Here is a 57,671-nt window from a genome sequence, read left to right on the forward strand (position 1 = left end):
GCCGTCGACTAACAGTTGGTATAGCATTAAACTATACGTGGGTAGCTGTAGAGGACTTTCACCTCATGAGCATATCGCCATGTCGGGCGTACCAAACAAATGAAATTGACATTTTCTTTGGCACACAAATTTGCTTACGCAAATTGTCTGCCAACCCTTCGGGGCGAAAAAGCAATTGATTTGGACGTTATGTAGATTGGGGGTACGATACGATATGATAATTTACAATTGCAGGCATACCATAACAGGAGTGTTTGTATGCCATTATCGGAGATGTCAATTATGGATGGTATGAGCCGATACTTTCATTTGAATGTGGCTAAAGCCTCAATGATATTGAATGATTATAATCATGTCGCCGGAATACTGGGAAATCTGATGGAGAAACTGCCCGGCTGGGAACCCGCTTTCAGGATATCAACAGAATTTGCATTCAGGATGGGAGACTATAAAGCTGCCGTGATGATAGGATCCCGGTCTTTATCTATGAAGGAACATTTCGCTACATACTACTTTTTTAGCGCTGAGCTATTATTCTCTGGATCAGCCGGATGAGGCAAATGGCCAGGTTAATTTATTCAGCTCAATAAGGTAAAACAGTTTTTAATATTATGGATAATAGCGGAAATAAATTAGTAAACCTGCTTCCCGGGCTGCGGGAAGCATTATAGCTTGAGAATGAGTAATTATATCAGAATTCCAGAACAACCTTACAGGTTTCATTCGGTTTCTCTTCCAGAGTCCGGATTGCTTCCTCCACCTCGAGAAAACTGAACTTATGGGAAATAATCTTCCGGGGATCGAACATCTCTTTCTCAATAAAATCTACGACAACAGGGAATTTATTACAGCTCAAACGGGATCCCTTAATATCGAGCTCTCGCTTGGTAACCTCCATCTGAATCAGACTGGACGCCTCCTTCAGAAATCCCAACAATACCACCCTTCCGGTCGGCATCATATTGGGAAGAATCCCCTCGATGATACTCGGATGTCCTACCGCATCGATGGCCAGAGTAATCCCTTCGATATTCTCATGCTCTTCGAGAAACGCCTCCAGAGAGCTGGTTTTACTGTTAATAACGTAGTCCGCCCCGATATTTTTAGCCCTGAAAAGTTTTTCATCAGCGATATCGGCGATAATGACAGTCGCTCCATAACTTTTAGCTGTCAGAAGTATCGTCAGACCGATCGGCCCGGCTCCTGCTACATAGACAATGTCATCTTTTGACACGGAACCTCTGGACAGGGACTGGGAAGCAATTGTAAAGGGCTCGACAAGACAAGCCACTTCCCAGGGGATATCCTTGTTGATTTTATGGCAGGAAGAAGCGGGAATAACCACGTATTCGCGGAATCCCCCGTCCCGGTGCACGCCTCTGACTTCCAGTGTCGAGCAGACGTTATACCGTCCGGATTTGCAGGCATAGCACTCGCCGCAGGTTACGATGGGATCAACGCTGACATGGTCTCCCACCGCAATATCTTTAACGGCGGGTCCGACTTCTACCACTTCCCCGGCAAACTCATGGCCGGGAATAACCGGATATTTGATGAAGGGCGATGTTCCGTGGTAGCCGTGCATATCTGATCCGCAGATCCCCCCGGCTTTCACTTTGATCAGAACTTCATCATCCTTTTGTATTTTTTCCATTTCAACTTCGGCAACCTCTATTTTATAAGGCTCCGGAATTCGTATCGCTTTCAATTTTACACCTTTACCGCTAGAACAAAGCGGGATTTATCATTTTGGGTATTCCCAGTATCACTCCCGGGAAAAGGGCTATGGTTATCAGGACGACAACGGCCACCAGGAAATAAGGCAGAACCCCTTTAAAGGATTCCGACAAGCTCAGATCGGAGATCGAGCCGGCGATCAGCAGGCAGAGCCCATAGGGCGGCGTTACCAGACCGAGGGCCAGAGTCATAACGATAATCAGACCGAGATGGGTGGGATCAACTCCCAGCGCCATGGCTCCAGGCAGAATAACAGGGACGAAGAGGATCATGGCCGGAACGGCATCCATAAAGGTTCCGATAAAGAGGAAAAACAGAATGACGATCAGGATAAAAGTTGTCTGCCCTCCGGGAAGTTCGAGAAAAAACTTCGCAGCGTATGTCGAAACATTGTAGTAGCCGAGCAGCTCGCCCAGTGCGTTGGCCGTTGCCAGAGCGAAAAGGGAGAGAGAACTGAGTTTCAATGTCTCCATAACGATATGGGGCAGATTCCTGATCTTGATCGTCTTATAGACAAACATCCCGATAAGAAGCGCGTAGACGCTGGCGAAAGCAGCCGCCTCCGTTGGAGTGTAGGCTCCTGTTACGATGCCCCCGATAATTATAACCGGAGTGAGCAGCGCGGGAAGGTTCTCGAGAAAGAGTTTTACCTTGACTTTGAATGTCGTTTTATCACTTCTGGGGAATCCCTTTTTCAGGCTGATGAAGTAGACAACGATCATCATGGACACGCCCAGAATGATACCGGGAATAATCCCGATCATGAAGAGAGCTCCTGTAGATACATTGGCGATTCCCGCGTAGACAACCATGGTGATGCTCGGAGGGATAATGCTTCCCAGCGTAGAGGAAGCCGCGGTAACGCCGACCGAGGTTCCTTTATCATAACCGTTTTCTTCCATCTGGGGGATGAGAATTTTACCCACACCCGCCGTGTCGGCCTGAGACGATCCGGAAACCCCGGCGAAAATCATGGAAACGAGTATATTGGCGTGTGCCAGCCCTCCCCTGATATGGCCGACCAGAGCGATACTCAGATCGATGAGCCGCTTGGATATAGAGCCATGGTTCATAAGATTGGCAGCCAGTATGAAAAGCGGAACGGCCAGGAGGACAAAAGAGCCGAGGCCGGTAAACATCTTCATAAAGACGACGATTCCGCTGAGATTGTCAATGAGAATTACACCGGTAAAAGCCACGACACCGATGACATAGGATATGGGGACTCCAAGAACGATGAGTCCGATAAACAAAAGGACAAGCAATACCTGTGTCATAGAGGCATACCCCCTTTTCTGTAGTTTTTAATGTGATCGAGAATATGGGTAAAACTGTAGAGAGCCGCCGTCCCGCCGAGTATGGGAACGCAGAGCCAGGTCCAGCCCATTTTTATCGGCAGATTGATCCACCGGTAGTTCCAGAATTTCTGAGTGATGATAACACCGTAATAGAGAGTCGCCAGGGAAAAGATCAGAATGATCAGAGAGATAAAAATCTTCAGGATCTCTTTCTTTTTCCCTTTGAGATGGTGAAGGAGCGAATCGAAGGCGAAATGCTTATTTTCATAAGTCATGGCTCCGGCTCCCATAAATACTGCCCAGGTAAAGGAATAGGTGCTAACCTCTCCTGTCCACATTACGGTAATCCCCAGATATCGGGAAAAAACCTGAATAACTATGGTAATAAAGAAAATAGTGATAAATGCGGCTCCCAGGCCAAGCTCGACATTTCTGATATATCTGACAAATCTTTCCACTTTTCGAATCTCCGCAAAGCGGAACAGGGGTTGCCCGGAGGTACCCCTGTTCCGCTGGTCAATCTAGAATATTATTGTCTGGCCAATTCCAGAAGGTCTTCCATTCCGTTCTGTTTAGCGTAGTCGTCCTGGATGGGAAGAGCAAGCGCTTTGAAAGCCGTAAGGTCAACTTCGTTGATCATACCGCCGTCGGCAAGGATTTTAGCTCTGGACTCGTCGAGCATTTTGTAAGTAACGGCTCTTTCTTCTTCTACGGAAGCTTTCGCCGCTTCGAGAATCCATCCCTGCTGCTCGGGAGTGAACTTGTCGAAAGCGTTCCCGTTCATAAGAAGGAGTCTTGTTGTGAAGTCATGCATTGTGAGCGAAGTGTATTTACCGTTGGGAGTTTTATGGTGCTCTTTAAGCATCATATTTGTATGGTCATTTTCAGCCGCATCAGCTGTTCCTGTGTTAAGTGCCTGGTAGAGTTCCTGCCATCCAACGCTGATGGGGTTGGCTCCGGCGTTTTTCCAGAAAAGCTGCTGTACGGGAGATCCCTGAGTTCTGATGTTCAGACCAGCCGCATCGGAAGGAACATTGATGGGTTTCTTTCCGTAAAAGTTTCTTACTCCGGAAGAGTAGTAACCGACAACTTTAAACTCGTTATTTGTCTTTTCTTTGATAAGATCTTTCATTTTGTCACCGAACTCGCCGTCGATTGCTGTTTCCCAGTCATCGAAACTGTCGAAGAGGTAGAGAAGAGAGAGAAGGTCGAATTCCTTTACACCGGTCTGGGACATGAATCCCGGAGAAGCGACTACCATATCAACTGAGTTGGTTGTCAGTTTCATAGCCAGTTCAGATTCGTTTGTTCCCAGAGTACCGGGATAAACTTCCGCTTTCATGGTTCCACCGGAAAGTCTTTCCAGCTCAGATGCAAATTTCACCAGACCGAACTGATAGGGGTTATCCAGTGATGTCTGGTTATGGGCGACACGAAGGGTGATAACCTTATCACCGGAAGCTTCCTGCTGACCGTTTCCAAAAACCGCTGCGCTGAAAACCATCAGCATAGCTAACATTGCCGTCATAAATTTGTTCATATAAATCTCCTTGTTCTTTTTATATTTACACCTTCTCCTGAAGGATTAAATATCTACATTTTTCTTATGCTTTCCCAGATATCCTCAAAAACGGGGATTCCCTCTTTGAGATTCTCCTGTCTGGTTCTGAAAGCCCGTTCTCCCGGATAAAGGATTTCACTGCCTTCATCGGCCTTTTCCGATCCCTTGATATCCTCAAGGACTTCATTGATCATGGCATCGTTGATATCGACGGAACCGGCTTTTGTCGGATCGATGGCGATGCAGACCTGGGAAACGCCGTATTCGTCATCGCTCATTTTGCCGACAGCTGTCGTCGAGTTCCCGCCGGAGAGAACAGTCGCCACCAGGTCGAGAACGATAGACAGTCCCGATCCCTTCCAGAAACCCATAGGAAGAACCCGCCATGTTTTCTCGATTTCTGCGGGATCAGTCGTCAGGTTCCCTTCCGAATCGTACCCGCCCGCGAAGGGAAGCTGTTTCCCCTTTAGCTTGGTTTCCTCGATCTTTCCGTAGGAAAACTGGGCCAGAGCCGAATCGACCACCACATGCTCGCCGTTGCTTCTGGGAACGGCGATGACCAGCGGATTGTTTCCGATCCGTCTGTCCTTCGCTCCCCAGGCCGGCATGTTAGGCATGGTATTGGTCCAGCAGATTCCGATCATTCCCGCATCAGCAGCCTGCCATCCGAAAGCTCCGCCGCGCATCCAGTGATTCGTGTTGGCGATAGCGACAATTCCCATTCCATGTTCTTTCGCCAGCTCGACAGCTCTGCTCATGGCTTTTTTCGCCGTTGTGTTACCCATGGCGAGGTTACCGTTCCATCTTTCCATGGCTCCGAATGACGCATCGACGGTCGGAGTCGCCTTGGGATCGATATACCCTTTCTCGATATAGGAGATAACCCGGGGAAAGCGGTTGATCCCATGGGAATAAACGCCATCCACACTGTTTTTAGCAAAAATTACCGCGCTCTCATGTGCCGTCTCCTGATCAAATCCTCTGGAAAGGAGAACCCGTTCGAATTCCGCCACCATGTCGTCATATTTGACTCTTTTCATTTTTCCAGTCCTTTTCTGTAGCCATCGAGGATCATGTCGGTGATTTTCACAGTATTGATAGCCTGTTCGAAATTGGCTTCGCTTTTCGCCTTGCCGATCAGTTCATTAACCACGGCCTGCTGGTAGGGCATGCTGGCATGTTCGGGCTCGGGGAACTCGAATGTCTCCGATTTGCCGTCCAGCTCCAGGGTGAATCTCTTGGCGGAAAGCCCGTCATAAGTTATCCGGCCTTTTTCTCCGACAATCTGCACTTCGTTTATATTCTTATCCGCAACGTAACACCAGGTCCCGGAACCGACAATGCCGTTCCTGAACTTGAAAGTGGCGATTACCGTGTCATCGGCTTCGTAGTATCCGCCCTGATTGGTCACAATGCCCTGCATATCTTCTATTTCTCCGAAAAACATGATCAGAACATCGAGAACATGAACGGCCATATCGAGAAATTTCCCGCCGCCGGAAATGGAGGGAATAACTCTCCAGGGCAAATGAGCCGGATCGAGCTCACTCTCTTCCACAGGCATGATCTGAGTTACATAAAGATATCGGATATCGCCGAGTATTTTCTGATCGAGCAGCTCTTTCATTTTAAGGAATTTTTCCACTCCCCTTCTGTAAAAAGCAACATAAACGGGAATATTCAACTTTTCAGAGAGCATCTTGATTTCCAGAGCCTGTTTGTAATTCAGCGCGACAGGTTTTTCTATATAGGGGATTTTCCCGGCATTAAGAATATCCAACGCATATTGATAATGGAACTTCGGAGGCGTCGCCACATAAATGATATCCACCTCCGGATCAGTCAGCAGTTCCTCTACTGTTTTATAAGCCTTCTCGACTCCATGCCTCTTGATGTAATCGAGAGTCAGGTCGTAATCGACATTGTATACACCGACCAGATTGGAGTTTTCCGATTTATAGAGTCCCGGACCGCTTTTCACTTCCGTAACCTGGCCGCAGCCGATCATGCCCCAGTTGACTTCGCTTTTGTTCAACATATTATTTATCCTCCAGAAGTTTCACATTGATCTTGTACACGATTTTTCTGATGCGGGAACTTCCATCCCTCTGACATCCCGGCCTGTGTATGTCCTCGGGAAAAAAAACACAGAAATCACCTTCTTTCATGGATACGAATGTTTCGTTCTTCACTTCTTTGTAAAAAAGTATATCTCTCTGATCGAGCAGATCTTCCGTGACCTCGTTTTCTCCTGAATCGGAAACAACGCCGATCGACTCTTTTCCTTTAAAGAGGAACTGGACATCTATGTACTTTCTGTGGATTTCCGGTTTCCTCTCTTCAGCAGGAGATGTATCAATGTCGTGTACCTGAAAGAGAATATCTCTGCCGCGGATTTCATATTCTCCGGTTTCGTAAGAACTGAAATCCGTATTTCTGAAAAACCGGATGGCATCTTCGATCACGACGGGATAAAGCCCGGCTCTCATCTCTGCCTGTATTGATGAAAAAATCATCTGAAACTCCCTTGTATAACCAACTTTCACTTTTATCGTAACCGCTTACGATTTTCATAAAAATAATGAGGGACAAGACATAGCCCTCTATCGTAACCGCTTACGGCAATAGGTAAAAAAATTGCAGTTCAAAAAACCGCCTCTCTGTAAGCGCTTACGAAGTTCCCATAATAAAAGGAACCGAAAAAACTGGTTCCGTAACCGCTTACGGTTTAATATTAGCATGGCTTATCCAGTTGTCAAGATTTATTTTTGAAAAATTATTCGATAAGATTTGTTGTTTCTTTGTGAATTAGCTCGGGTATGATTTTCACGACAGGTTCGACTTTTTTTCCCTTCAGCATGGCGTACAGAGCATCTGTGCATTTAGCTCCCAGATCATATCTTTTATTATCTATAGTGCTGATTCTTGGTGTCGATACATCAGAATAAATCGAGTTGTTGAAACCAATTATACTGATATCGTCGGGAATTTTCAGATTGAGCCTGCCGCAAGCTTTCACTCCCCCCACTGCCATAAGATCTTCACTGTAAATTGCCGCGGTAATATCGCGGTTCAGACTGAAAAGCTTCTCCGATTCAACGATGCTGACATCGATATCCGTTTTGATATGGCGTATATTGTTTTCATTATAGAGGATATTGTTTCTTTCGATTCCCTCCATAAACCCCGCTTCTTTCTCCTGGGCACTGAAAGTCACATAATCATTGACGAAAGCGATATTCCTGTGTCCTCTGGATACGAGCAAATCGACAACACCGGCGACAGCCTTCCTTTCCTCATCGACAATACCACAGACATTGGGTAGATCCAGATAACCGTTGGCGATGACGACCGGTTTACCGCTGAAATATTTTTTAATGTTTTTTCTGGTTTCTTCATTTTGAAAACGGGAGCCGATCAGAACCAGACCATCGACATTGCGGCTCGCCATAACGCGCAGATACTCTTCCTGTTTCGTATTATCGAGTCCGCAGCCGGCGATAAATGACGTATATCCGAATTTGGCGAATTCCGTTTCAATATGGAAAGCCGTATTGCTGTGATGCAGATTTCTCACATCTATGAGCAGGATACCGATCAGTTTCATGCCGCTCATGGAAAGTCCCCTGGCAAAGCTGTTGGGCAGATACCCGTGTTCATCGAGAATCTTCTGTACCCTCTCCCGCGTTTCCTGCTTCACATCATCCTTATTATTGATTACACGGGATACTGTGGCATAAGAAACACCGGCCAGTTTTGCTATGTCATATATATTCATCTTATGAGACCTCTGAGTTGATTCATGATAGCACGGGAAGGGAAAATGAGTGAAGCGCGTTTCCCGGGCAGAACCGCAAACCCTTTTTTCTCCTGTTATTTAAGTTTTAAACTGAGATTTCTGAAAAAGAGGGGTAAAATTCAGTATGCTTTTATCAAAATCCGGCAAAAGCCATCTGATCATTTCTTTTTTGGCCTTCACTGTTCTGGTTGCGGAAGTCATTCTTTCTTTTTTCGGTCCCATGGCGACATTGGACAAAACGACTGTCATCGTCTCACCGGTCTACAACTCCATAGGCAAAGACGAAACGTTTATTGACGATCTGACGAAAATTATTGAAAGCCATATGGTTAAAACCGGCTCGTACACCATAGTACGGCAGATCCGTTTCGAGGATTATTTCAACAAGCATCCCGATGAAGTTAAAGCATACCAGCCTTATTCGGATTATCTGAAGATAGCCAATGATGCGGGAATTGAAAAAATGCTTACCGTTTCTCTCTACGGCAATGAAGAAACCGGTTACAACATACATCTCGCCCTGAGAGATTGTAAATCTGAAATACTTATGGAACGCCATTCCCAGCAGTTTTTCTCACTGGAAGAGCTCGATTCTTCTACCGGTATAAATGAGGCTTTTTCCTTCAGCGCCAAAAGGGTAAGTCTCTTTGATATGGCTTATATCATTCTTCTGATTTTATTTGCCTCAGTGGTTCTCCTTCATGTCATGGGAATAAGAAGGGGGGCTCTTATAGAACTGACACTGGTGGTTAATATTGTTCTGTTTCTCTTCTCGTGGTTTTTCGCCCGTAATGCCAATATGGATTATTTTCAGAAGTTCGTCGCTACGAAAGGCCAGGTGACCATTGCCCAGGATACCTCGACTGAACAGCTTTATGCTTATATCCGCTTCGTACCGGTCTTTATCATCACATTATGGATGTACTGGAAGGACAGGAAAGAGAAAAACCTATACGCCTTTTCCCTCGGTCTGGTTATTCTTTCGGCGATTTTATACAGCCTCAGCTTTCCCAATCAACTCAGCCTTAAAGGCTTCCCCTTTCTCGCCTGGTTCGCTCTGGTACCCCTCTTTCTGGTGCTGGAAAAATCAGGTTTCAGAAAGGGGCTATTCTACGGCTCCACGTTTGGTGTACTTCAGGCAATCTTCATCAACTTCTGGCAGGGAACATACAGCTACATAGGTCTTCAGCTCGTAACCATTGGACTGCTGATCGAATACTTCTTATTCATGATTGTTCTCAATCTGGCAGTAAAAATAAGCGGAAAATGGAAGCTCCTGATCATTCCTCCCCTGTGGCTGGTCTTCGAGTATCTGAGGTCTGTCGGTTATATCGGTTATCCCTGGGGATTGATCGGGACGAGCCAGTTCGCTTTCAGTCCCTTTATTCAGCTGGCTTCAATTACGGGTATATGGGGGCTGAGCCTCGTACTCCTCTACTTTAACAGTGCCATAGCCTGGCTTGCCGATGGAAACCGGGACGCAAAAAGCCGCCGGATCTTCCCTGCTGTCATGCTGTCCCTTACTATTGTGATTACCCTCTGGGGGGGTATCAGAATCAAAGTTATTGAAAATATGGAGAATCAGGCTGATAGGACTGCAAAGATAATCGTCGTTCAGCAGAACCGCGACCCCCGGAAACACAGTTACCAGCAAAGCCTCGACTTCGCTATTGAAATGACCGATGCCGCCATCGCCGAATTGGGGACAACTCCCGATCTGGTTCTGTGGCCCGAGGGATCGTTCAAGCCCGACATCCGATGGTACAGCGATGAAAGCCGTCAGAACTACAATAACGGGAAGCTGGTTATACAGCTTGTTGACTATGTAAAAACCATCGGAACATGGCTTGTGACGGGAACCCAGGATCACATTTTCCTCCAGGAGGGAGACAAGGAAATAAGGCGCAATTTCAATTCGTCCGTTCTACTCTCCCCCGATGGTTCCATCAGCGACATCTACCACAAAATAAAACTGGTACCCTTTACGGAGCATTTTCCCTATAAGGAGGAGCTCCCGAGGATGTGGGAGTTTCTCCAGAAATTCGATACGTCCAACTGGCTTGCGGGCTGGGATTGGAAAGTTATGCAAGCCGGAGACTTGAGCATCTTTACTCCCATCTGTTTTGAAGATGCCTTTCCCGGCCACATTCGCAAATATGTCCTGGAAGGAGGCCAGTATATTGCCAACCTGAGCAACGACTACTGGTCCCTGTCTCCTGTAGAGGGGATGCAGCATGGCATAAACGGTTTGTTCCGCGCCGTGGAAAACAGGAGGCCGATGATGAGGGCCACCTGTTCGGGCTATACGGTTTATGCCGATTCAACGGGACGTATCCAGGGCGAAGTAAAGGAATTTTACGAAAAAGGCTACATTATCGCAGAGATCCCCCTTATGGAGAAACCTATGACTTTCTATACCCGATATGGAGACTGGTTGCCTGTAGGTGCTGTAATCTTCACTCTTGTTTATCTCGCGTTCAGACCGGCCTATCTTCTCTTTCTCTTCTTGCGGAGAAAGTACGGACGGCAGTAAAAGCCGTGGAGAATGCGGCCTGAATATTGTATCCCCCAGTATCGCCGTCAATATCCAGAATCTCTCCGGCAAAAAACAGACCCGGAACAACTTTGGACTCCATCGTTTTTCTGTCGACATCCCCGAGATCGATACCTCCGGCTGTTGCCATGGCAGCGGAGAAAGAAGATTTTCCGGAGACGGTCAGCGTTAAGTGGAGGAGCGAGGAAAAGAGCCTGTTCCTGTCTTTTTTCCCGACTGTATGGCACAGAGCAGCCTGATTAATCCCGAAGGATTCAAGCAGATTTTCAGCAAGAGAGGAAAATAAACCGATTGCTTTCAGGAAAGTTTTTACAGTTTTGCCTCCCCGGGCTGTCCACTCTTTCTGAAGTTCTTCCCTGAGAACCTCTCTGTTGTCACCGGGGACAAGACAGATATCCAGGACATCACCGGATCTGATAAACCGGGAATTATTGAGAATAACCGGACCGGACAAACCATTATGAGTGAAGAGAAGATCTCCCCGGCTCTGAAGATAGCGTTTCTTTTCTCCCCGATGAAAAAAATCGATCTGTATATCTCTGAGAGAACTTCCCGAGAGGGATCCGTACTTGTATGAGTCTATATACACTGATGCGAGAGCTTGTGTGGGATCAATAATTCTGTGTCCCATAGAACGGGCCAGAGCATAAGCCGCCCCATCGGAACCGGTCGATGGAAAGCTTTTTCCTCCGGCGGTTATCAGAACAAAGCGGCTGGGAAAGATTTTGTCTCCGGAAACGACTTCAAAAAATTCTCCGGCCTGTTTTATTTTCGAGACCGGACTGTTGTTTCTGTATTCCACACCTTTTATTGCAATCTCTTTCATTAGAAAATTGACTAGCGACAGGGCTTTCAGGTCGGCAGGGAATATTTTTCCATCCTCCCGGGTGATAAGAGAGAACCCCCGGTCTTCAAACCACCGGACAGCCATTTCCGGACTGAAACCGTAGAGAGATGGTTTAAGAAAATTAGCCTTGTTTCTAGCCCCGAAGTGCTGAATAAAACCATCCGGTTCATCGCAGTTGGTCAGATTGCACATACCGCCGCCGGAAATGAGAATTTTCTTTCCGGCAGTTTCCATTTTTTCGAGAAGAAGGACTTTACCCGGAGGAACGTTGGCAGCGGCAAAAAGTCCGGCAGCTCCGCCTCCGACTATAATCAGATCATAGATCAAGAAAGCTTCTCTTCAAGCAAACGGATATGTTTGATATTGTCCTGACCGATTTTGTAGATGTTTTCCGCTTCAGACCTGATATTTCTGGAATCTCCGGCAATATGATTCATACTGCTGATAATGCCTTCGGTTGCCCTGGAGATTTCATCCACACTGGATCTGCCTTTGGAAAGCTGGTCGGTAACTTCGGAAACCGATGTCTGAACGGAACTGTTGATTTCTGTGAGGTTTTCTACGGCATGGGTAATTTCCCGGGTCCCCGATGCCAGTTCAGAAAAACCATTGATAATTTCCGAAAGAGCATTATCAATCTCCCGGACTTTTTCCGAAACGGAGTGAAATTCGCTCCCCACTTTGCTGTTCATGGAAACGGCCTGATCGATCCCCTTGATGCTGCCTTCGATAATCTCTTTGATTTTCTGCGAGTTGTTACCCGCCTCTTCCGCCAGTTTCCGGATTTCCTGGGCCACAACGGCAAAACCGCGTCCAGAAGCGCCGGCATGGGCAGCTTCGATAGCGGCGTTCATTGCCAGAAGATTCGTTCTTTCGGCTATGTCGGAAATAACGGAAACGACATTGAGCATCTCGCCGGCAGACTGTTTAACCTTGTCGAAGGATTTCTGCCCGGCTTTTATCTGACCAGAGACTTCCTTCTCCGTCTCGACAAGCTCTTCGATCAGTTCCCGTCTCGATTCGGCAGTTTTCGACATCTGCACAATAGATGAAGCCATTTCCTCAACAGCCGATGCGGACTGCTCGACTGCGGAGGACTGGGTCTGGGAACCCTCTAGAACGACCTGCCCCGCCCTGTCAATCGTTTCGTGAATATTCTGGGTCGATTCGATCTGGGATTTGAGATTCTCCACAGCTTTTTCCATGGTTTCGAGATTTCCGGTTATCGTTTCCGTATGTTCAAGGGAATTTCTGGCTGAGCCGTTTAGCGACTCGCCGACGCTGATTGTTTCTTTAAGGGATTGGAAGAAAGCTTTCATACCTGTCAGCCGTTTGCTGGATTCCTCTTCCGACTCGGAAAGCTTTTCTATAATGCTTTCGGTTGAGTATACGATCATTGTCGTGAGTATGGATACTATTATTGACATCAGTAAAGGCACCATTAATAGAGTCGCAGCGCTGTTTTCCGCGGAAGCTTCTAATGTCTTTGCCAAGGGAAGAGCTTTAAAAAAATATGAGTATAATATTGCGAGGATTGCTAAGGAACTTGCAATAAGGGATTGAATGACCGACTGGCCGAGAAACCCCAAACTAACAAGAGAAGGAATTAGAAAGGCAAAGGCGATATAAGAAGAATAAAGAGAGGCCTCTTTCGTCAGAACACCGGCAACAAGACCAACGACCAATGCTGCATAAACAAAAGAAGTCGCGAGAAAGTCGATCTTTCTCTTAAATATCATCGGTATACCGGTAATCAATAACAAAGCGAAACAGCCTTCAATGAGAGCTGCGAAAATATCTTTTTCCAGAATATTCACAATAAAGCCATAAATAAAAATGGGAGAGACCGTGAAGCACACCCAGAACATGGATTTTGCGATAAACTTTTTTTTGACAGACGATTCTGAATAAACCGAATCGATAGATTGAAGAATTTTCATATTTTATCCCCAGAAGGTAACAGTTGACTATTTTTAAAATCGGTTCAATTATACCACTGCAAGTTTTGCTGTCAACATAGACAAGGAACGTATACCAAATTGTTTTTTATTTAAATTATTACCGATATAGGTGTAATATTGCATAAAATAACATTTAATTATTGGAGATTTTTCTTATGGTAAAAACCCATCATTCGATTGAAACAATATTTCTATTAATCATTCTTACAGTTTTGTCCTCAATAGCAGCTCTGTTTCCATTATGGGGCAATGGAATTTTAACAGTAGCTCTACCCATTTATCTTCTGATCACAGGAAAGCAAATGGTACCATTTGAGAGAATTAAAATTTCAACTCTTTTGATAGGTAGAGTTTTAACATTTTTAACTGCTTTGCTAGTTGTACCAGGAACCCTGCTCGTAAAATCGATTGTTGTTCTGCTTTATATAAATATTCTGGAAGCACTTATCAGTGATCTGAAAAAAAAGTCATATTTTAATGTTCTTTCCGGAGCGGCTTTATTGCTTACAACCCATATCCTATTTAGTACAGAATGGGTTACTCCTGTTATTTCGGAAAGCTATAAAATAGTGCATATTGGATATTATATAAGTACAAATGCCGGTTTGATTCCGTGGATATTAGCCTATACAATATGGAATTGGAATTTCGTTATTTTTGAATTCCCGAAATCCATAGGACGATATCATCTTGCAATTCTGGCAACCCCTATCCTTTTTTCTCTGATAACTTTAAATCCCGGTTTTTGGCTTCTCCTTAGAGGTTCAAGCTTAACCATTGGCGGCGTCATACAGATCAGTTACAAAGATAAGCTGATTACAAAACTGGATCATGATTATTACTCCAATCTCATTGATAGGGTTAAATCCAGAACAATTCAAATAATACTGATGATCATAACAATTGCTCTATGTATTTCAGCTCTTCTTTTCTCTGTTTTGTATTAGATAATATCACTGAGCAAATCCCTCAGATAGAGTTCTGAAACCTCCCGGTCGCGATAATCCTCTCCAAGCAGCTCGAGGAGACGGATTATCGCATCTTCCCGGTCCATCCCCCTGTTCTTTTCAAAGCGCCTCCAGAAATCTCTCCACCAGAAGGGAGGCTGAACTTTCAAACCGCTGTATTCGGTTACCCTTCCGGCACCGCCGCCGGTTACGAGGCTGGAGACATAATCCCCCTGGCTGTAGACCTTCCGTATCTGGTGGGCGATTTCATCAATATCGCGCTCGCTGACGATACCGTTCGAAGTGGCTTTATAGAACTGGACCGTTACTCTGACGGGAAAATCGGGATCTCTTTTTATTTTAAGTCCGTCTATTTCGATGAAAGGACCTTCCACCGGTCCGCTGCCGATTACAGCATTTTCCACATCGCTCGATTTTTCCATAGCCATAGGGACGGCGCTTTCCATGGCCGATTCTTCCATCCACCCTCCGAAAAAACCCCGTCTCTGCGGTTTCTGCTTAAGCGGGATTTGAATAAGCAGAACCATATTCAAGCCGCTTTCCCGCCCGGCTTCAGCTGATGAAGTTCCACTCTGTCCGGAGTTGTTCTCTCGAAAAAACTCGCTTTGCCGTTGGCCGGTCAGACTGGCTTTTTCACCGTTCCGATTGAAAAAGAGGCGCTGCCCCCGGAAAAATCCTCCGTCATAGGTATCTCTCACATTATCGATAATCGTGACGCTTGTACCCTCTCTGGTTGCCAGAACCGTAAGAACAGCGGGATTCTTCTCATAGGACTGATAGTTGAAGAGCACCGGGTTGAAAATGGCTTTCCCTCCTGACGGAATGGGAAGAAAGCAAGCCTGGGCGCTAACAAGAACTTTCGAGTCCCGCGGAGCCAGAAGACTGTTGGATAAACCCGGCCAGCTGTCCGGATCGGAAAGGAAGTCCCCGGGAGATTCCAGAAAATCGTATAGGGAAATCCGTTTCAGGTCTTCCCCTTTCTCGTTGCCTGTCAGGAGTGTAAAATCCCGCGGATCGAGATCGGTGCTCAGATCATCGTTGTTGGGGAAGCGAATGACGGGCATGGCCGTCACTTCAAAGAAATCGCGATTGTCCCGATCCTGCAGACCGACCTGTATAGTCATGTCGCTTATATTGGGACCGACTGAAGAATTGTAATAGCGTCCCGTATCCTCCCAGGTGACATCGACGATGTCGAGGCCGTACCGTGAGGCTAATTCGATTGCGCTCTGATCGTAAACCATATCGGCGGTGCGCTCTATTGCCTGCCGGTACTCATTGAAGGTTCGCTGATCGGCAATTGAATATTCATCTCTGTCCTGGCTGTAAAGAACGACAGATAGAACAGAAATGCCGAGAATAAATAAAACAGATTTTAAAAATAGCTCTTTCATTGGATTTCCCCTATTACAACAGTTTATACAGAGTAATACGGGAAAAAATCCAAAAAGTAACAGCTTTCCAGTAACTGTTTAATCTATTGTAAAGAACCTGACAAGATCATGAAGCATCTGAGCCTGCGCAGAAAGCTCCTCCGAAGTGGAAGCCAATTCTTCCGATGAAGCGGAGTTCTGCTGAATGACTCTGTCAAGCTGATTAATGGACGTGTTAATTTGATCAACACCGGTTTTCTGCTCCTGACTGGACGAGCTGATTTCCTGAACAAGCTCAGCGGTCTTCTGAATATCCGGAACAAGTTTTTCGATTAAATCCCCCGCTTCTCTCGCTACCTTAACAGAATTGAAGGTTAGCGTACCGATCTCACCTGCAGCCTGACCGCTTCTTTCGGCTAATTTCCTCACTTCCGAAGCAACTACGGCGAACCCCTTCCCTTGTTCACCGGCTCTGGCAGCTTCAATTGCGGCGTTAAGGGCCAGAAGATTGGTCTGCCTGGCAATCTCTTCGATTATGGAAACCTTATCGGCTATCTCATCCATGGCGCTAACTGTCTGGGCGACTGATGCACCGCTATTCTGCGCATCTTCAACAACCTTAAGTGAGATTTTTTCGGTCATTAAGGCATTGTCGTTACTGTGCTGGATATTGCTGTTCATTTCCTCCATCGAAGACGAGACTTCTTCCGCTCCGGCTGCCTGTTCGGATGCCCCCTGAGAGAGCAGCTGGGCGCTTTCACTTATCTGGTTGCTTCCAGAAGTGACATTATCCACCGATACAACGATATTTCTGATTATTTCCTGCAGTTTTTCCGACATATCCACGATAGACCCGGCAAGCAAACCTATTTCATCGTTGCGTTTTTTCATATTGAGAGAGATAGTCAGATCTCCCTCGGCAAGCCTGCCGGTAAAGGAGACAAGGTTAAGCAGCGGTTTGACGATACTACGGGCGATAAAAACAATGAGTAGTATTTGTATAGCTGTTATAATCAAGACTGTCAAAATTATCAGATTCACTGTTTTGAGAACAGGTGCGAGATACTCTTCCTCATCTATTGTAGCAGACATGTACCATCCGGAAACGGACTTGATTGACGTCGTGAACACATTGAGGATTTCACCTTCAGGTGTCGTTACACGACGAAATGCCTTTTCTCCATCATTAGACTTTTCCAGGACCTTATCGAGACCTATGAATCCGATTACTTCCGATTCCCCGATATTAAGTGACATTCTGTATTTTTCGTTTGGATGTGCAATAACAAGTCCGGTGCTGTCAACGATAAATCCGAATCCCGTATCTCCCAATTGTACAGATTCGACAATCGAAGAGAGAGTATCCAGTGTCACAGAAGCACAAAAGACGCCAACAATGTTCCCTGCATCGTCTTTCACTGCTTCAGCTATTACAAACGTCGGAATCCCCAGGGATTTCGAAATTACGGGATTACTTACGACAAGATCGGATTTTCCTGAAATAATTTCCTTGAAATAGGGTCGTTCGGCTATGTTGCCTTCCACTCCCAGACTGGTTTTGTAATACCCGTCGGTCCAGGCAAAGAAAATCATGGCAAAATCAGAATTCAGCTTATCCTGTCGGCTTATCAGATATTCGGTTGTTCCCTCGGGATCGGCTGTTCTGATAACGTTAAGATTGGAATAGATATGGATTTCATTTGTAAGCCCATCTATCCAGCGGGAGATTTCATCACTTTTGGACATGACAAGATTTTCGCTGGACCTATCTGTTATGGTACCAACCGATTCTATCGTTATAAGAATTACGACAGCGCTCAGAGTCAATATGAGGATAAGAGCCGTCCCCCCGAAACCAAGGAGCAGTCTGGCTAATATAGTTTTTATTTTCACAATTTTCCTCCGTACTGAATTTTAGATTATTCTAACGGAAGATACAATTAAACTGCTTTTATCAAGACTGAACAACCTCTTTCCAGACACTGCCTTCCCGGGTCGAATCGACAACAGCCTTGACGAATCGGACACCCATTAACCCGTCAAAGGAATCGGGAAAGGTCAAAGCCAGCGGGTCCGCTTCCGTTCCGGAAATAGCTGCGGCGATGGCTTCCGACGCATCTTTGTAAATGTTGGCGAATCCCATAGGAAAGCCCTCGGGATGGCCGGGAGCGATCCGGCTCGATCGGGCGGCAAGAGGCAGCGTACCCGGGCCGTTGGGAGTCAGGGACTGAACGGGCGCGCCTATGGGTCTGTAAGTCAGCCTCTGGGGAAATTCCTGATGCCATTCCAGCGTCCCCTTTGTCCCGCTTATCCTGAATTTCAGTGAATTCTCCACTCCGGCAGCCGCCTGGGTCACCCAATAACTGCCCCGGGCGCCTTTTTCCATTCTCAGAAGGGCGCCGGCGAAATCATCGACGATCCGCCCGGGCACTATGGCTCCCGCTTCGGCGCAGATTTGCGAAACCTCCTGTCCCGTCACATAGCGGATTATATTGTGGGCGTGTGTTCCGATATCGCCCATGACAAGCGAAGGGCCGCCTTTCTCCGGATCAAACTTCCAGGACCGGGGGCCCGTTGTTTTATCCGGCTTGCTTTCGTCAGCTTTACCGCCCTGAACATATTCAACCTGCAGCAGACGCAGATCTCCTATTTTACCGGCCTGAACCATGGCTTTGGCCTGGCGGACCATAGGATAGCCCGTGTAGTTATGAGTCAGACAGAAAACCAGTCCTGTCTCTTTCACTTTGTTGTGAAGAGCTTCCGCTTCTTCAACGGTATTGGTCATGGGTTTATCGCATATGACATGATAACCCAGTTCCAGTGCTGCCATGGCATATGTAAAATGACTGTCGTTAGGCGTCATGATAGCGACGACATCGGCTCCGTCTTCCCGTTTTTTTTCGGTTTTCAGCATGGTCGGGACATCAGCGTAAGCTCTATCATCAGGTATCCCCAGAGCTTTGCCCGCTTTTACAGCTTTTTCCGGGTTAGACGAGAGAACTGATGCGACGATTTCATAGCGGTCGTCGATTCGCGATGCCATGCGGTGCATTCCACCGATGAAAGAGCCCGGAGCTCCGCCGATAACAGCCAGTCTGAGCCGTCTGCCCAGAATTTCCACAACTTTGTTCTCATCCATCTTTTCCCCCTGCGATTTGTCGGCAATGCTTTTGCCTGTCAACCTGTCCCGGATTATATGTCTCCGCTGACTCTAATAATTGTTTATTTGAGATCCATAAAAAAATCTTTCATCTCTTCCGCTCTGTCAAAAAGTTTATCAGCGCCGTATTCGGCCAGTTCCTCCCGGGAATGAGTCCCCCAGCTGACAAGTCCGCACTTCATGCCGGCAGCTCTCGCCGCATCGAAATCGGGTTTTCCGTCTCCGATATACCAGCACTCTTCCGGTATGGCACCCATACCCGCGCAGGCCTGAAGGAGACCTGAAGGATCGGGTTTCGGCCTCGAGACATTTTCCTCACCGAGAATCACTTCGAAATCAAATGCATAGGAAAGCTGCGCCGCCGCTTTTCTGACAAAGAGACCCTGGTTGTTGGTGACCATACCCAGAGCGAAGCCGTTCTGAGCCAGTGCATCAAGGGCTTCGCTGACGCCATCATATAGCTTCAAATGGCCGATTCCCTCTTCATGCATATTCAGATAGAAATCCCGGCTCATATCCTCAAGCCGGCTCCGGTCGGTCACCCCGGTATGATAGCCGAAGCGCTCCGCTGTGGGATAGGCCATCCCTTTCTTTATTTCAGTTGGCGAGACAGCCTGGAAACCGGCTCTTTCGATGATGTTATTGGTACAGATCACGACCGCTTCGATGGAATCGACAAGCGTTCCGTCGTGATCAAAGATAATGGCGTTTCTGGTCATATCAAAAGTCTAGTCTTTTTGCCTCTTTGTGAAAAGGAGAATCTTTATACGGTTTTCAACACCCTCTCGGAATTGTAAAGCCTGCTTGTTCTGAAAACGAAAAGAGCGGTTATGAGCAGATTCGACCCCAGACAGAGCAGGAATTCCAGTGGAGGAAATCCCTCAGTCAGCAGGCTTTTCATGACGAAAACGCCATTGACCAGGGGAATCATATAATATACCGGCCCGGCGGCCGCTTCCATATTCATCGTAATGACAACGGCGAAAAGCCCCAGCATGTAAACGGGCATCACATAGCTTCCGCCCTCTTTCAGGTTTCTCGCCAGGCTGCCCAGGTATACCATCAGAGATGATACGACGGAGCTTACGGAAACCAGAACCAGAAGAAGCTGCAGGATTTTTAAGGGAGAAAAGAGTGCCAGGCTGAAATTGTCCACAGCTCCGGAACCTCTTAAGAGAATAATCATACCCAGGCCCATGCCGATGACTGAACTGAAGCTGTTCAGGATGGAACAGATTATGACATAAAATGTTTTTCCCAAAGCAATGGAAGTACGGGAAATCTGATTGACCAGAAGAACGGCGATTGTGCCTCTCTCTTTCTCTCCCGCCGTGACATCGAGAACCAGAGACATGGCCCCGATGAGCAGAAACAGGATGAGAATATAGGGTATGAAAACGGCGAAAAGCGCTCCGCCTTTCTTTTCTTCCGGAGCCGTATCGGTTTTTCTGATCCGGAAGATCTGCAGGTCTTCCCGCTTTAATCCCGCCTGTTCCAGGATTGAGTCGCCCAGAAGGTCATTGTATTCCCTCAGAGCCTCTTCCGCTTTATCCGCCGCATAGGTCATCCGGGACGAAGAGGAATCGTATAGGATTTCCACTTCCCCACCCCGGTTTCTTATGACCAGGGATTGATCGCTCACCCCCTGGTCCGATTCGATATAAGAAATTTTTGTCGCCAGAATATCGGAAAAACGGTCATCACCGAACCTCTGGAATTCCACATAATAAATGCTCCCGGCTTTTTCTTCATTCTGTTTTTTCTCAACAGCAGCCATTCCGGAAAAGAGAACGGGAAAAAGAATAAGCGGCAATCCGAAAGTCATAAGCATTGTTCTTTTGCTTTTAAAGAGATTGAGAAACTCTTTGCGCATGATAATCAGTGCATCTGTAAACACTACTGTTCCTCCCTTCCCGAAAGTTTGAAAAACAGATCTTCCAGAGAGGATTCTCCGCTTTCAGCGAGCAGCTCATCAAGCGTTCCCTGGGCCGCCAGCTTTCCATCGATAAGAATGCCGATTCTGTCGCCCAGTTTTTCCGCTTCGCTCATGATATGAGTGCACAGAATAATGGTTTTGCCTTCGCTTCTGCACTGCTTTATATAATCGAGAACGATCCTGGAAGCCATGATGTCGAGGCCGCTGGTCGGTTCATCGAATAGAATGACCAGCGGGTCGTGAATCTGACTGATGGCTATGGATATTTTCTGCTTCATACCCGTGGAGAGTTTATCCACCGGTTTATCGAGAAAATCCTCCATTTCCAGATGATCGGCCAGAAGGGAGATTTTCGCTTTCAGACTGTCCGGTTTCATTTTATTGAGTTTTCCGAAGAAATTAAGCCATTCCCGGCCGGTCAGACTTCCGGCGAGCCGCATTTCCCCTGTAAGAAAACCGAGCACGGACCGCACTTCGCGGCCTTTTTCAGCGACATTCATTTCATTTACATAAACCTGACCGCTGTCCGGTTTTAATAAAGTGGCTATCGTCTGAAGCGTCGTGGTTTTACCGCTTCCGTTCGCCCCGAGAAGACAGAAGACTTCTCCGGGATCGGCCTGAAAACTCAAACCTTTGAGTACTTTTTTGCTGTTCTTCCTCTGGGGGAAGGATTTGTAGACATTGTCGAGTCGTATCATGATGTAATTTTAGATAAACTTAGATTAAAAGTAAACCTTACTTTGTCGGATAACCTCTCGAGAGCCAGTCTCCGATGCCATAGCGAAGATTATAGACTCTCTTGTATCCCTCTCTGAGAAGAATTGAAGATGCCGCCGTACTTCTGTTGCCGGACTGACAATAGAGGAGAACGGCGTCTTCCTTATCAAGCATCAGATCCGGCAGGCGCTCTTCCAGTTCCTGAATGGGAAGGAGAATCGCCCCTTCAATGCGCACCGAATTGAACTCAGCTGCGGTTCTGACATCGATGATGGTCATATCTCTGCTTTCGAGAAGATCCCGGGCTTCAGCGGCGCTTAAATCAGTAAGGGAAGCTGCCTTCAGATCGATGACATTGAGTGTTCCTTCACTTTCTCCCAGCGAGAAAGAATAAGTGCCGCTTTTTGTCATTTTTACATATGGAATGTCATTTCCTTTTCTGGTAAGAACCATATCTATATCCAAATCCGGAACAGTAAAAGGAATAGATACAGTATCGGGGAGATCGAATACGATATAATCTCCCCTGTAGACTGTATATTGTAAGGATTGGAATCCCCCCCCGACAGGGAGAACTCTAAGCCCCCGCTCCAGCGTACCCGATACAGATTGCTGCCCCGAAGCCCTCTGTCCGCCGCAGGATACAAGAAGAATGAGAAGAAATATATATAATGATGTTTTTTTCAATTTGTTTTTACCGCTGCCTTTTAATCTTTTTTGCCTGTATTGATTTTAAATGGCAGATAAAGAGGACAGAATGACAGGAGAGAAGTTCCCAGGAAAATTCCTCCCGGAATGCCCAGCCACCAGAGACGACCTGAACTTATCTGCAGATATACAGCTGCCGCGATTAATATTATCCCTGCGACAAAACGAATGAGCCTGTCGGTTTTTCCCATATTTTTCATAAATTTCTCCTAGTGAATCAAAATAAATAGAACTTACATAGCAATGGACAGACTTTCAGTGACTTAGGTTACATTAAGTATCTTTTTTTTAATTTTTGTTCATTGGTAACAAGAATATTGCCGCGGCCGAGTTTTAACAGATCGGCTTTTTCCATGTCCTTAAGAAGGCGGCTGATAACTTCTCTTGAGGAACCGAGCTCTTCGGCGATCTGCTGGTGCGTTTTTCTGACTGAGGAATCTCCTCCGGTTGCCGACAGTAGAAATCTGACCAGCCTCGTATCGAGATTGGTGAACAGAATTTCATCTATGAACTCCAGAAGCTGATGGAAACGGCTGTTATAGAGCTGGAAAATGAAATTCCGCCATCCTTCATAACGATTGACAAAATCCTTTACGACTGCTGAAGGAACAAGAAGAATCCGAGCCTTATTCTCGCAAAGCGCATTGGCCGGATAGGCTGTTCCATTGAGAATCCCCAATGCCGATAGAATACAGCTTCCCTCCTCCCGGATGTAGTAAAGAACGATTTCTCTGGCGTTTTCTGAAGATTTGGTTACTTTAATACTGCCTTGCAGAACGAATGGCAGATACAGGCAGGGTTCGCCATGGCTCAGCAGGACATCTCTCTCGTCCAGATCGACTAAGCGCGCGGTTTTTTCCAGGATTTCATAGTCTACCGGGGACACGGTCAATTGACTGTGACGCGCGAGATAAGTGGTTACTTCCCGGCTGATCGAACTCTCTGACAACTTCCATCCTCACTTGTATTATAAACATTATAGCATTAGAAAATGGAAAATGTATAAAACATCAACAATTACATAAGAGCTTATGCTTTTTCATTGCCCGCATGGCTGTTCAGGTGTACTATAAATAACAGGAAAACAGGGTCCTGCCCATGTAAAACAAGAGGTAATAATAGATGAGTCAAAAACTGGTGGAATGTGTTCCCAACTTCTCTGAAGGCGCCGATATGGCGAAAATAGGTGAAATAACCAGAACAATTGAATCGGTCAAAGGAATCAGGCTTCTCGATGTGGATCCCGGCGCCGATACAAACCGCACAGTCGTCACTTTCGTCGGTTCTCCCGATGATGTGGAAGAAGCGGCCTTTCTGGCTATAAAAAGAGCCTCCGAGATTATTGATATGAGAGCTCACAAGGGAGCCCATCCCAGAATGGGCGCCACCGATGTCTGTCCCTTTATCCCCGTTGAAGGCGTTACCATGGACGATTGTGCCGAAATGGCCCGAAGAGTGGGAAAACGGGTCGGAGACGAATTGAGAATCCCTGTTTATCTCTATGAAAACGCCGCGACCTCCGAAGAGAGGCGGAACCTCGCCCATGTGCGGAAAGGGGAATATGAAGGACTTGAGGAAAGACTGAAAGATCCCTACTGGAAACCGGATTTCGGACCGGCTGATTTTAATGCCGGAGCAGGCGCCACAGCCATAAGCGCCAGAGAATTCCTCATTGCCTATAACATATCTCTCAATACGAGAGAGAGCAAATACGCTACGGACATAGCTTTTGAACTGAGAAAAAAAGGGAGAGTCGCCCGGACCGGCAACACATTACCTTTTTATTTTAAGGGGAAACTGGCCTATTACAGCGAAAATAATTATCCCTGCGGCAATTGTGATTTCATTGCAAAGAAACCGGAAGGCCTGACCGAACATTACAAAGCGGACCATGATATAGATTTTGCCGAACTCTGTTCTCTGCACGATGTGGATATGGACAAAATGCCGGGGCGCGGCGTTCTCCGGGCCGGCAAATTCGATTACTGCAAATCAATCGGATGGTATGTCGATGAATACGAGAGGGCCCAGCTCTCCATAAACCTGACCAACTACAGGGAAACACCGGCCCACCTCGTTCTGGAAGAAGCCAGAAGACTGGCATCCGAGCGGGGACTAGTCGTAACGGGCAGCGAAATTGTCGGGCTTGTTCCTTTCCAGGCCATTCTGGAATCGGGAAAATACTACCTTGAGAAACAGGGCCAATCCACAGGAATTCCTGTCAGGGACATTATAAAAGCCGCCATCCAATCCATGGGGCTTGATGATCTGGCGCCCTTTGATATCGAAAAAAAGGTTATCGGACTCCCGAAGGAATATGACAACGCACTCGTCGATATGACGTTGAGAGATCTGACCGATGAAGTCTCCCGAGAGACTCCGGCACCGGGAGGCGGTTCCATAGCCGCGGCAGCGGGTGCTATGGGAGCGGCGCTTTCCTCAATGGTGTCCAATCTGACACAGGGAAAGGCGGGATCGGAAGACATTGACGCGGTCATGACTGAAAATGCCGAAAAAGCCCAGGTTCTGAAGGACGCTCTTCTCCTGGCGGTAGATGAAGACACAAATGCGTTCAACGCTTATATGAACGCGCTCAGACTCCCTAAAAAGACTGCTGAGGAAAAAGAATACCGCCTTGAGCAAATGGATGCGGGCCTGAAGGAAGCCGTAAATGTCCCCTGGCAGACTGCAGTCAGAAGTTTCGAAGCGATCGAAACGGCGAAAGTAGCGGCGGAACTGGGTAACGTCAATTCCATTACCGATGCGGCAGTAGGCGCGCAGATTGCCTATGCAGGTGTCAGAGGCGGATTACTTAATGTACTGATAAACCTCAAGGACATAAGAGACAAATACTTTGTGGAGGAGATGGAGAAGAAATGCGCCGAACTGGAAATAAAGGCGACAGAACTTCTGAAAATGATTAATTCCTTTGTAGACAACAAACTGCTGGAATTGAGACGTCCATAAAAGCCTTAAGGGGAGAGAATCAATGAAGAGCATAATGACACCGGCGGCGTTGTCAGAGATCAGAATGAAGCAGCACATTAAAAAACAAGCTGCCCATCCCCTTAATTGATATTTACAAGCTTCTCTGTATTCTGGAGAAGCTTTTTTCTTCTCCGTTCGACACGGCCCCGGTCGATACCGAACTCCGCGGCTATGGCGCGAATGGATTTGTCAAAGATGACAGGATCGATTTTACTCCAGAGTTCTTCGTTGTTGGCATATGTGGGTATCCCGAGTTTCTGTCTCGTTCTGCAGACATAGGAATCGGAAACGCCGTATTCCCTGGCCAGATCGGAGTCGCGGTATTTTCCGAGTTTTTCAAGAAACTCCCGGTATTCCTCTTCAGACATGAGAGAGCGTTTTTCTTTATCCGGATCGGATTTCTGTAATCTCCTGCGGTTCTTGAGAGACTGGTTTTTTATTGAGAGCCGCCTCAATTCGGTCAGAAGCTCATCGACATGCTCCTGAGCGTCTTTGAGATCCTGAGAGAGTAAATCGAATTCCTCAATCTTTCTGGCCGCGCATTCGCGGCAGTGTCCATGGATGAGGACACCGTAAATTTCTTTATCGCATACAATGCAGTGCATGAAAATGATCCTATTTATGTATTAAATTGTTTTTTAATCAGCCGGATGTAATTATTTATATATATAATAACAGAAAATACGTTGAACTCAAGTCTTTTATAACAACAGAATCCTCCTGAGAAAGATTGTTGAAATTATTCTATAATTAAATATACTTTATTGTTGAAGATGAACTTGAACCCGGAAATAATGCAGCAGGTTTTTATGAACAACTCCGATTCAGTGGCAATTGTATCAGAAAACCGCCATCTTATCTGCAATAAATCCTATATGAGCCTCTTCGGTCTGAAAAGCTTCAACGACGGCGAAGATCTGCTATTCACGGACTGTTTTCCTGAAGAGGAGCAGGAGAATGTCAGGAAACTTATCAGGGAGCTACAGACCGGTAAGAGCGAAAACCGCTTTATTAAAACCAGAGGCGTGAGACAGGACGGAACATTGTTCCCTCTTGAATTATCCGTATCCTGCTCCCCTTCCGATAACGGAAGCCCGCCCGTCTTTCTCATAGCTGCCAGAGATAACAGAGAGCTTATAAAAATGGAGATCGAGCTGGAAAAAAGCCGACGTTCCCTGTCTCTCATAAAGCAGTGCCATCAGATACTCCTCAAAGAAGAACAGGAGCAGTTTTTTCTCGATAAGATTTCGGCCGTCATAAGCAAAACGGATGATTATGACCTGACATGGTATTCCCTTCAGAAAGATGACGGCAACTTATGCACTGGAAGTTTCTCCGGGGGAAACAAACTGATCGGCTCCATCCGCTCCCTGTTCCTGTCATCAAAAGCAATGAAAGAAAAGAAAACCATCATATACGATAATCTGGACGGCTTTTTTGATGATGCGGATGAAAAGGAAAACATTTCGGCAGGAGGATACAACTCACTGATCTGCCTGCCGATCATCGTTGATAAAAAAGCGCTGGGAACCCTCAGCATCTATTCAAAAAAAGCCTATGTTTTTTCAGACGACAGGGAGAATCTGGAAAATCTCCTGGAGGATATCAGTCACGGAATACAGTCAATCCGGCTCAAGAACAAACAGAATGAACTGGAAATGCAGCTCCTTCAAGCTCAGAAAATGGAAACCATAGGGACTCTGGCCGGAGGAATCGCTCACGACTTCAATAATATCATGACGCCGATCCTCGGTTATTCGGAGATAATTCTGAACAAACTCCGCTCCGATGATCCGCTGTACAGATATAATCAGCAAATCTTCAACGGAGCGGTCCGGGCCAAAGAACTGGTGAAACAGATTCTGGCCTTCAGTCATATGGAAAGCCGGAAAAAAGAACCGGTTTTTATTGACAGGATCGTTAAAGAATCCCTGCAGCTTATGGGTGCCATCATTCCCAGAACCATTAATATCTACAAGCACATTTGCAATCATTGCGGAAAAGTCATGGGTGATCCCGCCCAAATGCATCAGGTAGTTACCAATCTCTGTACAAATGCCTTTCAATCCATGGAAGAAAAAGGTGGAAATCTGACTGTGGAACTGAAAAAGGTGACAGTTGATCAGAAGATGAAAAAGCAATATCCCGAACTTAAAACCGGACAGTACGCCCAGCTGATTGTTGCCGATACAGGCCAGGGCATGAGTCCGGAAATAAGGAACCGCATTTTCGAACCCTTCTTCACGACCAAACCCGTCGGAAAAGGTACCGGCCTCGGCCTGTCGGTCGTCCATGGGATTATAAGCAGTCATGACGGCTCGATTCATGTCGAAAGCCGCGAAGGAATGGGGACGCTATTCCGGATTCTCCTCCCCCTTATACCGGAAAATGAGGAAGAGATATCTTCCGAAGATAAACCTGAGGGACAGGAAAACATGATTCTGCTGATCGATGATCATAAAGACATTACTGAGCTCCTGAAAATCATGTTGATCAACAGCGGTTTCGCAGTAAAGAGCTCCAATGACTCACTGGACGCTCTGAGCCTTTTTTCCAAAAGCCCCGATCTTTTCACACTGCTTATTACCGATCTGAACATGCCTGATATAAGCGGGCTGGATCTTTTGAAAGAGATAAGGAGAAAACGGAAGGATCTGCCGGCCATCCTCATAACCGGCCATGAGGAAAACCTGACGGAACGGGAAAAAAGAGACCTGAATATTAAAGAAGTGATTCATAAACCGATACTGCGAAATACGCTTATTGATGCTGTACACCGCTGCTTTTCCGACTGATCATTTCACTTATCTGTTTTATAATTCAGATCGATCTGGCCTTTCGTATCGAAATCTTCATTTGTCGACAGATATATCTGATGGACTATGTCCTGATTGGAAGTCAGTTTTTCCAGCCCCCTCTTACCGAAAAAGGCATCAATGGCTTCAATCAGGCTGTTGCAGATATCGACGCCGTTCAGGGAAAGATTCGATTCTATTGCCTGCCTGACAGCTTTCTCGCTGGTCAGAACCTTTACGTTGTCGCTGTTTTCACTTATGGAGACCAGAGACTTAATGAATCTTTCCAGAACGAACTCCGATTGCTTTTCCATATGAACATCGCTCATCAGAATCATTATGCGGGGATCGGAAATATCATTGGACTCGATGATTTCCCGTATTTTCCAGTAAACCAGGTCCAGTTTCGTACTGTTCAGTCCCATGGCGACTTCTACGAGAATGATATTCTGATTGACATGGAGATTGAGCTGACAGGAAGTTGAATCAACATTGATGCTATGGGAAAGGAAAGAATCGACAGTTTCGAAGAACTGATCTATCTTCAGAGGCTTGACAAGAAAACGCCTGACCTTGACCCGGCATAACTCGACGATCCGTTCCTGGGTAAACTCCCGCGCTGTAAAAATGACAGGAGTTTCGCTGATATTGATATCCTCACCTTTTTTTTTGAGTAGATTGTTTACGCTCTGGCGGTTTAATCCGTCATCAATTATCACCAGATCGGGACGGTGTTTCCGGAGCTGATTGAGCCCGTCAAACCCGCTGCGAGCCGTGTGTACGACAAATCCCTGAGTCTCAAACATATATTTTGCAAATTTCCTGAATAGAGAGGATTCATCCACTACCAGTATTGTGTCCATCAGCCTATTTTAAGCAGAGATACGAAATTTTGTACAGTTTATTTTCAGCGGTTAAAGGAAGTCTTTCTGAACCGGGCCGGACCGGTACCGTATTTTCGGATAAACATGCGGCTGAAATAGGAACGGTCGCAGAATCCGCTCATAACAGCTATCTCATCAATAGAGTAATTGCTGTGATGAAGCAAAGTGCAGGCGTGCTCCAGCCTTCTGCCTATAAGAAATTCCCTGGGGCTTTTACCGGTGTTCTTTCTGAAGAGCCTGCTGAAACCGTTCTCCGATATATTAATCAGCTCCGCAAGATCTTTTACCTGTAACGGTTCGAGATAATGGGATTCCATATAACCGAGAATCCGCTCAATTCTGTCATCGACTATTCCATCGGGCCAGTCCAGATCGGGAATCTCCAGAAAGAGAAGGTTGATAAGGGCTCTCACGGAAAAAATGGATTGCCGGTCCATAACATTCGCAGGATGGCTCAACTTTTCTCTCAACTCATCAACAAGCCGGATTTTTTCTCCCTTCGCTTCGTATTCATAGACCGCCGGGCCGATGTGGTCCCAGGGCAGCCCGGCAGTAAAATGAATAAAAAAATGCTTCATGGACTTCAGAGGCCGTTCATTATCATCATCGCTGACAGGACATCCCATAAGGAAATTCCTCTCTTTCCTGGGAGCATTCAGTTCAAAACGCGACCCGAAAGCTGTGTTGGGAGGGATAAGATAAAGACGGGAGGGTTTCATTTCCCATTCTTTCCCTTTGAGAAATATGGATGCCCCGTCCCGGTCATTCCAGTAGATTCTCCAGTAGGGGGCCAGAAGAGAATCGTGCTGCCAGTAATAAACATCCCAGTAACTGCAGCGGAGAACCTTGATATCGTATTTGAGAAAACCCATGGAAAAGGGGGGAAGCCCCCCCTCTCTATAGATACCGATTTCGTTCATTAAACCCAGTATAGGTTTATCTTTTCTATCTGGCAATTATTTATACAACGGCCCGAAGTTGGCGCATGCCCTGTAGTCGGCACCTTCCCTGTCCATACCGAAAGATGCCCAGGCGGAAGGCCGGAAGATCTTCTCTTCCGGAACATTGTGCATGGAAACAGGGATTCTGAGCATGGAAGCCAGTGTTATCAGCTGCGCTCCGATATGACCGTAGCTGATGGCACCGTGGTTGGCGCCCCAGTTGGCCATTACCGCGTAGACATCGCGGAAGTTCCCCTCTCCGGTCAGCCGCGGAGCAAACCAGGTTGTAGGCCATGTCGGATTGGTCCGGTCATCAAGGGTGTCGTGTACATTTGCGGGAATCTCCGCGGTGAAACCTTCAGCAATCTGCAGGACAGGTCCCAGTCCGTTGACCAGATTAACGCGGCTCATGGTTACGGGCATACCGCCTTTAGTCAGAAAGTCCGTGGAATAACCGCCGCCTCTGAAATAGCCTGTATCGGCAGGCCGGAAAAGCGTGGCGTCGAGACAGTTTTTCGCGTCCTCCTCCGTCACATCCCACCAGGGTTTCATAACCGGTTCACCATTTTCGCTCATGGCACCCGAACCGTCGAGTGTCGTCGATCCCGAGTTGATAAGGTGGATGAGTCCGCCTTCCGCCAATCCCTCAGGTTTCCAACCTGTAACCCGCTCGATCGCTTCGGGGCTCCAGTAGGTTCTGACATCACTGAAAATCTGGGCGCGGTCGGAGAGCAGATGGCCGAAGAGCATGGGCACGGCATTGAGCGAATCGTTTTCCGTTGCCATGACATAGGGTTCCCTGATTCCGTTCCAGTCGAAGGAGGTATTGAGCATGGTTTCCATAAAATCGCCGTTGGCTTTGTAATCTGTCCACTGGCGCTGCCCCTGGAAACCGCCCGCGATGGCGTTGCGCCCCATGGCCTCTTCTCCATATCCTATTTCAGCCAGTTTCGGATTCCCCACCATGAGGTCCCTGGCGATCAAAGTCATTTTAACCGAGGTTTCCCAGTCTTCCTGCTTCTGTTCCGCCGTTCTCTGTTTATCCGCCGGATTGTCATCTTTCCCGACCTTGCAGAACTCGGCAACCCATTTCATGGCTTTTTCATATTCCTCTTTGTCATATATCTCCTCATCGATGCGGCGCATAAACTCAACCATATCGACCGTTTCCGTGCGGACACCGAGGTATTTGAGGAAGAAATCCTGATCCACGATGGAACCGGCTATGCCCATGGAAACATTCCCGAGAGACAGGTAGGATTTGTCTTTCATATATGCCACGGCCAGGCCCGCTTTGGCAAAATCGAGTATTTTGCCTTTTACATCGTTGGGGACCGACGTATCATCGGAATCCTGTACATCCCGTCCGTAAATTCCGAAAGCAGGTAGTCCTTTTTGAGTGTATCCCGCCAGAACCGCTGCGAGATAGACGGCCCCCGGTCTTTCCGTGCCGTTGAACCCCCAGACAGCCTTCGGCATATGAGGATCCGTATCCATTGTTTCCGATCCATAACACCAGCATGGTGTTACAGTCAGAGACACACCCACATTTTCCCGCTTGAACTTATCGGCGCAGTCCGCCGCTTCGGCAAAGCCGCCGATGGTTGTGTCGGCGATGACACATTCCACAGGCAGCCCGTTGGGATGTTTCAGATTCTCTGAAATCAGTTTAGCGGCGCTTTTCGCCATATTCATTGTCTGTTCTTCCAGCGATTCGCGGACCCCGTTGCGACGTCCGTCGATTGTCGGTCGGATTCCCACTTTCGGCATGGAGCCGCGTAGGCGGTTTACAGCTTTATTCATTTTCATTTTTTATCTCCTTCATTTCCCGATATATATTGATGAGTTCTTTTCGCTCTTCCTGAAAGGCGGGGCTGTATTCCCTCATGGGAAAACTGTCCGCAGCGATTTTTCTGATTTCTCCGGCAGAGCCGATGTGGCCTAATCCGTAAGCCTGAACAAGCCCGTTACCCAGAGCCGTCCCCTGATCAATTCCCGCAATGACTCTTTTCCCGCAGAGGTCAGCCGTGCGCTGGCAGAGATAGGTATTCTTTATGCCGCCCCCGAGAATAAAAAGTGTCCGGATTGTCTCTCCTGAGAGCATTTCCAGATTCTCCAGATTGACGGCGTATTCCAGAGCCAGGCTGTCGAGGAGAACTTTGGCCGCCTCCCCTCTTGTCAGCTCTTCTCTCTTTCCGTTCAGTCCCGCGAGGTACCGGTTAATTTTTTCCGTCATATGACCGGGAGACTGAAAATCGCTCTGTTCCAGGTCGACAAAACCTTTCGAGACGGCCGATGCGGCCTCACGGCACATTTTCCCGTAATCCCAGGGATCTGAAGAATGTTCCCACTCTCTCTTCAACTCCTGAAAGGGGTAGAGACCGGTTATATTCCGGCAGAGATACCAGGAATCAAGCGACGCTTCATTTGTAAAACCATTCTGCAGATACTGGAGACCTGTAAGGGCATTATCATTGATTTTTCCGAGAATGCTCCATGTGCCGCTGCTTAGAAAAGCGGTATCACCGGTTCTTTCGGGAACAATCGCCGCAACAGAAGCCGTATCATGAGAACAGGTGGTAAGAACTTTCAAACCTTTATATCCTGTTAGATCCTCCAGTTCGCTTCTCAATGTGGAGAGAACAACCCCGGGCTTGATAATTTCACTGAATATAAAAGGGATTTCAAAGGAATCGAGAATCTTCCCGGACCAGCGGCCTTCGCAATCGGCCATAAGGGACGTACTGGCAATAGTCAGCTCCGATTTCTTTTCTCCGCAGAGAAGATAGTTGAACAGATCCGGCGTATTGAGAAAAGCATCAGTCCGCAATAACTGTTCCGGTTTATTATCCTTTAGGGATTTCAGCTGGAACAATGAACCGATGTTCCACGGGAGAGCCCCTGTTTCGGAAAAAATCTCCTCATCATCCATAGGGCTGTCTGCTTTTGCATCATCGGTTCTGCTGTCCCGGTAATGAACAGGATTACCGATCAGATCGCCGTAACAGTCGAGTAAACCGAAATCGACACCCCAGGTATCGACCGCAATACTGTCCAGGGGGATCTCCCGTATCCGGGCGATTTTCAGGGACGTCAGAATTTCATTGAAGAGATAGGGAAGATCCCAATGGAGGGTTCCCCCGAGCAAAACCGGACGGTTGGGGAAACGGTGTATTTCCTCCAATTCCGCTTTTCCATCTTTCAAGCTGACGATGATGGCTCTTCCGCTTTCGGCTCCGAAATCCAGAGCCATGTAATTACCTTGATGAATCATAATTTCATAGTAAGATCCCATTGCGCTGATGTCGATTTACAAATCATTCCATTTTGTGTGTAAATCAAACATGAGGACCGGATGCCCGGTCCGAACAAAGACTGCGAAACATTGAGCTGTCGGCATTTGCGCGTCCTCATTTGAGCGGCGAACAAGTGGAGCGCAGGCAATAATTTACCCGGTCCGAACAAAGACTGCGAAACATTGAGCTGTCGGCATATGCTCGTCCTCATTTGAGCGGCGAACAAGCAAAGCCCTGAGATCGCCTTGAATTAGTTATAACAAATAATATTATGAAAAAAGCTATGAATTGAATTAAAATAAATAATAGAGGTAAACGTGAAAAAGATTCTCATTACAGCCCAACTGATTTCTGTTCTTTTTCTTCTGACGGGACAGGATCTGAGGCTGGCAGAGATCGAAGATCAGGCCATACAGAGCATCTGCTCCACAATACTGGTGGATTTATACAAAGAAGTTGGTCTTGATGTGGAAATAGTACCGATGACAGCCTTACGGGCCCAGCAGGAAGCTACGAGCGGAAAGGTTGACGGTGAAGTGGGCAGAATAGCCTCATATGGACAGATTTTTCCCCAGATGATAAAAGTTCCGACAATCCTTTACAGCAATACCACTCTCGCTTTCGTGCGGAAAGACAGCGGAATAGACCATGTAACAAAAGAGGAACTGAAAAACTACAGAGTCGCCAGGATAAAAGGCGTTGTGAATACGGACAGACTGACAGAAAAGGTCGAACAAGTTTACGATTTCGACAATATGGAAGCCATGATGGAATTTGTCACAATGGGCCGTGCTGATATAGCTCTGACCAGCCGCATAGGAGGACTCTGTACCCTTGCGGCTACAGGCAACGATGAACTTACCGGATTACCGGATCCCGTTATCTCACAGGATCTCTTCCATTATCTGCACAGGAGAAACAGCCATATCGTTTCGCTGATCGATAAAAAGCTGAGAGAATTTAAGGAGAGCGGTGAGTTGGAGGAGCAGATCCTTCAAATAGAGAATGAGCTCCTCAATAAACCCTGATCAGATATTTTTAGCGTTTTTTAATAAATACTGTTCGGCTTCAGTTGACCACAACCCGTTGTTCCGGTCACAAATGACTGCCAGTTCCTTGAAAAAAGGATCGGCTTTTCCTTTTTCCTCAAAATCGGCAATGGCCGTCAGATCCATGGAAATACCTGTGTATATGAGTTTTTTTCCACCGGGAATTTTGGGAAGATTGATCGTCGTTTCCACAACTGCATCAAGGCCGCCGATATGTGTAATCATGGCAGCGGGGTTTATTTCCCCCCGGGACATCATCTCGAGAGATTCCCGCATATCATCCGTATTGCCGCCGCTTGTTCCGACAATATGATGTGCCGCATAATGGACGTCATAGAAATTCATGGACGCCGAAAAGTCCGTATTGGAAGGACCGGCGAAAAAGTTGAGACATCCGTCTTTACCGAGCAGAGCATCCCCCTGTTCAACCACAGGCTTGACGGGAGCCATGACAAAAACATCATCAAAGCCGGCTCCCTTATTGAGATCCATAAGAGTTTTGACAGGATCATCAGATTCAGAAGTGTTCACATAAGTGAGCTCTACACCATTGGCAGCGGCTTCTTCTACGGTATAAATGGAAGCAGCTCTTTCAAGCCGGGCTTTGTCAATATCTGTAACAACAAGCCTTGCCGGTCTTTTGTCGCAGTGAATCGTATAATCGATCAGTCCCAGCCCCATTGGTCCGACACCGGCCAGAACCGCCATGGAACCGCCTTCGACGATTCCCATATTGTGGATATAGGTGCCCTGCTTAATGTGGTAGTTCGCATGCATGGCCCCGACGAGACAGGACATGGGTTCAGCCAGAGATCCCATAAAAAAGGCATCTCCTTTGTAGGGAAGAAGGCAATCCATTTCCATAACCTCTTCGGGAATAATGATATATGTAGCGTCACCGCCGATATACTGATAGGAATAACCCGGCGCGTCGAGGCTTCCCTTGTAATTGAGAGCGGGCTGAATCGAAAATCTGTCGCCGCTCTTGAATTTCGAGGACCATCTGGAACCGACTTCCACAATCTCTCCGCAGAACTCATGTCCGATCATGACAGGATTATCCGCCACATTATCGGGAACGCGCTTGTGATCGGCTCCCTGACTCTGAGCCTTGTAGGAAGACATGCAGATACTGTCGGAAACAATCCTGGCCAGGATCTCGCCCTCTTTCAATGCCGGCAATTCAAACTCTTCCAATCTTAAATCGCCTTTACCGTAAAGACGTACTGCTTTTGTTTTCATATTTCTACTCCTGATTCTATCACTTTCAATCAAACTTTCGTTATACTTAATTTTATCTTTCGTATAGCTTTTCTGTCAATGTTATTTATGGTCAATTATTCTTTCTTTTCTGACTTTCTTTACGGATTCATCAAAACCAATTATGGAACATTGAATTGAAGAACATATGAATTACAATTTCAAATAGAGGTAATGATATGAGGGTTCTATCATTTATTTTATTTTTTATTTTCATTCTGAATCTATCCGGAGAAGAAACTATCCAATGGGTCTTTACTGATTACGAGCCGGCCAATTTTGTAGACGAAAAGGGAAACTATGCAGGCTTTCTTTATGAAATAACTATAGAAGCTCTGGAAAACAGAATGGGTATTCCTGTAAAAATATCCATTTACCCATGGCCCCGATGCCAGCACCTGGTCAAAGAAGGTGACTGCGACATAATGATCACAATACCTACCAGGGAAAGATTGGAATACACAATTCCCACAGAACTTCCTGTATGGATAAAAAGAAGGCTCATTTATACATATATAAATCATGAGGAACTGGAAACCATAAACCGATTGGACGGTTTTTCAGATATAAAAATGGCAGGATATTCCGTCATATCCTATATAGGGAATGACTGGATAAAAGAATACGTAGTCGATGATTTCCATATACCTGTTGAATATGCTAAAACTGTCGAAGGAATGTACAGAATGCTTTCTGCCAAAAGAGGTGATCTGGTCATAGAAGAAAAGAGCATTGCCCATTCAAATATAAAAAATCTTGGTCTAACCGAGCTGATTGTAGAAACAGAAGGAGTTGCGAATGAAAGCCATTTCCACCTTCTGATCAGCAAACAATCATCCTTCAGAAATATAATATCCGAACTGAATAGTGTTCTCAATGATATGTGGGAGGATGGCACAATCCAAAAGATTCTGTCCAAATACGGCGCCTGACCCCCAAAAAGGCGCCGGAAAGCTGAGCGTATTTCAATACTCAAGTTTTCCGGCGACGTAGAAGATGTCCCGAGATTCGCCTGATGCTAGTTAAGCATGAGCTGGCCGCCGGTGACCGGCACCGCCTGTCCCGTCTCATACTTCTGATCGACGATATACCTCACGGCCTTCATAACATCTTCGGTCGTACAACCCCTCTTCATCGGCACTTTCGCCTCGTAAAAGGCCCGCACATCGGCGATGGTCTTCGCCCCGGGAACTTTTCCTGTATTCAGATACTGAACAAACAATCCTCTATCGGGATCGGACCAGAGCGGCCCGTCGAGGAAGTTACCGGGACAGATAGAGTTCACTTTTATGTTGTCTGTAATGAGCTCAAGAGCGAAACTCTGAGTCAGGCCGATTCCGCCGAACTTGGCTCCCGCGTAGGCTCCGTTTTTATTGGAGCCTTCAAGCCCCGACTTGGAATTGATCTGAATGATATCGGTTAAATAACCGGATGCCATTTTATTCTGCTCCGCCATTAACCGGGCTGCGAATTTTGTGCAGATAAAATATCCCGTATAATCGACGGAAGTGACAAAGTTGAAATCTTTGAGCGTCATCTCTTTGACGCTTCCTGCTTTGAGAACACCGGCGTTACTGATAAAAACATCGACTCCGCCCGTTTTTAAAGCTATTGCTTCCATCATCCTCTCCACCGATTCTTCCTCGGTAACGTTGACTTCCACGGCGTAAGCAGTCTTTCTTCCGCTTTTGATGTTGAGCTCTTCGGCCAGCGCTTCAGCTCCCTTCATATTCATATCGGCGATAAAGACAATACTGCCCTGATCAACCAGATCCCGAACCAATCCTTCTCCGAATCCCTGAGCCCCTCCGGTCACAACAGATACTTTTCCATTGAGAACCGAGGGAGAGTGATTTCCGGGATAGTCAAGGGAGAATAACCCCATACCGGCGACTTCTATGGAAGCAGGACTGATTCCTCTCTCCTTCCTGTATTTTCTGAAGGCAACCGCCAGGCCGTCATCGGAGTTCTGACCTGCTTTGACTTTCAGAGTCTGATCATTCCCTTTCCCTTCCGGGGTAAAAGCGACGATGGCACATTTTCCATTATTATGGGATAGACCCCTTATCCAGGCTGCCATTTTCATTTTTTCATTCATTTCAATCACCTTCTACTTCAATATTTCTCTGATTTGCCCGGTTATAACCGGATCAGACGGATCGAGAAGACGACCGGCTTTACCATACCGGAAGATTCTCTCATCGAGAGACAGTCCCGCAAGGGGATTTTCTTTACTGAACAGATTGAGATCAGGATCACCGTCAGTCAGTTTTTCATGGGCTATGAGAGCCCAGGTCGCATCTATCAGGTGGGAGAAATCGGGATCGAGGACTTCCGGGCAGTGAAAAGACTGACGGGAGGAGTTGATATCCACGCCGCTGATCTCCATCAATCCGAATTCGCTGCTGAGTTTCTGAACCCGTTTCAGCTGTTCTTTTGTGTTGCGGGGCGGCATATAGGTTACGGCCCGGAAGCCTATCCTTTTCAATTCCTCAAAGAGAAGGTCCAGATAATCGTCTTCGAACTTCTCAGCTTTCTTATCACCTGTTGCACTATCCGTTACATCTCCCAGATAGGCATAAGCGGGAATGGCGCCGATGGAATTGGCGAAATTCACAACGACCTGCACATTGATGCACTCATCGTGATCGGGCTGTATAAAAAACCGTGGAAGGAAATTGGATTTCATAACACCCAGAAGATCGTACTGATAGTGGGGATTCGATTCGTCGAGAAGGAATTCTCTGATTTTAGAGCTGAGACTGATTTTCATCGTCTCTTCAAGAAAGCGGACAGTGTCCTCCCCTTTTCCGAATTGATCGAGGATTTTCCCGGCCAGGGCATAGAGAATATGACGTTCGGTAATGCTTCCCTTGATTCCCGCATTGGAGATGGCCAGAACATCTCTGTCAAAATCGATCTGCTCGATCGGGAAATCCTGGATCAGCTCGTTGAGCTTCTCCACCTCTTTCCTGTTTCTTTTGTTCCGTTCAACACAGATAGGAGCCAGAAAAGCTTCCACAAGGGGGAATTTATTCTGCGGAACTCCGTGTACCGCCATATAAGCGATATTTTCCGAGTCGGGATTGTTAATCTTCTTCCCTTCCAGTTTCGTTCCGTACATATTGACACGTACCTCGAAACCGCAGGTTGAAGCGATACCCAGAATTTTCGCCGCTTCAATTATTTCATATGCACCGGAAATGCTGTCGTGATCCATAATCCCCACAGCACCGAGCCCGGCTTTCCAGGCATGAAAAGCCGCCCCGGCGGGCGTATAGGGACTGAATGAATAGGTCGTGTGGACGTGGTTGTTCACTTCATCGTTTTTCGGCTCGGCGACTGCTTCGCCGGCCTTTTTTTTCAGGTTGGTCAGATTGATTTGACCCATAAATCAGACTCCCTCTTTGTTTCTTCTTAAAACTTCGCCATTTGTCTGGTTACTCTTTGCCGTGTAACCGGGCAGGGGCAGAATCTGCTCATGAACGGCATCGATCAGCCAGTCAGCGCTCGGGAAGAAATAATCTTCCATTTCGGCGGGAGGCGTAATCCAGTTCATGGCGCCGACAACAACGGGAGGAGCATCGAGATAGTCAAAAGCCTGACGGCTGATGTGAGACGCTGCCGTGTGGAGGAATGAACCTCTTTCGCTGGCATCGGAAGCGAGCAGGATTTTACCTGTTTTTTTAACGGACTCGATAATCTTCTCGTAATTGAGGGGATTCATAAATCTCATATCGATGACTTCCGCTTCCAGGCCGTGCTCCGCTTTAAGTTTCTCAGCGGCGTCCATGGCTGTATAAATTGTCGATCCGATTGTCAGGATAGTGATGTCCTTACCTTCTCTTCTGATAGCCGGCTCGCCTTCGGGAATCTCGTAGTAGCCTTCGGGAACGCCCTCTTTTTCGAACTGCTCGCCGATGCCGTATAGTTTCTGGCTTTCGAAGAAGATAACAGGATCGGTTCCTCTCAGAGCCAGGTTGAGCATACCTTTGGCATCGTAGGGAGTTGTGGGGAACATAACTTTCAGACCGGGAATATGAGCTGTAAGAGCCGTCCAGTCCTGGGAGTGCTGTGCACCGTATTTATTACCGACAGAAACTCTCAGGACGAGCGGCATCTTCAGAACTCCGCCGCTCATGGACTGCCATTTGGGCATCTGGTTGAATATTTCATCTCCCGCCCGGCCCATGAAGTCGCAGTACATCAGCTCGGCAACGGCCCGCCCGCCGCTCATGGCGTACCCGACAGCGGAACCGACAATCGCCGCTTCGGAAATGGGAGAGTTGAAAAGTCTGTGGTATGGCAGGGCTTCTGTGAGACCGCGGTATACAGCAAAGGCACCGCCCCAGTCTCTGTTCTCCTCACCGTAGGCGACCATTGTCGGATCTTCGTAGAACCGGTGCAACATGGCTTCGAAAAGTCCATCTCTGAGTGTAAAGGTTCTGGCCGCCGAATAGGGTTTGCCGTTCTCATCGAAGGCGAATCTGTTCTTTCTGGCATTGGATTTAACCTGGGGATTCTCCTCTTTGGGAGTGAGAACTTCAGGCTCTCTGTCGTCGAGTTTCGGTTCGTTTCCGTTGGAAAACATGACCGACTCGATAAAGGCCCCGTTTACATGGGGAGAAACTTCATCGTTAATGGCCAGAGACATGGTGTTGGTGATTTTTTCAACAACTTTTGTCTTCATAGCTTCCTGATCACTTTCGCTTATGACGCCGTTCTCAAGGAGATATTTACCGTATCCTTCGAGGCTGTCATTTTCTCTGAATGAATCGATCTCCTCTTTGGATCTGTAGGAAGAGGCATCGGAGGGAGAGTGACCGGAAAGTCTGTAGGTAATGGTTTCCATAAAGACAGGACCTTTACCTTCGAGGAGAAGTTTTTTCTTTCTCTCCATGGCATCAGCCACGGCGAGAGGATTGAAACCGTCCACTCTTTCGGTGTGCATATTGTCGGGATTAACTCCGGCGCCCACTCTGGCAGCCAGTCCGTAACCCATTGTCTCACCGGACGTCTGTCCGCCCATTCCGTAGAAGTTATTGAAGATATTGAGCATCCAGGGGGGATTGCCTCCCAGAGACTTGTCCCACAGAGTGGTGTACTGATCCATGGATCCCATGGAAAGAGCTTCCCAGACAGGACCGCATCCCAGAGAAGCATCTCCGATATTTCCGATTACGATTCCGGGTTTTCTGTTTACTCTTTTGTAGAGTGCGGCACCCATACTGATATCAGCGCTCCCCCCTACGATGGCGTTATTGGGCATGCTTCCGAAAGGAGAAAAGAAAGTATGCATGGAACCGCCGAGACCCTTGTTGAATCCCGTCGCACGGGCGAAGATTTCAGCCAGAGCACCGTAGAGAACAAAGTTTTCAGCCAGGTCTTTCGTATCGCCGTTTTTGTATCCTTTTTCAACCACTCTGAGGCAGTCTCCGCCGAAAAAGTTTTCCATGATACCGGTCAGATCTTTGTCATCCATCTGTCTGACAGCGGAAAAAGACTTGGATAGGATTTCTCCGTGGGATCTGTGGGAACCGAAGATAAAGTCATCGGCCGTAAGGTGATAGCTCTGCCCGACAGAAGCGGATTCCTGTCCGGCGGAAAGGTGAGCGGGACCTCTGTGATTGTAGGCGATTCCGTTGTAGGAACCTTCGGTTTTAATGGAGTTGAGCATCATCTCGAACTCGCGGACCATCAGCATATCGTAATAGATATTTTTCAGCCCCTCTTTACCGTATTTTTTCAGCTCTTTCTTTATGTCCGGTTTATACTGATTAACCGGGATATCCTTGATCTTTATTACATCTGATTTTCTTACTTCGATGGGATCGACTACTTGTGATCTTGGCATTCTTAAACTCCTTTATTACAACGCCCAGAGGGTATCTTTGATGATTTCCGATACCGAGGGATGGGGGAAAATGATTTCTTTAACTTCGCTGACTCTCAGTTCAGCTTCTATCATGGTTGAACCGGCCGCAATGATCTCGCTGCACATGCCGCCGAGCATGTGGACCCCGAGAATCACATCCGAATCCGCATCAACGACGACTTTACAAACACCGGAGGCTTTTCCGTTTTCCGCAAAGAACCTTCCATTTCCACGCATCTGCATGGAAGCGGCTTTTACATTGAATCCTTTTTCCTTGGCTTCACTCTCTGTCATTCCGACACCGGCCGCTTCGGGATGGCTGTAAACCGCCCAGGGAACAGCCTTGTACCGCATATGGTCGTCGCCTCCGCAGATGTTGTTTACAGCCACTTCGCCCATGCGGTAGGCTGAGTGTGCCAGTAGTGATTTACCTGTGACATCTCCAATGGCATAAACACCGGGAAGATTGGTCCGCATTTTATCATCTACTTTGATCCTGCCTCTTTCGATATCCAGACCGGCTCCTTCAAAGTTCTCTATATTGGGCCGCCTGCCGACAGACATGAGGATAAGATCCGCTTCGATGCTGTTCTCCTTCCCCTTTTTATCTGTATAGAAAACCTTCTTACCGTCTATCTTTTCCACTTTGCAGGAAAGGTTGAAATTGACAGCTTTCATTTCCCGCCTCATAACTTTTGCCAGGTCTCTGTCCATAAAAGGTACGATCTCATCCATCATCTCGATGATATCTGTCTGAATACCGAGATTGGAGAAAAAGGAAGCGAATTCCAGGCCGATAACACCGCCGCCGATAACGGCAACCTTTTCGGGAAGCTCTTTCAGCTCAAGAACTTCACGACTGGTTTTGACATGGGGACTGTCGGCACCGGGTATGGGAAGAATGAAAGGACGGGAACCGGTAGCTAATATGATAGTCTCACCTTCATATTCCTTTCCGTCGACCTGAACCTTCCTGCCGCCCTTGAAGAAGGCTTCGCCTTCGATGACGTCCACTTTATTGTGTTTCATAAGGAAAGCGACGCCATTGCGATTGTGCATAACAACTTCCTGTTTCCAGGCCATGGCCTCTTCCATATTGAAAGAGACATTCTCGGCATGGACGCCGAACTGCTCGCTGTGAAGAGCTTTCTTGTAGAGTTTTGAAGAGTTCAAAAGGCTTTTTGTGGGAATACAGCCCCTGTTGAGACAGACACCGCCGAGGTGTTCCTTTTCAATGATAAGGACTTTCTTCCCTCTGGCTCCCGCCCTTTCGGCAGCAAGATAACCGCCGGGACCGGATCCGATAATAATGATATCGTACATTAATCTCCCCTTATACTGCTGTGAGCAGATCGATATTTTCTATAGCTTTAACGAGTTCCTGCAGAAAAGCCGCTCCGGGAGCGCCGTCCACAGCCTGATGGTCAATCGTAAGAGACAGACCCATATAGGGTACGAACTTCACTTCGCCGTTTCTTTCTACAGGTTTGAGGTTGACTGAACAGACTCCGAGGATTCCCACTTCCGGTTTGTTGAGAACCGGTGTGAAACTCTCGATGCCCATGGACCCGAGATTGGTTATGGTAAATGTTCCGCCCTGCAGATCGTCGGGATTGGATTTCCCGGCATGGGCGGCTCCGAAAAGCTCCTTGCCTTTTTCCGAAATTCCCTTGAGAGAATAGGCGCCCGCGTCCTTGATAACCGGAACGAGCAGGCCTCTCTCCGTATTGACGGCGCATCCCAGATGCACTTTTTCAAAACGGCGGATCGTATCGCCGAAAAAATGCTCATTCAGTTCGGGATATTTCGGCAGCGTTTTCGCCACGGCGTAGAGAATCATATCGTTGATAGTGATTTTCTGCAGTCCCATAGATTCATCGCTGTTTTTAATTTTCTTTCTGAGAGCCAGGATAGCTGTCGCATCGGCGGAGGAATTAAGAGTGAGCTGAGCTGTCGTCGCAAGGGAATCGAACATTCTCTCAGCTGTAATTTTACGGATACCCCGCACTTTGATGTCTTCGACAGGACCGGGAAAAGCTGTATACGCTCCGGCGGCTGATGGAGCAGAAGGCTGAAGGGCCGCTTCGCTGTTCTGAACATCGGAAAGAAGAACCCGTCCTCCGATTCCGCTGCCTTTAACAGGCAAGGGCTTACCGGATTTAAAGAGCTCCTCGATTGCGGCGGGAGAGAGTGAGGGATAGTCTTTTGTCAGATTCAGGATATCTCTTTCAATAACCCGTCCATCCGGTCCTGAACCGGCAACTGTGCGAATATCTATTCCTTTGGCGGCGGCCAGATTCATGGCTCTGGGAGAACCGGCTCTTTTCCCTTCAACGGCTTCGGCGACCTGCGTCGCGGGAACCTGAACGGCAGCCTGAGCAGGTTCTGCAGCAGGAGATTTGCTTCCTTCAGAAGCTGAGGGAGAATTTTCTGCAGGGGATTCCTCTTCACCACCGGCAGAAAAGCCACTGATATCTTCACCGGGCTCACCGATAAGAGCAATCATTTCGTGCACCGGTACCTCGGCGTCTTCTTCATAAAAAATCTTGAGCAGAGTGCCTTCGAATCCCGATTCGACTTCGATTGTAGCCTTATCTGTCTCAACTTCACAAAGGATATCGCCAACAGCGACGACTTCTCCCTCTTTCTTAAGCCATGAAACAATGATACAGGACTCTACAGAGTTTCCCTGTTTGGGCATTAAAACTTTTTCCGCCACAATTCTCTCCTATTTAACAGCAAATCCGCTTTTTATCCGGTTTTTTTAACATTTCGTTATGGTTTTTATTATCTTTCGCTTAAGAGTTTTAGTCAATACTCTTTTTCTTTATTCTTTCTTTTTACTTTCTTATTACTTTTTTATTTCTTTCTCTAATTTTAGAATTTCATAATGGTCTATCTTGAATTCAACTGATTTTATCGGATAATTAATAGGGAGGAGGAATCTTCTGGAAGAAATCAAAATATATCCTCAATGGGAAAACATCCAAATAACCGAAGATTACTCTGTTTCATTCAGGACGGTAGGTGATTGTTTCCTTCTTTCACTGCCCTCGGGAGATAGTAGAGGCGAAGGTCTTTCCGGGTTTCTTCTTAAAAGAAAAGAATTCCTCGAGGAAACCGGTCTGTACCATAAACCCCATGTCGAATTGAAGGATTACTCGCAGATACGGGGTAAAATATCAAAAAATAACCGGATGATTTTCACCCGGCATCTTCTGGAAGAACAGGAACGGGGATATCTTCTGGGATTGATGGGCTTCAACGGTCCGCCCTTTATCAGATGGTCTTTTGAACTGGGTCGAAGACTTTACAGTAGAGATTTTCCTCTGCATCTATATAAGACTTATAGCGAAGCTTTGAATGAAGCAGAACTTCTTCTGGCATCAAGCCGTTCCGACTCTAAGATTTCCCATGATAATGACTTCTCCGATCCTGACGTGGAAAAGCTCTTTTACTATATTAGCGCAATGAGCTGGGATCTCGATTCTAATACAATGCCTTCGCTTGAAATTGATGAACAAAGCCCTTACCGGAAAATTTATGAAGCTCTGGCTCTTGTGAAATCGGACTTCAACCATATTCTGGAAAAGCAGCGGGAAACAGAAAAGGCTATTGAAACCAAAGTGCAGGAAAGGACGAGGCAACTGAGAGACCAGCAGACAAAACTTGAAACTAGCCTTGATCTGCTTTCCCATGACACGAAGAATCATTTTATAAGTCTTAAATATGATGCTGATCAGGTCGAGGATGCGAATCTGAAAAACTCCATGGAAGAATCCATCTGCGAGATTGAAGAGCTGATAAGCGAAGCTACGGGAATCATGTCATCGAAAAAGAGAATAACCTCTCTTCCTGAAATTCTGGAGACAATCCGTGTAACGGAAAAAAGGGTTCCACTGCAGGCTCACGACAGAATCCGCGTTGAATATAAATCTCCCGAATTTCTCTACGTTCAGACAACGGCTCTTTTAAAAAACGCCCTTTCAAACCTTATCGAAAATGCTTTGAAATACACCGGGACCGGCAATGAAGTGAGAATCTTCTGCGAGAGAAACAAAAAGGTTCAGATACATATAATAGATTTCGGTTCGGGAATTCCCGATGCGGAAAAAGAAAAGATCCTGGAAAAATTCTACCGCCGGGAGTTGAATGAAGAAATAGAGGGAACCGGCCGCGGGCTCTGGATAACTAATAATATCATCCGTCAGGAGGGCGGGACGCTGACCATATCGGACAATCCCCGGGGGGGAGCTGTTTTTTCCATAAGCCTGCCTCCCTATCAAGTTGAAGACTTCCAGGGGATGCTGAAGGAACTGTCCGAATGGTTCGAAAGCCCGCTCGACTCGATCCGCTCCCGGGCGGAAACTTATAGAACACTCTATCAGCTGCAGGGGCGCGAAGACGTTGAAGATCTTGATTCCGCTGTTTTCACGTCTCTCCTGTCGGAAATAAGGAAAGAAAGAAAAGAGGAAAAGCAGGCCCATATGGCCAGAAAACTGGATCACCTGAAGAACCGGAACCCTGAAGGAAAGTCCATTATCATCGCCGATGACTCACTCTATGTCCAGTATTATCTGAGCCGTTATTTTACCGAGCTCGGGCTTAATGTAATCGATTATGTGGATAATGGAGAATCAGCTGTCATCTCCTACAGGAAGAGAAAACCCGATTACATTTCTCTGGATAATAATATGAATGTCATGACCGGTCCCGAAGCAGCGGAACAGATTTACGCTTACGATAAGGACTGCCGGGTTATTTTCATAACAGCTTTAGGAGATTCCAGTCTGTTCAGAGAAGCGCTGAAAGAAAAACTGGCTTCATGCAGATACAGGATTCTTACCAAACCGATTTACAAAAAAGATATAGAAGTACTTCTGGACGAATTTTAAGAGAAAAGGCTGACTCACTCATCGGCATGACCGACTGGTCTGGTTTGTACAACCTTTCCCGGATTATTCAGAAATAGTATATTTTTTCTTTTTCTCTTCTTTTTTACTTAATGGTAATAATTATAGAAGACTGAAATTATTCTGACAAATTTTCATATTTTTGAGCTCTTTGCAAAAAAATCCTGTTTTTTGCTCAGAAACTCTTATAATTGTTCTGTTGAATCAAAAAGTTTTAATAAAAAGGAAAATCTATGAAAAAAGTCAGCAAAATCCTGCTTCTCTTAGCGGTAGCAGGTATCATGTCATCATGTCTGCAAAGCGGCATAGACATCACAGTCAATAAAGACGGAAGCGGAGAACTGGTTCAGACATTTAAAGTCCAGAGAGAGTACATGGCCTTTATGAATATGGGAGAGTCCTCCAGCGACCCTAATATGATCAATAGAGATCAGCTTGAGCAGATGGCTGGAATTATGGGTGAAGGAGTTGTCCTGAAAAAGATCATCCCCTCTCCCGCAGATAACATCTATGCAGGTTATGAAGCGGTTTATTCCTTCAGTGACATTACAAAGCTGAAAACCTCACCGACCCCTATGACTACGCCGGGAGAAACGGGGGACGATTCTGACTGGATCACTTTCGATTTCGCCAAAGGCAATACGGCCAGACTGACAGTTATCTCTCAGGAAAGCGAAGAAGAGATGATGGAAGAATCTGAAGAGGAATGGGAATCCTCAGAGCCTTCCGCGGAGGAGCAGGCTCAGATAGATCAGATGAAACAGATCTACAGAACCATGCATTTCTGGTTCAAAATCCATTTTAACGGTTCCATTACAAACACCAACGCTCTCTATTCCGATAAATCAGCCATTACCATTATGGATATGAGTTTTGAAAAAATCGTCGAAAACGATGATCTGTTCAAGAAACTGACTTCAGAAGGCGAAAGCGATCTGGAAAAGATAAGGGGAGACCTGGAAAAAGCCGGCGTTAAGGTTGACGACAGCGACAATATAGAGGTTTCTTTCCGTTGATTGTAATCCTATTTTGCGCTTTCAATGGTAAAAAATTCGTTGAGGCGCATAACTGAAAACAATTCCAGCAGATCCGGGGAGAGATTGGTAATGACCAGCTCTCCTCCCCTCGCGGTCAGTGTGTTATGGGTGGATACCATCAGTCCGATTCCCATGGAATCGATCATTTCTACAGTGTTGAAATTCACAGTAATACGGTTCAGCTGTTCCGATAATAATTTCTTCAGCGTTCCCCGCAAATCTTCAACCGTTTCCGATACAAGATTTGCCGAAAAAAATATCTCGGCGGAATCCGCTTTTTTCTCAACAGTAATACGGCTCATTCTTCAGTGACCTCACTCAACACTATATAACATATTCTATTCTTTCAGACTAAACTATAAAAGCAAAAAAATCCAAAGGTTCCTGAGCTTCATTGACCCGAATCGGATGATCCTGATATAAATTGACATGGAACAGATAGAAAACGTACTGGCACAAAGGTACGCATCTGAAAAGATGAAAGAAATTTGGTCCCCCAGGGGACGCATACTGCTGGAACGGGATCTATGGATTGCCGTATTGAAAGCCCAGAAAGATCTGGGACTCCCTATTGATGACGATGTCATCCCCGCTTACGAAAAAGTCCGCGATACAGTGAATTTACAGTCAATCAAAGACAGGGAGAAAATCACACGACACGATGTTAAATCGCGCATCGAGGAATTCTGCGAACTGGCCGGTAAAGAGCACATCCACAAGGGAATGACCAGCCGGGACCTGACGGAAAACGTTGAACAGCTCCAGGTGTATAAAGCACTGGAACTCACCAGATCAAAAGCTGTTGCGGCACTGGTAAAACTGGCGGAAAAAGCCGATTTCTATCGACACCGGATAATCACGGCCAGAACCCACAATGTTGCGGCTCAGCCGACCACTCTCGGCAAGAGAATTGCCATGTTCGGACAGGAGCTCCTTCTGGCTCTTGAGAATCTCGATAGAGTCATTGCCAATTATCCAGTTCGGGGTATAAAAGGTGCCGTGGGAACTCAGCTGGACCAGCTGACCCTTTTTAACGGTGACAGCGGGAAAGTGAAGCTACTGGAAGAGAAAATTGTCGGCCATCTTGGCATCGGCCGCAGTCTCAATGCTGTCGGGCAGGTTTACCCCCGTAGTCTCGATCATCATGTTGTCAGCGCTCTCTATCAGTTGAGCAGCGGTCCCTCCAGTTTTGCCAAAACGCTCCGTATCATGGCAGGAAATGAAACGGCAAGCGAAGGATTTGCCAAAGGCCAGGTTGGTTCATCGGCCATGCCTCATAAAATGAACAGCCGTTCCTGCGAAAGAGTCAACGGTTTTCATCTTATACTCAACGGATATCTGAATATGGTGGCCGGTCTGGCGGGAGACCAGTGGAACGAAGGAGATGTGTCCTGTTCCGTTGTCAGGAGAGTTGCCCTCCCCGATAGTTTCTACGCGATCGACGGGATGTTTGAAACATTTCTGACAGTTCTGAATCAGATGACCATATTCCCCGCTGTTATCGAGCGTGAAAATACCCATTATTTCCCTTTCCTCTCATCGACAACCATTATGATGGAAGCTGTGAAGAAAGGCGCCGGACGGGAGACGGCTCATGAAGCGATTAAAGAGCATGCCGTAGCCACGGTTCATGATCTGAGAAACGGCGTAATCGATTCCAACGATCTCCTGGACAGACTGGCAGCCGATGACAGGCTCGGCCTGACCATGGATGAGCTTAAACAGATTCTCTCCCGCGGAGAGGAACTGGTCGGAGCGGCTTCTGCCCAGGTGGATGCTTTTATGGCTGAAGCGGAGAAATGGAAAACGGCGTATCCCGAAGCAGCCGGTTATGATCCGGGGAATATTCTTTAATATCCGATGTCGGGATCGGATGGGGGAAGCAAGGGATTCAGTTTCTCATATCCTTTAAAAAAGGGAATCGCTGTCTGACAAAATCTGTTTCGCCCTCATCGATTTCAAAGCAGCGGCATTCGCCGTCCAGTCGAAACAGCTCGACCTCGTCACCGGAAGGGCTGAAGACGGCGGAATGCCCGTTGTAATGCAAACCGTTTCCATCGATTCCTTTTCTGTTGACGGCGACGACGAAGCACTGATTCTCTATGGCGCGGGCTTTTAAAAGGGCATCCCATTGATCGATCCGGCTATCCGGCCAGTTGGCGATGACAAAGATAACAGAGACGCTTTTTGCCACTCTCCTGAATAGCTCGGGAAAACGAAGGTCATAACAGATAAACACCGAAGATTTCATACCTTCAATTTCAAAGACAATCTGCTTATCTCCGTTACTGTAGATTTTATCTTCACCGGAATAGGAAAAACCGTAATTCTTCGTATAGACATCGATGATTTCACCATCGGAATTAATGATATACGCCCTGTTTTCATAAGAGCCTTCCGATTTGACTGCGATTCCTGCAATTAGGGAAATTCCGTATTTTGCCGCCAGCTGGTTGAGTGTGGAGACAACCGTTCCGTTTTCAGCCTCTGTGATTTTTTCAGCGTTCATGGAAAAACCGGTGGCGAACATTTCCGGAAAAACGGCGATGGCACAATCATGCTCGACAGCAGTCTCTATCAGTTTCTCAGCTTTCCGGAGGTTTTTGTCCTTATCCTCCCAGAATATGTCCATTTGCATGAGCGCCAGTTTCATTTTTTAAGAACCGCCGAGTAGTTGAAACTGGTGCTCTCTTCATTTCTGTCGGTTGCAGGAGGCGGTTCGGGAGAAAAAGATGAAATTTCGTTCCGCATTTCCTCTGTCATATTTATGTCAACTGAAGCAAGCGAATCTTCGAGCTGCCCGGGATTTCTGGCGCCGATAATCGGTGCGGTAACGGCGGAATGAGCTGCCACCCAGCGTACAGCCAGAGAGACTGGATTCATATTATTTTTTTCGGCGAATTCCGTAAATGCTTCGGCAATATTGAAATTGATCTGATCGCCGTAACGCCGGCCATACATTTTATTCGCCACGATTCTTCCCGTTTCGGGTTTACGGTTTTTTCCGTATTTGCCGGTCAGAAGTCCACCGCCGAGAGGACTGTAGGACGTAACAGCGATATTTTCGCTTTGAGCCATGGGAAGGATTTCCACTTCAGCCTGTCTCTTGGCCAGATTATACATGGGCTGGATGCATCGGATGGGAGCGTATCCCCTTTCCGATGCGATACTGTTGGCTTTGACGACCTGCCAGGCGGCGAAATTGCTCACGGCAGGATAGAGAATTTTTCCCTGACTGACCATATCATCGAGTGTCCTCATTATGTCGGCAAGATCCATATTGTCGTCAAAACGGTGTATATAAAACAGATCGACATAATCTGTCTTCAACCGTTTCAAACTGGCATGGAGAGACTCAAAGAGGTGTTTCCTCGAAGCACCTTTGCTGTTTATCCCATCTCCGAAGGGGAAATAAGCTTTGGTAGTCAGGATCAGCTCCTGTCTTTCCGCAGAGGAAAACTCCCCCAGATATTCTTCCGCCAGTCCTTTCTGATAAACATTGGCGCAATCGAAAAAATTGATACCCCTGTCCCGGGCTTTCTTGTACATAGCCAGAGAAGTGCTCTTATCGGCATCACCGCCGAAAGACATTGTACCGAAACAGAGTTCAGAGACCTGAACTCCTGTATTGCCCAGATATTTGTAATCCATAGTTATTCCTTTTTGTTAATTATTATAGTCGTTTTTATTAAAAGAACCACTATTTACAGCACTGGGTAACAGACATTGGGAAACCTATAGTACAGGAAAAAGAATGTATTTCTTGACTTTTTATATCGTGCGCGATATATTCGTTATAGATAATATCGTTAAGGAGCTTATAGATGTCTGAATTTTATGAAAAAGAAGCCCGGGATGTTCAAGGGACAAATATATCAATGAAAAAATTTGAAGGAAAAACCGTTCTCGTTGTCAATACAGCCAGCAAATGCGGTTTTACTCCTCAGTATGAAGGATTGCAGAAACTCTATGAAAAATACAAGGACAGGGGTCTGGAGATTCTCGGTTTCCCCTGCGACCAGTTTGCTCACCAGGAGCCGGGCACCGATGAGGAGATATACAAGTTCTGTTCCGTCAATTTCGGTGTGACTTTTCCCCTATTCCGAAAAATAGAAGTGAACGGATCGGAAGCCCATCCCATCTATCAGTATCTTAAAAAAGAGCTGCCCGGCGCCATAGGTCCCGCTATCAAATGGAATTTTACCAAATTTCTCATCGGACCCGACGGTAAGCCCCGGAAAAGGTTTTCCCCCTCCACAGAGCCAGAAAAACTGGAAAAGTATATTGAGCCCCTTCTTTCCGGTGAATAGTATATGGGCGGATATGAACAGCTGAAACTGGAAAACCAGTTCTGTTTCCCTCTCTATGCGGCTTCGCGACTGGTAACAAGAATGTATCAGCCTCTGCTTGAAAAACTCGATATCACCTATCCCCAGTACCTGATTCTTCTGGTTCTCTGGGATAGGGGAGAAGCCGGAGTCATGGAATTGGGAGAGAGACTGATGCTGGCTTCCAACACGCTGACTCCCCTTCTGAAGAGAATGGAAAGCAAAGGTATAATCCGGAGAGTCCGTTCGGAAAATGATGAAAGAAAAGTCATCATTTCACTGACAGAGAAAGGGAAAGACATGGAAGAACAAGCCTGCCATATTCCGGAAGCTCTTGCGACCGAAGCCGGAGAAAACTTTCCACTGGAAAGAATTCTTAAACTCCGTGATGAACTGAATGATTTCCTGAAAGAATTTAAAACTATCTGAAGGTCAGGAAACAGAATATTGCTGTAACCGGTGTAAAAAAAGGACCGCCAACCGGCGGTCCCTGCTTTTCAAGTCAGCGGCTTATGCAAAATGTTTTTTGATCTTCTCTACAACAGCTTCGGGAACAAATCCGAATTTTTTCTGAAGTACGCCGGCAGGAGCCGATTCACCGAAGTGATCGATGCCGATCGCCAGACCGTCAAATCCCACATATTTGCCCCACCCGTAAGTGGTCGCTGCTTCGATGGAGACTCTTTTCGTGCATGAGGAAGGCAGAACGGAATCTCTGTAAGCTTTGTCCTGTCTTTCGAAGATCTCTCTTGAAGGCATGGAAACCACTCTGACTTTTTTCCCCTCTTTTCTCAGAAGTTCCGCAGACTCCAGAGCCAGGTTCACTTCCGAACCGGTGGCGATGAGAATCATATCGAATCCCGCATCTTCACTGAGAATATAAGCCCCTCTGGACATATCGATTTTTGCGGCCTGTTCAGACGATAGGGGTGCAAGATTCTGTCTTGTCAGAACGAGAGCCACAGGTCCCTGAATCCGGACAGCCTGATTCCAGGCATGGGCCGCTTCATTGGCATCGGCTGGACGGATAACTGTCATATCCGGAATAGTTCTGAGCATGGGAAGCTGCTCGATAGGCTCATGTGTCGGTCCGTCTTCACCGACGAAGAAAGAATCATGAGTCAGAATGTAGACCTGATTCAGTTTCTGAAGGGCTGCCAGTCTGATAGCCGGCTTCATGTAATCGGAGAATACGAAGAAAGTCGAACTGTAGGGAATGGCCACTCCGTAAAGAGCCATACCGTTGGCAATCATGGCCATACCGAGTTCCCTTACGCCGAAGTGGAAGTTTCTTCCCTCATAAGAACCTGCCTGAAAGCTGGTTTCTCCCTGGATATCCGATTTTGTTGAAGGAGCGAGGTCCGCTGCTCCCCCCATGAGAGAGGGAATCAGTTCCGCCGCTTTCTGAAGGATTTTACCGCTGGAGGCTCTGGTCGCCATGGCGCCCTCTACGGGAGCAGCCTTGAGGAGCTCTTCGAGAAGATTCTCTGGAACGGTTTTGCCAGTAAGGGAATCGATGAGAGCCGCTCTGGAACTTTCGGCTTTTCTGTAGGCTTCAAAATCTTTATTCCACGCTGCTGCCTCTTCTTTCAATTCCTTTATACGGGCACTGATTTCTGTTTTGACTTCCGCGGGAACGGTAAAGGGTTCCGCGCTGAAACCCAGCGCTTCTTTTGTCGCAGCAAGCTCTTCGACTCCGAGCGGCTCACCGTGGGTTTTATGGGAACCGCCCTTATTGGGAGCTCCGAATCCGATTGTAGTCTTTCCGATAATGAGAGTCGGTCTGCCGTCGCTTTTGCGGGCTGCGGTCAGAGCCATATCGTTCTGATCGAGGTCGTTCCCGTTTTCAACATGGAGAACTCTCCAGTTATAGGCTTCGAAACGCTTTGCCACATCTTCAGTGAAGGCCTTGTCGGTATTTCCTTCAATAGTGATCTTATTGTCATCGTAAAAAACAATAAGATTGTCCAGTTTGAGGTGTCCTGCCAGAGAAGCGGCTTCGGAAGTCGTTCCCTCCTGCATACAGCCGTCGCCGGAAATAACATATACTTTCTGATCTTTCAACAGATCGCTTTTGTCCAGACCTGTTCTGGCGGCAAAGTTCTTCGCTGCCATTGCCATTCCAACCGCTGATGCGAAACCGCTTCCCAGAGGTCCGGTGGTACAGTCGACACCGGCTGTATGACCGAACTCGGGGTGTCCCGGAGTCAGACTTCCGAGCTGACGGAAATTCTGGAGTTCTTCCATGGACAGGCCGTAATCGAAAAGGTGAAGGAGCGAATAAAGAAGCATGGAACCGTGTCCCGCTGAGAGGACGAAACGGTCTCTTCCGATCCATGCGGGATCGGCGGGGTTGTGACGCATATGCTTTTTCCAGAGCGTATATGCAAAATCGGCACATCCCATGGGCATACCGGGATGTCCGGAATTGGCCTTTTGAACAGCTTCGGCAGAAAGAACACGGATTGTGTCAGCTGCCAGCCTGGCGTTTTTGTCAGTTTTCATTAAAACATTCTCCTGATATTTTTATGATTTTTTTGATGCGACTTCAGTATATAATCAAAAAAACCTTCTGGTCTATGGGTGGGTTTATACGAGACGGATGTCTGTTCCGCTTTCGCGGATTTTTTCAAAAGTCTCCCTCGGCAGCCCCCTGTCACATATGATGGAATCGAGATGGTCGAGAGATAGAATTTTGACAAAACCGTTCATTCCGTATTTAGTCGAATCCGCCACGAGTATGGTTTTGCGGGCCTGCTGGTTCATTTTCTTAATGACTTCGGCGCCGTCCACCAGATCGGTGGTCATTCCCGTTTCCAGCGAAAATCCGCTTGTTCCCACAAAGGCGTATTTGACGTGAAAGTTTTCCAGATCCACCAGCGACACCGGTCCGACGATGGCTTCTGAAGATGGCTGAAATGAACCTCCGACCAGCGTCAGGTGCAGAGCCGGATTAATACGGGCGTACGTGAATACGAGAGTGGAGTTTGTTACGATATGGATATCCCGTTTTCCAAGCAGATATTTGGGAATGAGCGCTGTGGTCGTTCCGTCGTTTATCATTATGGTATCGCCGTCCTTAATCATATCCGCGGCGGCTTTGGCAATGCGGTTTTTTTCTTCAACGGCATGTTTCTGGCTTTCGAGAATGTCAGGATGAAAAGCCGGAAAAGCTCCCCCCCGGGTTCTGACGATAAGCCCTTTTTCCTCCAGAGATGTAAAATCGCTCCGGATGGTCACTTTAGAGACTTCAAGCAAATCACTGATTTCATTGACCGACGGATTATTGCCTTCCATCAGTATATCAAGAATTTTCTTTTCTCTTTCGGAAAGACTGACATTCATTGCACAAACTCCTTACGGGCAGAACAGCATCAAAAGCAATTATACATCTCTTTCCTTTTATTTTTCAATATCTTTCTTTGGACTTTCTTTTTTCTTCTTTTCTTTATTAGAGGAACTGATTGTATTCGAGTCTGAGACCATCGTGGTTCTCCGTTACGAAATAGGTGACGCCGTTCTCAAAAAAAGGCAGTACGGCGATCCCCTCTACGACGGGAATTCCTTTCGAAGTGACAGCGGCATACCGCTCCTGCAGATCTTTTTCATCGAAAGCGATATGATTGACAGGTCCCGGTGCCACGAGACCCTCCGACACTTCCCTTATCTTCAGCCGTACATTTCCATTGCGGAAAAAATCATCGTCCTTCACAAAGCTGTGAAGAACCAGATCATCTGCTGTTTGAACGGGATCGGAGCTGTTAAGTTCTATATAGGCTAAAGACGCAAGGGCGCCTTTCTCAAAAACCAGATTTTCCCCCGACGGGCCGGAATACGTCCCTTCAAGTTCGGGAGAAATAAAATGCAGGGCTCCGATCACGGGATTGTCCGGCTTGGAAAGAGGACTCGTATAAAACTCGAGCATTGTGCCGGCCACTTCGATAAAGGCGACTTTGACTCCGTCATTCAGAACGGTCCGGAAATGGGGAGAGAACCCCATATCTCCGTACCACGCAACAGTCTTTTCCATGTCCTCGACGGGGATGCCGATGTGCTGAATTTCAAACATTTATTACCTTCTTCGCCATTATACAACTCTCCCGCCGGGCAAGTAAACATATAGTCAAGAACCGGATCATAAATAGTCGCTTCCGTATATCTCTTTCAGCTGTTTTCTGAACCGGTTAGGTGTTGTTCCCGAATGTTCTCTGAAATGCCGGAAAAAAGCCTGAAGCGAGCCGAAACCCGCTTCGCCAGCGATATCCTCCAACTTTCTGTCCGAACCGTGCAGCAGTCCTGTGGCAATACGTATTCTCTGATCGATGATTGCCTCATGGACTGACTTCCCTGTTTCTCTTCTGAAATGATATTCCAGAGTTCTTCTGCTCACAGACAGGGTGCTTGCCAATGAGTTAACATCGTTCTGGTGGCCCCTGTCCGACTGGAGAATCCTGTAAGCCCGGGAAATCAGTTCGTCCTCGATTCCCAGAAGAGCCGTGGAATTGCGCTCAATGATATGAGCCGGAGGAATCAGCACAGGCTCACCCGCTGTCTCATTCCCTTCCATCATTCTGTCGAGTTTTTCGGCTGCGCTGTAACCTATGCGCTCAAGTTGAAGCAAAACCGATGAGAGAGGAGGATCGGAGAGTTCGCAGGGAATATCCTCATTATCGACTCCCAGAATGGAGATGCGGTCGGGAACTCTAATATCTTCGGCCTGACAGACGGCGCTCACCCTCAAAGCCGTTTTATCGTTACAGGCCAAGACCCCCGCAGGTTTGGGAAGCGACGCGAGAAACAGGGCCAGTTCAATGCTGTACGGTTCTTCGAGCCACCAGGAAAGAGGGCGGTTGAACACAGGAATGCCTTCTACACCGATTCTATCGCAAAAGCCTTTGTATCTGAGCTCAGACCACTTTGTCCCTGCCGCTCCGCAGAAAGCAAATGAGGAAAACCCCTTTTCCAGAAAGAAGCGGGCGGCCCTCTCCCCCGTCAGATAATCATCATTACAGACGCTCTGTACATCAGGCGAACTATAGGCATTGGCAATATCCACAATAGAACCGCTGAAACCGGCAAGTGGTTCGAGAGATTCGGCATACTCCCTTCTGATAATCAGTCCGTCCCCTTTCCAGTCCTTCAACTGTTTAAGGGGAGAAAACATCCACCCCTGCCCGAAGAGCTTCCAGTCTCCCTTCTCTTTTGCATAGCGGACGATACCTCTGGCCACGCGGTGGTCGTAGTAATCGGATAAACCCATTACCAATGCGATTTGTTTCATAAGGCGATTATATCATAACTCATCGAAAATTTGCGCATTATGGTATATTATATTCGCATTTAGCGCATTGTTTGATCAGTATAGTGATTTTATACTTTTATCATGAAAAACAAAAAGATTACTTTACCGCGGTTGATCCACGGTTCCAGTTCCCTGGGCAACCTTTACCAGGTTCTACCGGGAGAGACAAAAAAAGAGCTTGTTTCCCATTGGATAAGTTGTTCGGAGAAACCTGTCTGTATAGATTCCGCAGGAAAATACGGTGCGGGACTGGCACTCGAGGAAATAGGAAAAGCTCTACGGAATCTTTCCGTCCCGCCGCAGGATGTGATGATCAGCAACAAACTGGGGTGGACCCGGATTCCCCTGACGGGAGATGAACCGACATTCGAACCGGGAGTATGG

At 47.0% G+C, this 57,671-nt stretch carries 50 protein-coding genes (1 of these 50 running past the window's edge); 13 read left to right on the top strand and 37 right to left on the bottom strand.

Annotated features, from left to right (window positions below; all coding sequences use genetic code 11):
* The first annotated feature begins 258 nt into the window (after window positions 1-258).
* Window positions 259-555 carry a hypothetical protein gene (locus HNR50_RS11435; RefSeq protein WP_184746909.1) on the top strand — a complete coding sequence of 99 codons (297 nt, stop codon included), beginning with the start codon at window positions 259-261 and terminating at the stop codon, window positions 553-555.
* 136 nt (window positions 556-691) lie between these two features.
* On the opposite strand, the gene HNR50_RS11440 is transcribed toward HNR50_RS11435, so the two are convergent.
* From HNR50_RS11440 to HNR50_RS11475, 8 genes are all read right to left on the bottom strand, one after another.
* A complete protein-coding gene (locus tag HNR50_RS11440; RefSeq protein ID WP_184746910.1) occupies window positions 692-1,708 on the bottom strand; it encodes a zinc-binding alcohol dehydrogenase family protein in 1,017 nt (338 codons plus the stop codon).
* 16 nt (window positions 1,709-1,724) lie between these two features.
* Complete coding sequence (locus HNR50_RS11445; RefSeq protein ID WP_184746911.1) at window positions 1,725-3,014, bottom strand: TRAP transporter large permease; 1,290 nt, start codon at window positions 3,012-3,014, stop codon at window positions 1,725-1,727.
* Window positions 3,011-3,493: a TRAP transporter small permease subunit gene (locus tag HNR50_RS11450; RefSeq protein WP_184746912.1), complete on the bottom strand. Its 483-nt coding sequence runs from the start codon at window positions 3,491-3,493 to the stop codon at window positions 3,011-3,013. The genes HNR50_RS11445 and HNR50_RS11450 overlap by 4 nt, the downstream gene beginning before the upstream one ends.
* A 71-nt stretch (window positions 3,494-3,564) precedes the next feature.
* Complete coding sequence (locus HNR50_RS11455) at window positions 3,565-4,575, bottom strand: TRAP transporter substrate-binding protein (RefSeq protein ID WP_184746913.1); 1,011 nt, start codon at window positions 4,573-4,575, stop codon at window positions 3,565-3,567.
* 53 nt (window positions 4,576-4,628) lie between these two features.
* Complete coding sequence (yiaK, locus tag HNR50_RS11460) at window positions 4,629-5,636, bottom strand: 3-dehydro-L-gulonate 2-dehydrogenase (RefSeq protein WP_184746914.1); 1,008 nt, start codon at window positions 5,634-5,636, stop codon at window positions 4,629-4,631.
* A complete protein-coding gene (locus HNR50_RS11465; RefSeq protein WP_184746915.1) occupies window positions 5,633-6,634 on the bottom strand; it encodes a Gfo/Idh/MocA family protein in 1,002 nt (333 codons plus the stop codon). The genes yiaK and HNR50_RS11465 overlap by 4 nt, the downstream gene beginning before the upstream one ends.
* 1 nt (window position 6,635) lies before the next feature.
* On the bottom strand, window positions 6,636-7,112 hold the full coding sequence (locus HNR50_RS11470; protein ID WP_184746916.1) for a NanQ anomerase/TabA/YiaL family protein: 477 nt from the start codon (window positions 7,110-7,112) through the stop codon (window positions 6,636-6,638).
* Window positions 7,113-7,372: 260 nt separating this feature from the next.
* On the bottom strand, window positions 7,373-8,374 hold the full coding sequence (locus tag HNR50_RS11475) for a LacI family DNA-binding transcriptional regulator (protein ID WP_184746917.1): 1,002 nt from the start codon (window positions 8,372-8,374) through the stop codon (window positions 7,373-7,375).
* A gap of 145 nt (window positions 8,375-8,519) precedes the next feature.
* Between HNR50_RS11475 and lnt the strand changes: the two genes are divergently transcribed.
* Window positions 8,520-10,928 carry an apolipoprotein N-acyltransferase gene (lnt, locus tag HNR50_RS11480; RefSeq protein ID WP_184746918.1) on the top strand — a complete coding sequence of 803 codons (2,409 nt, stop codon included), beginning with the start codon at window positions 8,520-8,522 and terminating at the stop codon, window positions 10,926-10,928.
* Here lnt and HNR50_RS11485 read toward each other — a convergent pair.
* Both HNR50_RS11485 and HNR50_RS11490 read right to left on the bottom strand, forming a co-directional pair.
* The gene (locus HNR50_RS11485; RefSeq protein ID WP_184746919.1) at window positions 10,873-12,123 is read right to left on the bottom strand and encodes an aminoacetone oxidase family FAD-binding enzyme; all 1,251 of its coding nucleotides are present in this window, start codon (window positions 12,121-12,123) and stop codon (window positions 10,873-10,875) included. The genes lnt and HNR50_RS11485 overlap by 56 nt on opposite strands.
* Window positions 12,120-13,736 (bottom strand): methyl-accepting chemotaxis protein, encoded by a 1,617-nt coding sequence (locus HNR50_RS11490; RefSeq protein ID WP_184746920.1) that lies wholly within the window; start codon window positions 13,734-13,736, stop codon window positions 12,120-12,122. Before HNR50_RS11490 ends, HNR50_RS11485 begins: the two co-directional genes overlap by 4 nt.
* Window positions 13,737-13,912: 176 nt before the next feature.
* Between HNR50_RS11490 and HNR50_RS11495 the strand changes: the two genes are divergently transcribed.
* A complete protein-coding gene (locus HNR50_RS11495) occupies window positions 13,913-14,704 on the top strand; it encodes a hypothetical protein (RefSeq protein ID WP_184746921.1) in 792 nt (263 codons plus the stop codon).
* Here the strand turns inward: HNR50_RS11495 and HNR50_RS11500 are convergent.
* The 9 genes from HNR50_RS11500 to HNR50_RS11540 form a co-directional block, all read right to left on the bottom strand.
* Window positions 14,701-16,119 (bottom strand): hypothetical protein, encoded by a 1,419-nt coding sequence (locus HNR50_RS11500; RefSeq protein WP_184746922.1) that lies wholly within the window; start codon window positions 16,117-16,119, stop codon window positions 14,701-14,703. The genes HNR50_RS11495 and HNR50_RS11500 overlap by 4 nt on opposite strands.
* A gap of 78 nt (window positions 16,120-16,197) precedes the next feature.
* Window positions 16,198-17,991 (bottom strand): methyl-accepting chemotaxis protein, encoded by a 1,794-nt coding sequence (locus HNR50_RS22185; protein ID WP_221439862.1) that lies wholly within the window; start codon window positions 17,989-17,991, stop codon window positions 16,198-16,200.
* Window positions 17,992-18,052: 61 nt separating this feature from the next.
* Entirely contained in the window at window positions 18,053-19,237 is a 1,185-nt protein-coding gene (locus HNR50_RS11510) for a Gfo/Idh/MocA family protein (RefSeq protein ID WP_184746923.1), read from the bottom strand.
* Between the two features lie 83 nt (window positions 19,238-19,320).
* Entirely contained in the window at window positions 19,321-19,977 is a 657-nt protein-coding gene (locus HNR50_RS11515; protein WP_184746924.1) for an HAD family hydrolase, read from the bottom strand.
* Window positions 19,978-20,021: 44 nt separating this feature from the next.
* The gene (locus HNR50_RS11520; RefSeq protein WP_184746925.1) at window positions 20,022-21,155 is read right to left on the bottom strand and encodes an ABC transporter permease; all 1,134 of its coding nucleotides are present in this window, start codon (window positions 21,153-21,155) and stop codon (window positions 20,022-20,024) included.
* The gene (locus tag HNR50_RS11525) at window positions 21,155-21,892 is read right to left on the bottom strand and encodes an ABC transporter ATP-binding protein (protein ID WP_184746926.1); all 738 of its coding nucleotides are present in this window, start codon (window positions 21,890-21,892) and stop codon (window positions 21,155-21,157) included. Before HNR50_RS11525 ends, HNR50_RS11520 begins: the two co-directional genes overlap by 1 nt.
* 37 nt (window positions 21,893-21,929) lie before the next feature.
* A complete protein-coding gene (locus HNR50_RS11530) occupies window positions 21,930-22,598 on the bottom strand; it encodes a rhodanese-like domain-containing protein (RefSeq protein ID WP_184746927.1) in 669 nt (222 codons plus the stop codon).
* A gap of 20 nt (window positions 22,599-22,618) precedes the next feature.
* Window positions 22,619-22,819, bottom strand: a complete 201-nt coding sequence (locus HNR50_RS11535) for a YgaP family membrane protein (protein ID WP_184746928.1) — start codon at window positions 22,817-22,819, stop codon at window positions 22,619-22,621.
* A gap of 68 nt (window positions 22,820-22,887) precedes the next feature.
* Window positions 22,888-23,568 (bottom strand): Crp/Fnr family transcriptional regulator, encoded by a 681-nt coding sequence (locus tag HNR50_RS11540; RefSeq protein WP_184746929.1) that lies wholly within the window; start codon window positions 23,566-23,568, stop codon window positions 22,888-22,890.
* A gap of 173 nt (window positions 23,569-23,741) precedes the next feature.
* Here HNR50_RS11540 and ftcD point away from each other — a divergent pair, with 173 nt between their 5' ends.
* Window positions 23,742-25,586: a glutamate formimidoyltransferase gene (ftcD, locus tag HNR50_RS11545; protein WP_184746930.1), complete on the top strand. Its 1,845-nt coding sequence runs from the start codon at window positions 23,742-23,744 to the stop codon at window positions 25,584-25,586.
* A gap of 101 nt (window positions 25,587-25,687) precedes the next feature.
* On the opposite strand, the gene HNR50_RS11550 is transcribed toward ftcD, so the two are convergent.
* Window positions 25,688-26,212, bottom strand: coding sequence for a hypothetical protein (locus HNR50_RS11550; RefSeq protein ID WP_184746931.1), 525 nt, complete (start codon window positions 26,210-26,212; stop codon window positions 25,688-25,690).
* 168 nt (window positions 26,213-26,380) lie between these two features.
* On the opposite strand from HNR50_RS11550, the gene HNR50_RS11555 reads away from it, so the two are divergent.
* Entirely contained in the window at window positions 26,381-28,402 is a 2,022-nt protein-coding gene (locus HNR50_RS11555; protein WP_246434006.1) for a hybrid sensor histidine kinase/response regulator, read from the top strand.
* Window positions 28,403-28,407: 5 nt separating this feature from the next.
* Here HNR50_RS11555 and HNR50_RS11560 read toward each other — a convergent pair whose 3' ends face one another.
* The 4 genes from HNR50_RS11560 to HNR50_RS11575 are packed head-to-tail and all read right to left on the bottom strand — an operon-like array spanning window position 28,408 to window position 33,501.
* Window positions 28,408-29,265: a response regulator gene (locus tag HNR50_RS11560; protein WP_184746933.1), complete on the bottom strand. Its 858-nt coding sequence runs from the start codon at window positions 29,263-29,265 to the stop codon at window positions 28,408-28,410.
* Between the two features lie 44 nt (window positions 29,266-29,309).
* On the bottom strand, window positions 29,310-30,206 hold the full coding sequence (locus HNR50_RS11565) for a helix-turn-helix domain-containing protein (RefSeq protein WP_184746934.1): 897 nt from the start codon (window positions 30,204-30,206) through the stop codon (window positions 29,310-29,312).
* A gap of 36 nt (window positions 30,207-30,242) precedes the next feature.
* Window positions 30,243-32,036, bottom strand: coding sequence for an L-fucose isomerase (locus HNR50_RS11570; RefSeq protein ID WP_184746935.1), 1,794 nt, complete (start codon window positions 32,034-32,036; stop codon window positions 30,243-30,245).
* Entirely contained in the window at window positions 32,023-33,501 is a 1,479-nt protein-coding gene (locus HNR50_RS11575) for a rhamnulokinase (RefSeq protein WP_184746936.1), read from the bottom strand. Before HNR50_RS11575 ends, HNR50_RS11570 begins: the two co-directional genes overlap by 14 nt.
* A gap of 339 nt (window positions 33,502-33,840) precedes the next feature.
* Between HNR50_RS11575 and HNR50_RS11580 the strand changes: the two genes are divergently transcribed.
* The gene (locus HNR50_RS11580; RefSeq protein WP_184746937.1) at window positions 33,841-34,551 is read left to right on the top strand and encodes a transporter substrate-binding domain-containing protein; all 711 of its coding nucleotides are present in this window, start codon (window positions 33,841-33,843) and stop codon (window positions 34,549-34,551) included.
* Here the strand turns inward: HNR50_RS11580 and HNR50_RS11585 are convergent, their stop codons facing one another.
* Window positions 34,552-35,814: a zinc-binding dehydrogenase gene (locus tag HNR50_RS11585; protein WP_184746938.1), complete on the bottom strand. Its 1,263-nt coding sequence runs from the start codon at window positions 35,812-35,814 to the stop codon at window positions 34,552-34,554.
* Window positions 35,815-36,011: 197 nt separating this feature from the next.
* Between HNR50_RS11585 and HNR50_RS11590 the strand changes: the two genes are divergently transcribed.
* Window positions 36,012-36,764 (top strand): substrate-binding periplasmic protein, encoded by a 753-nt coding sequence (locus HNR50_RS11590; protein WP_184746939.1) that lies wholly within the window; start codon window positions 36,012-36,014, stop codon window positions 36,762-36,764.
* Between the two features lie 86 nt (window positions 36,765-36,850).
* Here HNR50_RS11590 and HNR50_RS11595 read toward each other — a convergent pair whose 3' ends face one another.
* The 5 genes from HNR50_RS11595 to HNR50_RS11615 are packed head-to-tail and all read right to left on the bottom strand — an operon-like array spanning window position 36,851 to window position 44,426.
* Window positions 36,851-37,930: an SDR family NAD(P)-dependent oxidoreductase gene (locus HNR50_RS11595; protein WP_221439863.1), complete on the bottom strand. Its 1,080-nt coding sequence runs from the start codon at window positions 37,928-37,930 to the stop codon at window positions 36,851-36,853.
* A gap of 12 nt (window positions 37,931-37,942) precedes the next feature.
* Window positions 37,943-39,223 (bottom strand): PHP domain-containing protein, encoded by a 1,281-nt coding sequence (locus HNR50_RS11600; protein WP_184746940.1) that lies wholly within the window; start codon window positions 39,221-39,223, stop codon window positions 37,943-37,945.
* 3 nt (window positions 39,224-39,226) lie between these two features.
* A complete protein-coding gene (locus tag HNR50_RS11605; RefSeq protein WP_184746941.1) occupies window positions 39,227-41,686 on the bottom strand; it encodes an alpha-ketoacid dehydrogenase subunit alpha/beta in 2,460 nt (819 codons plus the stop codon).
* Between the two features lie 15 nt (window positions 41,687-41,701).
* Window positions 41,702-43,030 (bottom strand): dihydrolipoyl dehydrogenase, encoded by a 1,329-nt coding sequence (lpdA, locus tag HNR50_RS11610; protein ID WP_184746942.1) that lies wholly within the window; start codon window positions 43,028-43,030, stop codon window positions 41,702-41,704.
* Window positions 43,031-43,040: 10 nt separating this feature from the next.
* A complete protein-coding gene (locus HNR50_RS11615; protein WP_184746943.1) occupies window positions 43,041-44,426 on the bottom strand; it encodes a 2-oxo acid dehydrogenase subunit E2 in 1,386 nt (461 codons plus the stop codon).
* Window positions 44,427-44,904: 478 nt separating this feature from the next.
* On the opposite strand from HNR50_RS11615, the gene HNR50_RS11620 reads away from it, so the two are divergent.
* Entirely contained in the window at window positions 44,905-46,602 is a 1,698-nt protein-coding gene (locus HNR50_RS11620; protein ID WP_184746944.1) for a hybrid sensor histidine kinase/response regulator, read from the top strand.
* 251 nt (window positions 46,603-46,853) lie between these two features.
* Window positions 46,854-47,636 carry a hypothetical protein gene (locus tag HNR50_RS11625; RefSeq protein ID WP_184746945.1) on the top strand — a complete coding sequence of 261 codons (783 nt, stop codon included), beginning with the start codon at window positions 46,854-46,856 and terminating at the stop codon, window positions 47,634-47,636.
* 8 nt (window positions 47,637-47,644) lie between these two features.
* Here the strand turns inward: HNR50_RS11625 and HNR50_RS11630 are convergent, their stop codons facing one another.
* Window positions 47,645-47,959, bottom strand: a complete 315-nt coding sequence (locus HNR50_RS11630; protein WP_184746946.1) for an STAS domain-containing protein — start codon at window positions 47,957-47,959, stop codon at window positions 47,645-47,647.
* A gap of 127 nt (window positions 47,960-48,086) precedes the next feature.
* Between HNR50_RS11630 and purB the strand changes: the two genes are divergently transcribed.
* Window positions 48,087-49,511, top strand: coding sequence for an adenylosuccinate lyase (gene purB / locus HNR50_RS11635; RefSeq protein ID WP_184746947.1), 1,425 nt, complete (start codon window positions 48,087-48,089; stop codon window positions 49,509-49,511).
* A 37-nt stretch (window positions 49,512-49,548) separates the two neighbouring features.
* Here the strand turns inward: purB and HNR50_RS11640 are convergent, their stop codons facing one another.
* Together HNR50_RS11640 and HNR50_RS11645 are read right to left on the bottom strand one after the other, a co-directional pair.
* Entirely contained in the window at window positions 49,549-50,310 is a 762-nt protein-coding gene (locus HNR50_RS11640; RefSeq protein WP_184746948.1) for a carbon-nitrogen family hydrolase, read from the bottom strand.
* A complete protein-coding gene (locus HNR50_RS11645; RefSeq protein ID WP_184746949.1) occupies window positions 50,307-51,308 on the bottom strand; it encodes an aldo/keto reductase in 1,002 nt (333 codons plus the stop codon). Before HNR50_RS11645 ends, HNR50_RS11640 begins: the two co-directional genes overlap by 4 nt.
* 173 nt (window positions 51,309-51,481) lie before the next feature.
* Between HNR50_RS11645 and HNR50_RS11650 the strand changes: the two genes are divergently transcribed.
* Entirely contained in the window at window positions 51,482-51,967 is a 486-nt protein-coding gene (locus HNR50_RS11650; protein ID WP_184746950.1) for a glutathione peroxidase, read from the top strand.
* Window positions 51,968-51,970: 3 nt separating this feature from the next.
* A complete protein-coding gene (locus HNR50_RS11655; protein WP_184746951.1) occupies window positions 51,971-52,414 on the top strand; it encodes a MarR family winged helix-turn-helix transcriptional regulator in 444 nt (147 codons plus the stop codon).
* An 81-nt stretch (window positions 52,415-52,495) separates the two neighbouring features.
* Here HNR50_RS11655 and tkt read toward each other — a convergent pair whose 3' ends face one another.
* The 4 genes from tkt to HNR50_RS11675 all read right to left on the bottom strand — a co-directional run bounded on the left by tkt (window position 52,496) and on the right by HNR50_RS11675 (window position 57,266).
* Entirely contained in the window at window positions 52,496-54,490 is a 1,995-nt protein-coding gene (gene tkt / locus HNR50_RS11660) for a transketolase (protein ID WP_184746952.1), read from the bottom strand.
* 84 nt (window positions 54,491-54,574) lie between these two features.
* Window positions 54,575-55,330, bottom strand: a complete 756-nt coding sequence (locus tag HNR50_RS11665) for a DeoR/GlpR family DNA-binding transcription regulator (protein WP_184746953.1) — start codon at window positions 55,328-55,330, stop codon at window positions 54,575-54,577.
* Between the two features lie 106 nt (window positions 55,331-55,436).
* The gene (locus tag HNR50_RS11670) at window positions 55,437-56,054 is read right to left on the bottom strand and encodes a VOC family protein (protein WP_184746954.1); all 618 of its coding nucleotides are present in this window, start codon (window positions 56,052-56,054) and stop codon (window positions 55,437-55,439) included.
* A gap of 66 nt (window positions 56,055-56,120) precedes the next feature.
* On the bottom strand, window positions 56,121-57,266 hold the full coding sequence (locus HNR50_RS11675) for a DNA-binding transcriptional regulator (RefSeq protein WP_184746955.1): 1,146 nt from the start codon (window positions 57,264-57,266) through the stop codon (window positions 56,121-56,123).
* Window positions 57,267-57,368: 102 nt separating this feature from the next.
* Here HNR50_RS11675 and HNR50_RS11680 point away from each other — a divergent pair, with 102 nt between their 5' ends.
* Window positions 57,369-57,671 carry the 5' end (the start) of an aldo/keto reductase gene (locus HNR50_RS11680; protein WP_184746956.1) on the top strand. It continues 720 nt past the right edge of the window, so 303 of the gene's 1,023 nt are visible here — the first part of the coding sequence; it begins with the start codon at window positions 57,369-57,371; the stop codon falls past the right edge of the window.

The sequence above is a fragment of the Spirochaeta isovalerica genome (assembly GCF_014207565.1).
Lineage (GTDB): Bacteria > Spirochaetota > Spirochaetia > DSM-2461 > DSM-2461 > Spirochaeta_F > Spirochaeta_F isovalerica.

Excerpts from the sequence above, each read along its gene's own strand:
- HNR50_RS11675 (WP_184746955.1), bottom strand. The coding sequence starts at position 57,266 with ATGAAACAAATCGCATTGGTAATGGGTTTATCCGATTACTACGACCAC.
- HNR50_RS11455 (WP_184746913.1), bottom strand. The coding sequence starts at position 4,575 with ATGAACAAATTTATGACGGCAATGTTAGCTATGCTGATGGTTTTCAGC.
- tkt (WP_184746952.1), bottom strand. The coding sequence starts at position 54,490 with ATGAAAACTGACAAAAACGCCAGGCTGGCAGCTGACACAATCCGTGTT.
- HNR50_RS11620 (WP_184746944.1), top strand. The coding sequence starts at position 44,905 with ATGATTTTCACCCGGCATCTTCTGGAAGAACAGGAACGGGGATATCTT.
- HNR50_RS11640 (WP_184746948.1), bottom strand. The coding sequence starts at position 50,310 with ATGAAACTGGCGCTCATGCAAATGGACATATTCTGGGAGGATAAGGAC.
- HNR50_RS11665 (WP_184746953.1), bottom strand. The coding sequence starts at position 55,330 with ATGAATGTCAGTCTTTCCGAAAGAGAAAAGAAAATTCTTGATATACTG.
- HNR50_RS11595 (WP_221439863.1), bottom strand. The coding sequence starts at position 37,930 with ATGAATGAAAAAATGAAAATGGCAGCCTGGATAAGGGGTCTATCCCAT.
- HNR50_RS11525 (WP_184746926.1), bottom strand. The coding sequence starts at position 21,892 with ATGATACGACTCGACAATGTCTACAAATCCTTCCCCCAGAGGAAGAAC.
- HNR50_RS11630 (WP_184746946.1), bottom strand. The coding sequence starts at position 47,959 with ATGAGCCGTATTACTGTTGAGAAAAAAGCGGATTCCGCCGAGATATTT.
- HNR50_RS11510 (WP_184746923.1), bottom strand. The coding sequence starts at position 19,237 with ATGGATGAGAACAAAGTTGTGGAAATTCTGGGCAGACGGCTCAGACTG.
- HNR50_RS11515 (WP_184746924.1), bottom strand. The coding sequence starts at position 19,977 with ATGACCAGAAACGCCATTATCTTTGATCACGACGGAACGCTTGTCGAT.
- HNR50_RS11585 (WP_184746938.1), bottom strand. The coding sequence starts at position 35,814 with ATGAAAACAAAAGCAGTACGTCTTTACGGTAAAGGCGATTTAAGATTG.
- HNR50_RS11445 (WP_184746911.1), bottom strand. The coding sequence starts at position 3,014 with ATGACACAGGTATTGCTTGTCCTTTTGTTTATCGGACTCATCGTTCTT.
- HNR50_RS11475 (WP_184746917.1), bottom strand. The coding sequence starts at position 8,374 with ATGAATATATATGACATAGCAAAACTGGCCGGTGTTTCTTATGCCACA.
- lnt (WP_184746918.1), top strand. The coding sequence starts at position 8,520 with ATGCTTTTATCAAAATCCGGCAAAAGCCATCTGATCATTTCTTTTTTG.
- HNR50_RS11560 (WP_184746933.1), bottom strand. The coding sequence starts at position 29,265 with ATGGACACAATACTGGTAGTGGATGAATCCTCTCTATTCAGGAAATTT.
- HNR50_RS11600 (WP_184746940.1), bottom strand. The coding sequence starts at position 39,223 with ATGGGTCAAATCAATCTGACCAACCTGAAAAAAAAGGCCGGCGAAGCA.
- HNR50_RS11465 (WP_184746915.1), bottom strand. The coding sequence starts at position 6,634 with ATGTTGAACAAAAGCGAAGTCAACTGGGGCATGATCGGCTGCGGCCAG.
- HNR50_RS11575 (WP_184746936.1), bottom strand. The coding sequence starts at position 33,501 with ATGATTCATCAAGGTAATTACATGGCTCTGGATTTCGGAGCCGAAAGC.
- HNR50_RS11495 (WP_184746921.1), top strand. The coding sequence starts at position 13,913 with ATGGTAAAAACCCATCATTCGATTGAAACAATATTTCTATTAATCATT.
- purB (WP_184746947.1), top strand. The coding sequence starts at position 48,087 with ATGGAACAGATAGAAAACGTACTGGCACAAAGGTACGCATCTGAAAAG.
- ftcD (WP_184746930.1), top strand. The coding sequence starts at position 23,742 with ATGAGTCAAAAACTGGTGGAATGTGTTCCCAACTTCTCTGAAGGCGCC.
- HNR50_RS11470 (WP_184746916.1), bottom strand. The coding sequence starts at position 7,112 with ATGATTTTTTCATCAATACAGGCAGAGATGAGAGCCGGGCTTTATCCC.
- HNR50_RS11605 (WP_184746941.1), bottom strand. The coding sequence starts at position 41,686 with ATGCCAAGATCACAAGTAGTCGATCCCATCGAAGTAAGAAAATCAGAT.
- HNR50_RS11550 (WP_184746931.1), bottom strand. The coding sequence starts at position 26,212 with ATGCACTGCATTGTATGCGATAAAGAAATTTACGGTGTCCTCATCCAT.
- HNR50_RS11535 (WP_184746928.1), bottom strand. The coding sequence starts at position 22,819 with ATGAAAAATATGGGAAAAACCGACAGGCTCATTCGTTTTGTCGCAGGG.
- HNR50_RS11645 (WP_184746949.1), bottom strand. The coding sequence starts at position 51,308 with ATGGATTACAAATATCTGGGCAATACAGGAGTTCAGGTCTCTGAACTC.
- HNR50_RS11670 (WP_184746954.1), bottom strand. The coding sequence starts at position 56,054 with ATGTTTGAAATTCAGCACATCGGCATCCCCGTCGAGGACATGGAAAAG.
- HNR50_RS11570 (WP_184746935.1), bottom strand. The coding sequence starts at position 32,036 with ATGAAAATGAATAAAGCTGTAAACCGCCTACGCGGCTCCATGCCGAAA.
- HNR50_RS11565 (WP_184746934.1), bottom strand. The coding sequence starts at position 30,206 with ATGAACGAAATCGGTATCTATAGAGAGGGGGGGCTTCCCCCCTTTTCC.
- HNR50_RS11555 (WP_246434006.1), top strand. The coding sequence starts at position 26,381 with ATGAACTTGAACCCGGAAATAATGCAGCAGGTTTTTATGAACAACTCC.
- HNR50_RS11625 (WP_184746945.1), top strand. The coding sequence starts at position 46,854 with ATGAAAAAAGTCAGCAAAATCCTGCTTCTCTTAGCGGTAGCAGGTATC.
- lpdA (WP_184746942.1), bottom strand. The coding sequence starts at position 43,030 with ATGTACGATATCATTATTATCGGATCCGGTCCCGGCGGTTATCTTGCT.
- HNR50_RS11655 (WP_184746951.1), top strand. The coding sequence starts at position 51,971 with ATGGGCGGATATGAACAGCTGAAACTGGAAAACCAGTTCTGTTTCCCT.
- HNR50_RS11500 (WP_184746922.1), bottom strand. The coding sequence starts at position 16,119 with ATGAAAGAGCTATTTTTAAAATCTGTTTTATTTATTCTCGGCATTTCT.
- HNR50_RS11490 (WP_184746920.1), bottom strand. The coding sequence starts at position 13,736 with ATGAAAATTCTTCAATCTATCGATTCGGTTTATTCAGAATCGTCTGTC.
- yiaK (WP_184746914.1), bottom strand. The coding sequence starts at position 5,636 with ATGAAAAGAGTCAAATATGACGACATGGTGGCGGAATTCGAACGGGTT.
- HNR50_RS11590 (WP_184746939.1), top strand. The coding sequence starts at position 36,012 with ATGAGGGTTCTATCATTTATTTTATTTTTTATTTTCATTCTGAATCTA.
- HNR50_RS11650 (WP_184746950.1), top strand. The coding sequence starts at position 51,482 with ATGTCTGAATTTTATGAAAAAGAAGCCCGGGATGTTCAAGGGACAAAT.
- HNR50_RS11435 (WP_184746909.1), top strand. The coding sequence starts at position 259 with ATGCCATTATCGGAGATGTCAATTATGGATGGTATGAGCCGATACTTT.